The organism is Sphingobium rhizovicinum, from assembly GCF_042647625.1.
Lineage (GTDB): Bacteria > Pseudomonadota > Alphaproteobacteria > Sphingomonadales > Sphingomonadaceae > Sphingobium > Sphingobium rhizovicinum.
Genome location: NZ_JBHRVU010000004.1, coordinates 1,808,143 through 1,865,813, shown reverse-complemented (window position 1 = coordinate 1,865,813; position 57,671 = coordinate 1,808,143). Strand labels below are relative to the sequence as shown.

50 protein-coding genes, 1 tRNA gene and 2 pseudogenes (2 of these 53 only partly in view) are annotated in these 57,671 nt (G+C 61.4%); 25 read left to right on the top strand and 28 right to left on the bottom strand.

What is annotated here, in order from left to right:
• The 6 genes in view from metG to ACFOKF_RS10250 are tightly spaced (at most 49 nt apart) and all read right to left on the bottom strand, a layout consistent with a single transcriptional unit that may run on beyond the window.
• Window positions 1–933, bottom strand: the 5' portion of a protein-coding gene (gene metG, locus ACFOKF_RS10275; protein ID WP_380795461.1) for a methionine--tRNA ligase. The gene continues 636 nt to the left of window position 1, outside the view; only the first 933 of its 1,569 coding nucleotides appear in the window; it begins with the start codon at window positions 931–933; the stop codon falls past the left edge of the window.
• Between the two features lie 42 nt (window positions 934–975).
• Window positions 976–1,947, bottom strand: coding sequence for an AAA family ATPase (locus ACFOKF_RS10270; RefSeq protein ID WP_380795460.1), 972 nt, complete (start codon window positions 1,945–1,947; stop codon window positions 976–978).
• Window positions 1,944–2,585, bottom strand: coding sequence for a dTMP kinase (gene tmk, locus ACFOKF_RS10265; RefSeq protein ID WP_380795459.1), 642 nt, complete (start codon window positions 2,583–2,585; stop codon window positions 1,944–1,946). The genes ACFOKF_RS10270 and tmk overlap by 4 nt, the downstream gene beginning before the upstream one ends.
• Window positions 2,582–3,745: a D-alanyl-D-alanine carboxypeptidase family protein gene (locus tag ACFOKF_RS10260; RefSeq protein ID WP_380795457.1), complete on the bottom strand. Its 1,164-nt coding sequence runs from the start codon at window positions 3,743–3,745 to the stop codon at window positions 2,582–2,584. Before ACFOKF_RS10260 ends, tmk begins: the two co-directional genes overlap by 4 nt.
• A 49-nt stretch (window positions 3,746–3,794) precedes the next feature.
• Window positions 3,795–4,814 (bottom strand): RlpA-like double-psi beta-barrel domain-containing protein, encoded by a 1,020-nt coding sequence (locus tag ACFOKF_RS10255; RefSeq protein WP_380795455.1) that lies wholly within the window; start codon window positions 4,812–4,814, stop codon window positions 3,795–3,797.
• Complete coding sequence (locus ACFOKF_RS10250; RefSeq protein ID WP_380795453.1) at window positions 4,798–5,847, bottom strand: lytic murein transglycosylase; 1,050 nt, start codon at window positions 5,845–5,847, stop codon at window positions 4,798–4,800. Before ACFOKF_RS10250 ends, ACFOKF_RS10255 begins: the two co-directional genes overlap by 17 nt.
• A gap of 435 nt (window positions 5,848–6,282) precedes the next feature.
• Here ACFOKF_RS10250 and ACFOKF_RS10245 point away from each other — a divergent pair, with 435 nt between their 5' ends.
• The 4 genes from ACFOKF_RS10245 to ACFOKF_RS10230 all read left to right on the top strand — a co-directional run bounded on the left by ACFOKF_RS10245 (window position 6,283) and on the right by ACFOKF_RS10230 (window position 12,793).
• The gene (locus ACFOKF_RS10245) at window positions 6,283–7,107 is read left to right on the top strand and encodes an IS5 family transposase (RefSeq protein WP_314717269.1); all 825 of its coding nucleotides are present in this window, start codon (window positions 6,283–6,285) and stop codon (window positions 7,105–7,107) included.
• A gap of 423 nt (window positions 7,108–7,530) precedes the next feature.
• A complete protein-coding gene (locus ACFOKF_RS10240; RefSeq protein ID WP_380795451.1) occupies window positions 7,531–8,898 on the top strand; it encodes a tyrosine-type recombinase/integrase in 1,368 nt (455 codons plus the stop codon).
• On the top strand, window positions 8,895–12,197 hold the full coding sequence (locus tag ACFOKF_RS10235) for a hypothetical protein (RefSeq protein ID WP_380795450.1): 3,303 nt from the start codon (window positions 8,895–8,897) through the stop codon (window positions 12,195–12,197). The genes ACFOKF_RS10240 and ACFOKF_RS10235 overlap by 4 nt, the downstream gene beginning before the upstream one ends.
• 53 nt (window positions 12,198–12,250) lie before the next feature.
• Window positions 12,251–12,793, top strand: coding sequence for a hypothetical protein (locus ACFOKF_RS10230; protein WP_314717603.1), 543 nt, complete (start codon window positions 12,251–12,253; stop codon window positions 12,791–12,793).
• A 2-nt stretch (window positions 12,794–12,795) separates the two neighbouring features.
• Here ACFOKF_RS10230 and ACFOKF_RS10225 read toward each other — a convergent pair.
• The 4 genes from ACFOKF_RS10225 to ACFOKF_RS10210 all read right to left on the bottom strand — a co-directional run bounded on the left by ACFOKF_RS10225 (window position 12,796) and on the right by ACFOKF_RS10210 (window position 15,355).
• Window positions 12,796–12,882, bottom strand: a tRNA-Ser gene (locus tag ACFOKF_RS10225).
• Window positions 12,883–13,151: 269 nt separating this feature from the next.
• Window positions 13,152–13,916 carry an SDR family oxidoreductase gene (locus tag ACFOKF_RS10220; protein ID WP_313231466.1) on the bottom strand — a complete coding sequence of 255 codons (765 nt, stop codon included), beginning with the start codon at window positions 13,914–13,916 and terminating at the stop codon, window positions 13,152–13,154.
• A 45-nt stretch (window positions 13,917–13,961) separates the two neighbouring features.
• On the bottom strand, window positions 13,962–14,513 hold the full coding sequence (locus ACFOKF_RS10215) for a carboxymuconolactone decarboxylase family protein (protein WP_313231464.1): 552 nt from the start codon (window positions 14,511–14,513) through the stop codon (window positions 13,962–13,964).
• Between the two features lie 38 nt (window positions 14,514–14,551).
• Entirely contained in the window at window positions 14,552–15,355 is an 804-nt protein-coding gene (locus tag ACFOKF_RS10210; RefSeq protein WP_313231463.1) for an SDR family NAD(P)-dependent oxidoreductase, read from the bottom strand.
• 118 nt (window positions 15,356–15,473) lie between these two features.
• On the opposite strand from ACFOKF_RS10210, the gene ACFOKF_RS10205 reads away from it, so the two are divergent.
• On the top strand, window positions 15,474–16,415 hold the full coding sequence (locus ACFOKF_RS10205; RefSeq protein ID WP_313231462.1) for a GlxA family transcriptional regulator: 942 nt from the start codon (window positions 15,474–15,476) through the stop codon (window positions 16,413–16,415).
• 9 nt (window positions 16,416–16,424) lie between these two features.
• Here ACFOKF_RS10205 and ACFOKF_RS10200 read toward each other — a convergent pair whose 3' ends face one another.
• Both ACFOKF_RS10200 and ACFOKF_RS10195 read right to left on the bottom strand, forming a co-directional pair.
• Complete coding sequence (locus ACFOKF_RS10200; RefSeq protein WP_313231460.1) at window positions 16,425–16,736, bottom strand: putative quinol monooxygenase; 312 nt, start codon at window positions 16,734–16,736, stop codon at window positions 16,425–16,427.
• The gene (locus tag ACFOKF_RS10195; RefSeq protein WP_380795448.1) at window positions 16,729–17,754 is read right to left on the bottom strand and encodes a zinc-binding alcohol dehydrogenase family protein; all 1,026 of its coding nucleotides are present in this window, start codon (window positions 17,752–17,754) and stop codon (window positions 16,729–16,731) included. Before ACFOKF_RS10195 ends, ACFOKF_RS10200 begins: the two co-directional genes overlap by 8 nt.
• Window positions 17,755–17,855: 101 nt before the next feature.
• Here ACFOKF_RS10195 and ACFOKF_RS10190 point away from each other — a divergent pair, with 101 nt between their 5' ends.
• Window positions 17,856–18,203 carry a winged helix-turn-helix transcriptional regulator gene (locus tag ACFOKF_RS10190; protein ID WP_313231457.1) on the top strand — a complete coding sequence of 116 codons (348 nt, stop codon included), beginning with the start codon at window positions 17,856–17,858 and terminating at the stop codon, window positions 18,201–18,203.
• A 459-nt stretch (window positions 18,204–18,662) separates the two neighbouring features.
• Here the strand turns inward: ACFOKF_RS10190 and ACFOKF_RS10185 are convergent, their stop codons facing one another.
• Genes ACFOKF_RS10185 through ACFOKF_RS10175 form a run of 3 tightly spaced genes read right to left on the bottom strand, consistent with a single transcriptional unit; the run spans window position 18,663 to window position 20,305 of the window.
• A complete protein-coding gene (locus ACFOKF_RS10185; protein ID WP_313231479.1) occupies window positions 18,663–18,827 on the bottom strand; it encodes a DUF5818 domain-containing protein in 165 nt (54 codons plus the stop codon).
• 30 nt (window positions 18,828–18,857) lie between these two features.
• Complete coding sequence (locus ACFOKF_RS10180) at window positions 18,858–19,610, bottom strand: S1/P1 nuclease (RefSeq protein WP_313231456.1); 753 nt, start codon at window positions 19,608–19,610, stop codon at window positions 18,858–18,860.
• On the bottom strand, window positions 19,607–20,305 hold the full coding sequence (locus ACFOKF_RS10175) for a M23 family metallopeptidase (protein ID WP_380795446.1): 699 nt from the start codon (window positions 20,303–20,305) through the stop codon (window positions 19,607–19,609). The genes ACFOKF_RS10180 and ACFOKF_RS10175 overlap by 4 nt, the downstream gene beginning before the upstream one ends.
• A gap of 5 nt (window positions 20,306–20,310) precedes the next feature.
• On the opposite strand from ACFOKF_RS10175, the gene ACFOKF_RS10170 reads away from it, so the two are divergent.
• From ACFOKF_RS10170 to ACFOKF_RS10150, 5 genes are read left to right on the top strand one after another with little or no spacing between them, the layout of a single operon-like run.
• Complete coding sequence (locus ACFOKF_RS10170; protein WP_313231451.1) at window positions 20,311–20,655, top strand: inositol monophosphatase family protein; 345 nt, start codon at window positions 20,311–20,313, stop codon at window positions 20,653–20,655.
• Complete coding sequence (locus tag ACFOKF_RS10165; RefSeq protein ID WP_380795444.1) at window positions 20,652–23,057, top strand: hypothetical protein; 2,406 nt, start codon at window positions 20,652–20,654, stop codon at window positions 23,055–23,057. Before ACFOKF_RS10170 ends, ACFOKF_RS10165 begins: the two co-directional genes overlap by 4 nt.
• A complete protein-coding gene (locus tag ACFOKF_RS10160) occupies window positions 22,972–23,436 on the top strand; it encodes a hypothetical protein (RefSeq protein WP_380795443.1) in 465 nt (154 codons plus the stop codon). Before ACFOKF_RS10165 ends, ACFOKF_RS10160 begins: the two co-directional genes overlap by 86 nt.
• Window positions 23,334–24,014, top strand: coding sequence for an IS66 family transposase (gene tnpC, locus ACFOKF_RS10155; RefSeq protein ID WP_313231478.1), 681 nt, complete (start codon window positions 23,334–23,336; stop codon window positions 24,012–24,014). Before ACFOKF_RS10160 ends, tnpC begins: the two co-directional genes overlap by 103 nt.
• Window positions 24,011–24,604: a plasmid pRiA4b ORF-3 family protein gene (locus ACFOKF_RS10150; RefSeq protein WP_313231443.1), complete on the top strand. Its 594-nt coding sequence runs from the start codon at window positions 24,011–24,013 to the stop codon at window positions 24,602–24,604. The genes tnpC and ACFOKF_RS10150 overlap by 4 nt, the downstream gene beginning before the upstream one ends.
• 32 nt (window positions 24,605–24,636) lie before the next feature.
• On the opposite strand, the gene ACFOKF_RS10145 is transcribed toward ACFOKF_RS10150, so the two are convergent.
• The 5 genes from ACFOKF_RS10145 to ACFOKF_RS10125 all read right to left on the bottom strand — a co-directional run bounded on the left by ACFOKF_RS10145 (window position 24,637) and on the right by ACFOKF_RS10125 (window position 29,989).
• Entirely contained in the window at window positions 24,637–25,206 is a 570-nt protein-coding gene (locus ACFOKF_RS10145; protein ID WP_313231441.1) for an enoyl-CoA hydratase-related protein, read from the bottom strand.
• 68 nt (window positions 25,207–25,274) lie between these two features.
• Window positions 25,275–26,393 (bottom strand): ABC transporter permease, encoded by a 1,119-nt coding sequence (locus ACFOKF_RS10140; RefSeq protein WP_313231440.1) that lies wholly within the window; start codon window positions 26,391–26,393, stop codon window positions 25,275–25,277.
• Window positions 26,390–27,238, bottom strand: a complete 849-nt coding sequence (locus tag ACFOKF_RS10135) for an ABC transporter permease (RefSeq protein ID WP_380795442.1) — start codon at window positions 27,236–27,238, stop codon at window positions 26,390–26,392. The genes ACFOKF_RS10140 and ACFOKF_RS10135 overlap by 4 nt, the downstream gene beginning before the upstream one ends.
• 280 nt (window positions 27,239–27,518) lie before the next feature.
• The gene (locus ACFOKF_RS10130) at window positions 27,519–28,523 is read right to left on the bottom strand and encodes an HlyD family secretion protein (protein ID WP_313231437.1); all 1,005 of its coding nucleotides are present in this window, start codon (window positions 28,521–28,523) and stop codon (window positions 27,519–27,521) included.
• Entirely contained in the window at window positions 28,520–29,989 is a 1,470-nt protein-coding gene (locus ACFOKF_RS10125; RefSeq protein ID WP_314716350.1) for a TolC family protein, read from the bottom strand. The genes ACFOKF_RS10130 and ACFOKF_RS10125 overlap by 4 nt, the downstream gene beginning before the upstream one ends.
• 141 nt (window positions 29,990–30,130) lie before the next feature.
• On the opposite strand from ACFOKF_RS10125, the gene ACFOKF_RS10120 reads away from it, so the two are divergent.
• From ACFOKF_RS10120 to ACFOKF_RS10080, 8 genes and pseudogenes are all read left to right on the top strand, one after another.
• A complete protein-coding gene (locus tag ACFOKF_RS10120) occupies window positions 30,131–30,802 on the top strand; it encodes a TetR/AcrR family transcriptional regulator (protein ID WP_313231434.1) in 672 nt (223 codons plus the stop codon).
• Between the two features lie 41 nt (window positions 30,803–30,843).
• Window positions 30,844–33,161 (top strand): annotated as a pseudogene (locus ACFOKF_RS10115) (membrane-bound PQQ-dependent dehydrogenase, glucose/quinate/shikimate family).
• Between the two features lie 24 nt (window positions 33,162–33,185).
• Entirely contained in the window at window positions 33,186–33,656 is a 471-nt protein-coding gene (locus ACFOKF_RS10105; protein ID WP_380795437.1) for an AMP-binding protein, read from the top strand.
• Window positions 33,610–33,957: an AMP-binding enzyme gene (locus ACFOKF_RS10100; RefSeq protein WP_313231431.1), complete on the top strand. Its 348-nt coding sequence runs from the start codon at window positions 33,610–33,612 to the stop codon at window positions 33,955–33,957. Before ACFOKF_RS10105 ends, ACFOKF_RS10100 begins: the two co-directional genes overlap by 47 nt.
• Window positions 33,958–33,987: 30 nt before the next feature.
• Window positions 33,988–34,678: pseudogene (locus tag ACFOKF_RS10095) on the top strand (acyl-CoA dehydrogenase family protein); the annotation flags it as partial.
• 15 nt (window positions 34,679–34,693) lie between these two features.
• Entirely contained in the window at window positions 34,694–35,017 is a 324-nt protein-coding gene (locus ACFOKF_RS10090) for a tyrosine-type recombinase/integrase (RefSeq protein ID WP_313231477.1), read from the top strand.
• A gap of 90 nt (window positions 35,018–35,107) precedes the next feature.
• Entirely contained in the window at window positions 35,108–35,431 is a 324-nt protein-coding gene (gene tnpB / locus ACFOKF_RS10085; RefSeq protein ID WP_313231429.1) for an IS66 family insertion sequence element accessory protein TnpB, read from the top strand.
• Between the two features lie 67 nt (window positions 35,432–35,498).
• Window positions 35,499–36,173, top strand: a complete 675-nt coding sequence (locus ACFOKF_RS10080; protein WP_380795436.1) for an IS66 family transposase — start codon at window positions 35,499–35,501, stop codon at window positions 36,171–36,173.
• Here ACFOKF_RS10080 and ACFOKF_RS10075 read toward each other — a convergent pair.
• The 5 genes from ACFOKF_RS10075 to ACFOKF_RS10055 are packed head-to-tail and all read right to left on the bottom strand — an operon-like array spanning window position 36,156 to window position 44,593.
• Entirely contained in the window at window positions 36,156–38,117 is a 1,962-nt protein-coding gene (locus ACFOKF_RS10075; protein WP_313231426.1) for a glycoside hydrolase family 97 protein, read from the bottom strand. The genes ACFOKF_RS10080 and ACFOKF_RS10075 overlap by 18 nt on opposite strands.
• Entirely contained in the window at window positions 38,117–38,932 is an 816-nt protein-coding gene (locus ACFOKF_RS10070; RefSeq protein WP_313231425.1) for a class I mannose-6-phosphate isomerase, read from the bottom strand. The genes ACFOKF_RS10075 and ACFOKF_RS10070 overlap by 1 nt, the downstream gene beginning before the upstream one ends.
• A 15-nt stretch (window positions 38,933–38,947) precedes the next feature.
• Window positions 38,948–39,682: a GDSL-type esterase/lipase family protein gene (locus ACFOKF_RS10065; RefSeq protein WP_169861356.1), complete on the bottom strand. Its 735-nt coding sequence runs from the start codon at window positions 39,680–39,682 to the stop codon at window positions 38,948–38,950.
• Window positions 39,679–41,148, bottom strand: a complete 1,470-nt coding sequence (locus tag ACFOKF_RS10060; protein WP_314716342.1) for a carboxylesterase/lipase family protein — start codon at window positions 41,146–41,148, stop codon at window positions 39,679–39,681. Before ACFOKF_RS10060 ends, ACFOKF_RS10065 begins: the two co-directional genes overlap by 4 nt.
• A gap of 1 nt (window position 41,149) precedes the next feature.
• Window positions 41,150–44,593 (bottom strand): glycosyl hydrolase 2 galactose-binding domain-containing protein, encoded by a 3,444-nt coding sequence (locus ACFOKF_RS10055; protein WP_380795434.1) that lies wholly within the window; start codon window positions 44,591–44,593, stop codon window positions 41,150–41,152.
• Window positions 44,594–44,730: 137 nt separating this feature from the next.
• On the opposite strand from ACFOKF_RS10055, the gene ACFOKF_RS10050 reads away from it, so the two are divergent.
• The 3 genes from ACFOKF_RS10050 to ACFOKF_RS10040 all read left to right on the top strand — a co-directional run bounded on the left by ACFOKF_RS10050 (window position 44,731) and on the right by ACFOKF_RS10040 (window position 48,758).
• On the top strand, window positions 44,731–46,038 hold the full coding sequence (locus tag ACFOKF_RS10050) for a sugar porter family MFS transporter (RefSeq protein WP_169861359.1): 1,308 nt from the start codon (window positions 44,731–44,733) through the stop codon (window positions 46,036–46,038).
• Window positions 46,039–46,168: 130 nt separating this feature from the next.
• Entirely contained in the window at window positions 46,169–47,374 is a 1,206-nt protein-coding gene (locus ACFOKF_RS10045; protein WP_235681879.1) for an ROK family transcriptional regulator, read from the top strand.
• A 28-nt stretch (window positions 47,375–47,402) separates the two neighbouring features.
• Complete coding sequence (locus tag ACFOKF_RS10040) at window positions 47,403–48,758, top strand: MFS transporter (RefSeq protein WP_313231418.1); 1,356 nt, start codon at window positions 47,403–47,405, stop codon at window positions 48,756–48,758.
• Window positions 48,759–48,814: 56 nt separating this feature from the next.
• Here the strand turns inward: ACFOKF_RS10040 and ACFOKF_RS10035 are convergent, their stop codons facing one another.
• On the bottom strand, window positions 48,815–49,717 hold the full coding sequence (locus tag ACFOKF_RS10035) for an ROK family protein (protein ID WP_380795433.1): 903 nt from the start codon (window positions 49,715–49,717) through the stop codon (window positions 48,815–48,817).
• A 421-nt stretch (window positions 49,718–50,138) separates the two neighbouring features.
• Window positions 50,139–50,798: a DUF6445 family protein gene (locus ACFOKF_RS10030; RefSeq protein ID WP_380795431.1), complete on the bottom strand. Its 660-nt coding sequence runs from the start codon at window positions 50,796–50,798 to the stop codon at window positions 50,139–50,141.
• A gap of 211 nt (window positions 50,799–51,009) precedes the next feature.
• Here ACFOKF_RS10030 and ACFOKF_RS10025 point away from each other — a divergent pair, with 211 nt between their 5' ends.
• The 3 genes from ACFOKF_RS10025 (at window position 51,010) to ppc (ending at window position 57,624) form a co-directional block, all read left to right on the top strand.
• A complete protein-coding gene (locus ACFOKF_RS10025) occupies window positions 51,010–54,015 on the top strand; it encodes a TonB-dependent receptor (protein ID WP_380795430.1) in 3,006 nt (1,001 codons plus the stop codon).
• A 102-nt stretch (window positions 54,016–54,117) separates the two neighbouring features.
• Window positions 54,118–54,891 (top strand): dienelactone hydrolase family protein, encoded by a 774-nt coding sequence (locus tag ACFOKF_RS10020; RefSeq protein WP_235681880.1) that lies wholly within the window; start codon window positions 54,118–54,120, stop codon window positions 54,889–54,891.
• Between the two features lie 33 nt (window positions 54,892–54,924).
• Entirely contained in the window at window positions 54,925–57,624 is a 2,700-nt protein-coding gene (gene ppc / locus ACFOKF_RS10015) for a phosphoenolpyruvate carboxylase (RefSeq protein ID WP_380795428.1), read from the top strand.
• Window positions 57,625–57,636: 12 nt separating this feature from the next.
• On the opposite strand, the gene ACFOKF_RS10010 is transcribed toward ppc, so the two are convergent.
• Window positions 57,637–57,671, bottom strand: the 3' portion of a protein-coding gene (locus tag ACFOKF_RS10010) for a hypothetical protein (RefSeq protein ID WP_380795427.1). The gene runs 313 nt beyond the window's last position; only the last 35 of its 348 coding nucleotides appear in the window; its start codon lies off the right edge, out of view; the stop codon is at window positions 57,637–57,639.

Below are 57,671 nucleotides of genomic sequence, written 5' to 3'. Positions count from 1 at the left end.
GGCGACATTGCCGACCGACTTCGACATTTTCTCGCCGCGGTTCAGCAGGAAGCCATGGCCGAACACCTGTTTGGGCAAAGGCAGCTTCGCGCTTATCAGGAAGGCCGGCCAGTAAACGGTGTGAAACCGCACAATATCCTTGCCGATAATGTGGGTGATGTCGCCACCTTCGGCCCAATAGCGCGCCATCCGATCCGCATCGTCGGGATAGCCGCAGCCGGTCAGATAATTGGTGAGCGCGTCGACCCACACATACATGACATGGCCGTCCGATCCCGGCACCTTCACCCCCCAGTCGAAACTGGTGCGCGATACGCTTAGGTCGCTCAGGCCGCCTTCGACAAAGCGCAATATTTCATTGCGGCGGCTGTCAGGCTGGATGAAATCGGGCTGGCTTTCATACAGCGCCAGCAACCGATCCTGATAGGCCGACAGGCGGAAGAACCAGCTTTCCTCGATCGTCCATTCGACCGGGGTGCCCTGGGGCGAAAGTTTGACGCCCCCTTCCCCCTCGGTGATTTCCTTCTCGTCATAGAAAGCTTCGTCGCGAACCGAATACCAGCCTTCGTAACGGCCCAGATACAGATCGCCATTGGCCTCCATCGCCTGCCAGATCGCCTGGCTGGCGGCGTGATGATCCGGCTCGCTGGTGCGGATGAAACGATCATGGCTGATGTTAAGCCGCTCGTTCATCTGCTTGAAATATCCGGCCATTTCATCGGCCAGTTCGCGCGGCTCGATGCCGCGGCCCCGCGCAGTCTGCGCCATTTTCAGCCCATGCTCATCAGTGCCGGTCTGGAAAAAGACGTCGCGGCCCATCATACGCTGGAACCGGGCGACCGCGTCGGTGGCGATCACTTCATAGGCATGGCCGATATGCGGACGGCCATTGGGATAGGAAATGGCGGTGGTGATGGTGAAAGGCTTCGACATGCCGCCTCCCTACCCGCTGTTGCCGGCCGCGCAAAGCCGCTTTTATGCGTGGGTGGGCGCGAGCGCCGCGACATGCCCCGCCAGTTCGAACACGACCGCCGCCGGATCGAGCGACAGCACCACTGCCCCGCCGGCCAGATGCCGCGCTTTCTCCCAATGATCGAGCGCCAACCCCAAGGCCGGCCCCTGCCGCGTCCGCGCCGCTTGCGCAATGAAGGCGGGCGCGCGTTCCAGAAAGGCTTCGTAACGCGGCTTTGCCGATTTGAGCGCCAGCGCCTTGGCCAGCGCCAGCCGCTGGCGATTGCCCGGATCGCCCTGCGTCGCCAGCATCCCCAGCACCTGCTCGATATCGGCCAGGTTCAGGCCGGCAAAGCGCAACGCCTGCCCCGGCGATCCCTGCCCCGCCAGCACCAGCGCGTCGACCTCCTGTGGCGACAGGGTTTCGTCGGTCGCTTTCAGCACCGCCCGCATGGCCGCGGCATCCAGGGGATCGAAGCGCAAAGTGCGGCAGCGCGACCGGATCGTCGGTAGCAATCGTCCCGGCGCATGGCTGACCAGCAGGAACAGCATGTCCGCCGGCGGCTCCTCCAGAGTCTTGAGCAGCGCATTGGCCGCGCCCCGCTCCAGATCGTCCGCGCTGTCGATCACAACCACCCGCCGCGATGACAAAGAGGGTGCAGACTGGATCAGTCGCCCAAGCCCGCGCACCTGATCCACGCTGATGTTGCGCGCCGTGCCCGTTTCCTTCTCCAGCGGCGCCAGTTCGGCATAATCGGGATGAGCAGCCGCCTCGATCAGGCGACGGATCGGATGGCTTTCCGGCACGGACAAGCCTTCGCCATCAACAACTGGCCCGGCCGCATCGGCCAGCAAGCGCATCGCCATGGCCCGCGCAAAGCTGCCCTTGCCGATGCCCCTGGGTCCGGCCAATATCCAGCCATGATGCATCCGCCCGCTCCTGGCGGCGTCGATCAGCGTGCGGGCCTGTGCGTCATGCCCCAACAATGACGTCATGGCAGCAGGTCTTTGATCGCGTCCATCAGGCGCGCCGTCACGACGTCCGCCGTGCCGCCGGCATCGACGGCGCGAACGCGATCGGGTTCGTCCATAGCGAATTGGGCAAAGGCGTCCGCCACGGCCCGATGAAAATCGCTCGCCCGCCCGCCGATCCGATCTTCCGCATCGCCGTCCCGCGCCTTGGCCCGGCCGGTGGCTTCCGCCTCGGGCAAGGTCAGCAGCAATGTGCGGTCGGGCAGAAATCCCGCGCTGCCGATCCGATGCAATGTCAAAATATCGCTATCGCTCAGCGCGCCCTGCCCCTGATAGGCCCGGCTCGAATCCAGAAACCGATCGGACAACACCCATGCGCCGCGCGCCAAAGCCGGCCGGATCGTCTTTTCGATATGATCCGCCCGCGCCGCCGCGAACAGCAGCGCTTCGGCGCGCGGACTCCAACGGTCTGCGCCGCCGGTCAGCAACAGGGTGCGGATCGCCTCCGCCCCTTCGCTGCCCCCCGGCTCGCGGGTTTCGACCACTTCCAGTCCGCGCGCGCGCAGCCCAGCCGCCAGCGCGCGAAGTTGCGTCGATTTGCCCGCCCCTTCGCCGCCTTCCAGCGTGATGAACCGCCCGCTATCTGGTATTTTGGGCGTCAAGCGAAGAGCGACTTCAGGCCGTTCCACAACCGGCCGAAAATGCCGGCCTCGGCCACATCTTCACCCGCCACCAGCGGCAGCACCTGCGGCGGCGTGTCGGGGGTCTGGACGATCAGCTGGGCGATCTGCTGCCCCTTGGCGATCGGCGCCTTGATCGGGCCGGTATAGACGACCTTCACCTGCACATTGGCCGATGCCGTGCGGGGCAGAGTGACGGCCATATTCTGCGGCGCCACCAGCGGCACGCTCGTCGCGCTGCCCAGTTGGACTTCAGCCGTCTCGACCGTCTGCCCCTTCTTGAACAGCGGCTGCGCCTTCCACGCCTTAAAGCCCCAATCCATGAAGCGCACAGATTCGGTGATGCGGCCGTTGAAGGTCGGCAGGCCAGCGACCACCATCACCAGACGGCGGCCATCCTGTTCGGCCGAACCGGTAAAGCCGAAACCGGCTTCTTCGGTATGCCCGGTCTTCAGGCCATCAGCGCCAGGGATCTTGCCCAAAATGGGATTGCGGTTCGCCTGATTGATGGCGGAGCCGCCCATCGTCTTGCCCCAGGTGAACTCCCGCGTCGCATAGAAGCGCTTGTAGAGATCGGGCGTCTCCACGATCGTCGCTTCGGCCAGCTTGGCCAGATCCTCGGCCGTCACATAGGTCACGCCTTCGTCCGGCCAGCCATTGCTGGTGCCGAAATGGCTGTTCTTCAGGCCAAGCCGCTTGGCTTCCTCGTTCATCGCCGCGACGAAAGCCTGCTCCGTCCCGGAAATGCCTTCCGCCAGCACGACGCAGGCGTCATTGCCCGACAGGGTGACAATGCCGTGCAACAGATTTTCCACCGACACCTGCTCGCCGGCCGACAGGAACATGGTCGATCCGGCCTGCGGCCCATGCCATTGCTTCCAGGTTTCGGGGCGCACGGTAAATTTGGTGTCGAGCTTCAGCTCACCCTTCTGGATCAGGCGGAAGGCGACATGCGCCGTCATCATCTTGGCCAGTGACGCCGGCGGCATGCGCGTTTCGCCGCCCTTGTCATACAGGACAGCGCCCGACGACAGGTCCTTCATATAGGCGATCGGCGCTTCGCTGGTGTAGGGCGGCGCGGCGGCGATCAGCGGCTGGGCCAGCAGCCCGGCGGCAAGGAGGACTGCAACGCTTTTCTTCATCGGAAAACTGCCTTCGACTTGGGATGGAATCGCTCTCGAACCGCGATCATTATTGCGCGTCATTAGCCATGATGCGGGCATTCTCAAAGCCCTTGGCTGCGGCCGACCGCACACCGGCCTGCGCAGCTTGCTGGGTGGGATAGGGGCCAAGCCGCACGCGCCAGAGGTTGCCGGCGGCTTCGACACGCCCGCCGACATTTTTTGCCGCCGCTTCGGCGCGGGCCTGCGCGGAAAAGGCGCCAACCTGGACGACGTAGCCGCCCTTGCGTGACGGCGCGGGCGAAGGCGCCGTTGCCGTCGGTTTCGGCGCTGGCGATTTTGGCGGCAACGCCGGTTTGGCGGCGGGCGGCGCTGGCTTTGATGTCTTCGCGGACGCAGGCTGGTCAAAATCCGCCCCCGGACGCGTCGTCGCGATCGGCTTGGCTGGCGCAGCCGATTTGGCCGGCGTCGCTGGCGCCTTTGCCTTGATGGCCGCGGAAGCCGGCGCAGAGGGACGGACTGCCGGCAATTTGCCGCGCAATACCTTCAACACATTTGCTGGCGTCTCCAGCCTCTCGGCAGCGCGTCCCTGTCCGCGCAGCGCCGCGCGTTCCTGCTCGGGCGGATTGACCCGGCGCACCCGCACGGCCACAGGGCCTTGATCGCTAACACCCAGTTGGGCGATGGCGCCTGGCGACAGCGCGATCAGCTGATCGTTTCGCATCGGGCCACGATCATTGACCCGCACCAATATGGTCTTGCCGCTATCCAGCGCCGTCACCTCGACATAGCTGGGCAAGGGCAGCGTCTTGTGCGCGGCGGTGATCGCGGACGCGGCAAACACCTCACCTGTGGCGGTGGCGCCGCTCTGACTGCCATCCGCCATCACGCCGGCATAGCCGACCTCATCATAATAGACCGGGTCCGCCGGCGTGTAGCTTGTGCCATTGACAGTGAAAGGCGCGCCCAGCAGCGCCGGCCCATCCGCAACCATCGCAGCGGGCTGGCGCGGCTGCGCCATCAGCGCCCCGCCCCCGGGCAGCGCCATTATCACGGCAGCGATCGCCACCCGCTTATTGTTTGACAGCATCCGCCAGCAATCCCACCGACAAGGCATAGAAGTTGGAGCAATTATAATCCAGGATCACCCGATAGTTGCTGGTGAGCAGATAGGCGGTCTTGCCCGGCCCGTCCGGTTCCAGCAGCGTCGCCAGCATCGTGTCGGCCGGCCACACGCCGCTGCTAGGGAAAATACCCAGTTTGCGCCATTCTGCCATCGTCAGCCAGCGGCTGTGCCGGTTGAACACCCGCGGACAGCGCGCCGGCTCGGTCTTGGCCGTGACAGCCGCGCGATTGAACCCGGACGGCACATTGACGGCGATGCCCCATGGCTGGCCGCGCCGCCAGCCCGACTGGACGAAATAATTGGCGATGGAGGCCAGCGCGTCGGCTTCACTGGTCCAAATATCGGCCTTGCCATCCCCATCGCCATCCTTGGCAATGCGCAGATAGACGGACGGCAAGAACTGGGGGTAGCCCGTCGCCCCCGCCCAGCTGCCGACCAATCGGCTGCGCGGCACGCCATTGTCCAGCATCTTGAGCGTCGCCAGCAATTCCGGCTCGAACAGCGATCGCCGCCGACCTTCCCAGCTGAGCGTCGCCAGCGACCGGATCAGGTCGAAATCGCCGGTATAGGAACCATAGTTGGTTTCATGACCAAAAATGGCGACCATGATTTCCTCGGGCACGCCGGTTTCCGCTTCGATCCGGGCCAGCCGCGCGCGGTTCGCCTGATAGGCGGTGCGCCCCCGGCTGATACGCGCGGCGTCGACATGTTGCCGGCGATAGGGTTCGAAATTCGGAATGGGGGAATAGGCGCCGCCGCCCGGCTGGCTCTGATCCAACTGGATGACGCGCTGATTGGGCGTCAGCGAAGGAAAGACGCTGTCCAGCGTCGCATTGCTGATCCCCATGGCCCGCGCCTTGGGCCGCAGGCTCTCCAGATAGCTGCGGAAATCCGCGCTATCCTGCGCCTGCGCGGGACCAAGGGCCAGGCTCCCGACGGTAACGGTCGCCACTCCGAGCAACAAAGACAGGACGGATGTACGCAAAGAATCTCCCATATCCTTTTGTGGCACAGGCAATATGGCAGATGAAACCCCTTCTTGCCGTGCCCGGTCAAGGAAGGCGACGAACCGATCCATCGGCGATTTAACGCTTGGCAACCGCGCCAATGACGCTAGGAAGCGGGCAACGGAAGTGTGGCCGAGTGGTTTAAGGCAGCGGTCTTGAAAACCGCCGTGGGTTTACGCTCACCGTGGGTTCTTATCTGAACCGACAGCGCCTGCGGATTAACTACCGCCTTCTTTCACAGCGGCTTATGATTGCGCCAGCGCGAACTCCGGCAACCAGAAACAGGTACTCCTGTGTCAACAAAGGAATCTGCGGCCCGACCGCCGGCCTGACTGCGGTATAGGCGTGATCAAAACCCTTAGAGGCTGTTTGGAAAATCGCTGGCGGGGGTTGTCGCGAGGCTCTGCGCCTGATTCAGGCTCTGGATGTGGACCCATCAGAGCCGAGGGCGCATGGCTCAGATTGCCAAGAAGACGAAGCGCTATCCCAGTGACCTAACCGATGAGGAATGGGATCGCCTAGCGCCCCTGATGCCCAAGCCGGGGCGCCGGGGCCGTCCACGCGAGGTGGATTTTCGCGAGGTCATCAATGCCGTGCGCTACCTTGTTCGGTCGGGCTGTGGCTGGCGGATGCTTCCGATCCATTTCGGGGTATGGCAGACAGTTTATGGCTGGTTCCGGGAACTGGTTCGCAGGTTCCTGTTCCAGACAATCCACGACATCGAACTGATGCTCGATCGCGAGCACCAAGGGCGCGAGGCCAGTCCGAGCGCAGCAGTGATCGGCAGCCAGTCGGTCAAGGCGCCATCGGCAGAAAAGCGTGGGTTCGACGCAGGCAAAAAGGTTGTCGGGCGCAAGCGGCATATCGCCGTCGATACCGATGGACGGCTGCTGATGGTCAACCTGACCACTGCGGACATTTCGGACAGCGCAGGTGCCCAGACCATCCTCGATGGCATCCACAAACGCTGGCCCTGGATCAAACATCTCTTCGCCGATGGCGCCTATGACCGCCTCAAACTCATGGACAAGGCAAGCGATCTGGATTTCGTCGTCGAGGTCATTCGACGCAGCGATCAGCAGCAAGGCTTTAAAGTTCTGCCCCGACGATGGGTCGTTGAGCGGACCTTTGGCTGGATGATCCGATGGCGCCGATTGGTCCGCGATTACGAGAAGCGCATCGACGTCTCGCACGCCATGATCCTCGTCGCCATGGGCGGGAATCTCCTACGCCGAAACGTTCACCCCTGATTTTCCAAACGGACTCCTAGAACTACCGGCCGAACGCTAGCACACCATGCAGATCCCACTTGGTTTGAAATTGCCTGCCTTGCGAGCCTTCGACGTGCGAAACCCGGATTATGGATCCTGAGACCGCCCGCCAGCGCAACGGGTTGTCGTGCATTATGGGGGATTGGCCGCAAATATGAAAAACCCTCCACCAAGGCTTACGGAATTCTTGATTGGTAATTGCGGTTATTCCAGAGATATTTGCAATGGCTCATGAGGAAATTTTGCGCAAAATTCCCTATTAGTGAAATATTAAAATCCCAAATTCTGGAACAATTGCAAAATAACTATTTAGAAATTTCAACATTTATTCCTTAAATCGCAAACTTGACATTGAACGATAAAATATATTATCGATCCCACTAAATTTCTGATGGATTATTTATGCGAAACTTCAGCAAAATAATAATAAATCATCATGGACATTTCAAAATTATCGGCGACGATGGAAGTGTCGACGCGAGCTTCAACCGGTACCTTGAATATCTGATATCGCAGAAATATTCTGCGACAACTATTAAGAGGTACCTTGAGGTTGTATCGGTATTCTTGGATTACTTAAGCGAACTCGGTGTATATCCTGTCGCGCGAGACATTATAAAATTAAATAACGCAATCCAAATTTACTGTGCAATTCGACAGAATCCGGCGTACTTCAGATCCTTCAAAAAATCGTCTGAAATTGATGGCCACGATATCGCAGATTGGGCGCCAAACATCATTTCGACATTTGGCTACACGCCGATCGAGTCTCAACCTCTAACTGCACCACTCAACCTATTTCTCAGGCTCTCCAACTCCACGCAAAGGATGGATCGCGAGCCTTTCGACATCTCGCAAGCCAAAGGCGGCATCGTTCCAGAGAATGCTTTCGAGCTCAGTCCGCGGCAGATGTATGCGCGACGTTCGAAATCCATAATTGCTGGAAACATTAGAACCTCGGCGCTGAGCAGTGGGGGGCGGATCTCTGCAATAGGAGGGCGTGCGAAGCGCACCGGTGGCTACGACAAATACCTCGACTTCCCTGTTGAACGGCTTCCAGCCTTACTTAATGAAGCACGGAGTCAGCGCGATCGGCTGTTTTGGGTTCTGCTTGCGTCTACCGGGCTGCGCTCATCGGAGGCGCTGAACATAACTTGGGCAGAGATTAGCTTTGAGCGGCAAGCAATATCAGCTCCGGATTTGGATCGATTAGCAATGCTCGGCGTACCTTACCTAGAGCGCGATAAGGGTAGAACCACGAGAAATGTGGCTATCATCCCCGTTTTGAAGAGGCTGTTATTCGACACGTTAGTGGCCTATCGCCAGACCGAGTATCAGCACCATGCGGGGCACCCTTTTGTCCTTCAAGACATCCTGCCTGGGATGCAGGGGCGTCCATATCATTTGGTATCTGACACCGGGCGCCTGAAGTCGTTCAAGGCGGCCTGCAAGCGCGCAACTATAATCCACCCCAGCCCGGGAGGCACCTGGGTGCTGCACTCACTGAGGCACCTCTTCGGGGTCTACATGCTCAATTATATGCCAGTCCCGGGGGGGTACGGCCTGTCAAAGGCCGAGGTCCAATACCTGATGGGACACCAATCAATCACTTCTACCGACCACTATGCACGTGAGGACCGGCTCATTCTTGAAGGGAAACTGATCTTCGCTGAATTGCAAGCCGACCCAGCGCGCGATGGGTGGCGATCACTGCCCGAGCATATTGCAGCCCGCTATATCGCCGAGGCCGCAAGATTGACCGCGTCATGATCAACGTGGGCAATACCGTGATCGTCCACGATCCAAGTGCGCTCGATGCCCACATTTCATGGGTGGCTGCGACACACGCCCTGTTTCTCGAAGAGCGCGCTCAAATCTTATGCGATCGTGAACATGCCTCATTCCTCACCATCGCATGCGCGTTCAACGATAGCGATGCGCATGGATTCCAACCGTCCGACTTAGATGATATGATAAGCTTCATTCTCACACCGATGAACGAACCGGACCAGGCGGGATTTGTACATAAAATTTGCGTAAAGCTTGGTATACAAAATATTTTTAGCGCTCAATATCGCGATCACTTTAAGAAATTCTGCCGAATATGCCTATATGGATTGTGGGCAAACGGAAACATAATACTTCCAAATAGACTCAATAAATCATGGCAACTATCAAATTCTGATATAGAACCTTATCTAAACGAAATTGGTCGTTTCTGTATATATTTCAATGGTGATGAATCAGAGTACATTTCTACTGCAAAGTCAAAATATGGACGAGATCTTCTTTCGAATTCCAAGAAGCGCAGATCTCTGGTGCATCGAATTAGGTATAACGTTCACAGATGGCTACCATCAACCTCTTGGCAAAATTTTTCTGACATTTCTGAAAAGGATTGTTTCGATATAAGGTCAATTGAATCAGGATTTCTTGATGTTGGAAAGAATTGCTTCAAAGATGTTATGATATTTCTGCATACGTTAGTTGGCAGAGATGGCCATGATGAAATTTTATCTACAGACTACGTTTACAGATTGGCCCTATATTTTTCTGATCCGTTCTTCAAAGCGCGGTCATTTGAAGAGGTCGAAACCGCCTTCGATGAAAGGGCAAAACTGAGAAGGCAGAGAATAGCTACGGCCGACAAAAATCGATTGAAGCTTCCGCGCATAAAGCAAGCAAGGTCTGCCCCAGATACTTTGGGTATAGGAGAATACGCCAACATTCCACGGATTGGTTGGTTCAGGGATATGAACTACTACCAATGGCTGCGAGTCAGAATGTCTGAGGAATCTCAACGGTGCTGGGCGATGCTGTTCGATAAATACGCAGAATATCGAAAAATTATCTTAGGCTTGGAGTCCGGCGCGGAGACAGGCCCCTTGCGGGTTCTGTCGGATTATCTGACCGTATGTATTCCAATGTACCTCGATAATTCATTAGATATAAATTGCACATCCGCAGATATCAAAGAACTTTCAAGTAATATCCCCGCATCTCCAAAATATATGAATCGTTCAAAATTTATTGCAAATATGGATGATCGCGGATCACTGTTTCCAACCCTCCTGCAGTTTATTTCTGGAAGACAGAATTCCGTGTCGAGTGATAAGGCCGTCATTCTAGGCATAAATAAATTCTTTGAGTTCATAGAGATTAATTACGCGGACGATTCATATTCTGATATTGCAGGTGGATCATTTCGCAATCCTATCAATATTTCTTTCGATAGCCCCCGTGACGTTGGAAGGCGTTCACAGAAAACGACCAAAAAAATTATCTCCCAAAAAACTGGATCTGCGATAAAAAATTGGTTGTACTGCGCAGAAGCGCTTGTGAGTTTTATGGATGAGAAACGACTTTATCGAAAGTTCATGGGGTTAAAGGGTAAGGTAAATAAAATTATTGATTCTGAGGAGTTTGGATTTGTTCCATTTTATTACGATGGGAAAAAGTGCATTGCAGTAAAATCATTTCCGTTCGATATTTTAACTCCTCTGCATAAAGAGAATAGGATTTCGGCATCAATTTTGCGGATGATTATCCTTTCTTTTGAGACAGGATTGCGTTTACAAAGCTCGCAATGGTTATGTCGTAGAAATTTTTCGCGTTATTTCGGTAGTAATTCTGGATTGATTTTTCCTTTGTACGTTAATACCGACAAGGTAAATGATGGTTTTGTAGTACCCGTAATACATCGTGTAGCAGATATGCTAAAACGAGAGTCCGAATTTCAGGCTTCGCTTGAGGTCGACGATGTAGATGTTACTTATGAGGGGCGCGCTTTCACTCGTTTCGAGCACTTGCTCCCGCTGTTTCGAAACCCAGAAACGAGATTGCCGTTCAACGACAGTTCTTACGCCCTGAAATGGATCGGCTTGTGTGCTCATATGGAGCGCTTTCATCCAGTAATTGGCGGCGATGTTGAACTGACAACATCTTCCTCGGTGAATAGCCCAGGGAAGCTTAGGGCGATACATACTCCTCATGCGCTTCGGGGGTCCTTCGTCAGCAATATGTCAAAAGTGCTTGATATAGCTGATATTGCGAAGCTTGTAGGCCATGAGAGTGTAGCCTCAACTTGGTACTACAACAAACCAGACACCAACGATCTAGATGACAAGCTGTTATTTGCTAATAACGCGGTAGAAACTGGTAACATCCCGCCACGACCAACAATCGACAGCGGACCAGCTTACCTGCATGCAGCAAGCAAAAACTCGGCCTTGAGCCAAGCGTTTAGTAAGGACCTCGGGGAAGCTCTCCATAAATTTGGGGTGATATCCTTGATGCAGCTCAAGCGCGCGGTCGAAGGCGAATATGAAGGCCTGGCGCTGCTAAGAAAAAGCCCCGCGGCGAGATTGGTGTTTCGGGAAACCCACATTTGCCCTGTTGGCGAGCAATGTCCCGAAGAAGTGATTGTGGCCGCGAGGGGGAGATTGAGGTGCGGCTCCTGCCCGCTAGCCTGCAAATCCGTGGACCATCTTCCAGCGATTGCTGCAAAGATCCGCCAGATGTTCCGCTCCGCCGAGTTTCTCTACGACAAGTATGACAAACTGAGATTGCGGACGGACAGTGTCACTGATGCCCAGAATGCATATGATGAACTAGCTGTTGTGGCGGATGAGCTTGTTGGCTGGATTTTGACGGAAGATATGCTCTGTGCTCATCTCCATGCAGTGAGGGCTAATGGCAAGTTCATCGAAGCAGGCGACCCGGATCTCGTTCGCTTACATCTCGAGCGGGTAGTTGGGCCATCGTCGGCACGAGACAAGCTGTTGCTATCCATCATCGAGGCACATGAATATCCGGCTTTGGAAGACGAGTCGCTGCGACTTCGCGCAGAGTTATTTCGGCAAAAAATTATGTCATCCGACCTATTGAAAAATATCGTCGAAGAAATTTCGGAATTGTATCTCGATGATCCAATTCGGTCGGTTTCGGGATTCCTCGCCAGTTACTCTCGAATGTCAGGAATAACGATGCAAGAGGTCGTAGCACGATGCAGCGAGATATTGATTGAAAACAACGCTGTTAGCCCCCTAAAACTTCTCGAGCGTTATTAAATATGGGTGCCCCTAAGGGATCTTCGAACGGCGCGAGCTACCGTGAGGCGATCATGTCTGAGGCACATGCAAAAATCCAGTTTGAGCTCGACTCTTGTCGAGGCCGCAGATGGTTTTCGCCAACGGAAGTCGCCGCTTTCCTTGCGCCCCAGGTTGGCGTTAGTGTGGGCCGTCTGATGCGAAACAAAAGATACAGGGCCCTGATTGACGAACACGTGCTTCAACAGCCCGGACTAGGAGTGCGAGCAATTGATCAGTCTGACCAAGGAAAAGATACCCGCATCGCAGCGTTGGAAACGGAAAATGCCAACTTGCGCCGCGAGATTTGCCGTCTGACGCAAGCTATCTCAAATGGCAGCATTTCCGACAATCGTGAGCGCTTGCCTAGCAAAACTTCCCAGAATCACGATAACGAAGACGAGTTCAAACCAATACTTATGGCGTTTTCTAACGTTTTGGATGAAGTCGGCAAGATCGGGATAGAAGTAAGGGCGGAAGGTATATTTAATCGAGCTCGTAGACCGGGTGGTGACAAAATTGTTGATAGCAAAAATATAGAAGATTTCATCAGGTATTACCTTGAATCCTCCAGATGAACCGGGCGGGGTGGGATTCGAACCCACGGTAGACTTGCACCTACGGCGGTTTTCAAGACCGCTGCCTTAAACCACTCGGCCACCCGCCCAGGGGCGCGCATCTAGCTTAGACTAGGGTTGCTTTCCAGCTCTTTTTTAAGATTGGCTCGCTCAGTTGCAGTCACTGTTTGAGAGTGACGTGCCCCCTGAGTTGCCACCAATGGGACATCGCCAGTCGAAAGCGTTTATGGACGACTGGTTTCCAGGAGCCAGGAATACGACATCTGGCGGCCTGCCATCAGGGCGTGAAATCAAGGCCTCACCATCTCATCGGGGTCGAAGCGAGAAGCGGAGTCTTTGACGGCCCCGCCTCTAATTTTCATGCCGCGACCGGGATCGGATTATCCGCAACGCTCTGATTGAAGGCGTGGACGAGCGCATGTTCCTGCGCGCCCGGATTGTCACGCAGCGGCTTGACCGCATCGACGAGAATTTCGAAATCATCGCTGCCAAGCGCCACCATTGTCTGTTCGATGAAGTCGTCCAGCGGCACCGCGCGCGGATCTCCGCTCCTGTAGATAAGATCAGTATCGACCCATGGCGGGGCGATCTCCTGGACCCGCACGCCGGTGTCACGAAGCTGGAACCGCTGGGACAGGGCGTAGGAATGCAGCGCAGCCTTGGTAGCCGAATAGATGGCGTTGGTCGCGAGCGGGACAAAGGCAAGCACGCTGCTGGTATAGAGGATGGTCGCCTCAGGCTGAGCCTTGAGATGCTCGATCAGCGCCGACGTCATACGGATCGGCCCCAGCAGATTGGTGGTGAGCAGGCCCTGCGCCATATCATCGTCGATTTGCGCAGCCGCATCATCGAACGGCATGATCCCGGCATTGTTGAGCAGCACATTGGTTGCCGAAAAATCGCGCATGATCGCTTGGGCTGCACGGTCGATGCTGATGGGATCGGTGATGTCCAGTTCGATCGCAGCCATGCCGGGATTGGCAGCCGTGACGGCATCCAGCAGCGCACGGCGCCGCCCGGAAATGATGACCTGGTTGCCGCGCTTGTGCAGCGCCTCGGCGAGGGCCCGACCGATGCCGCTGGTGCCGCCCGTGATGAAGATGGTGTTGCCGGTGAGTTTCATGGATCTTGTCCTTGTCTCTAATGTTCAGGATCGGGCGTTTCAGGATCAGGCGCCGACCGTTCCGACGCGTGCGACGCGCGGGAAATCGAGGCTGGTGCCGACGATATTGTTGATGCTGTTGGTGAGGATGCTGATCGCGACATGGGCGATCGTCTCCAGTATCTCGGCGTCGTTCAGGCCCGCAGCACGGGCCTGATCCAGAATATCCGGGCCAGCGCGACCATGAGCAGCGTTCACGTCCAGCGCGAGCGCCAGGATCGCCGCTGCATGGCCATCACTGGCCTCGCCACGCTGTGCATCGGCAAGGTCGACCGCAGACAGGCCCGCCGCGCGTCCGGCCCCGGTGTGTGCCGCCAGACAATAGTCGCACCCGTTGGCCGCCGCGACGGCAATGGCGATCTGTTGCTGAACCTTTGCGGGAAGCACGCCCTGACCAAGCGCGCCGCGCCCATCCCAGTAGACATCCAGCACGGCAGGGGCCTGCGCCATGACGCGCAGGAGGTTTGGCACCTTGCCCATGCGGGCCTTCGCCTCGCGGAAGATGGCGGCGGTGTCGGGCGTGACATCGGGGTCGGCAAGAAGAGCGATGGTCGACATGATCTTGTTCCTTTGGGAAAGAGTTCAGGTGGGAAAATTCAGGCCGCTGCGCGCCCGGCGAGGCCGAAACGGGCGGCCGGCGCGCTGGCGGACAGTTGGGGGGCAAGGGCGGCACGGGCGGCTTCGAACGCATCCCACAGAGCGATGTCCGCGAGCGCAGGGATCGTGCTGGTCTCGCCGCGGTCGAACCCGACCAGCGCAGCATCGACCATGTCCTCGGCCCGCATGACGATTTCCGTGGGCAGATTTTCGACCGGAAGGCCGCCAATTGCCCAGAAGTCGGTGGCAGTCGCGCCAGGCAGGACCGACTGGATACGGATGCCCTTGTCGGCCAGTTCCTTGTGGAGCGACTGACTGAAGGCCTGAACGAACGCCTTCGAACCGCCATAGACGCCGTTCAGTGTTTCAGGCGTAATGGCCACGATCGATGCGATGTTGATGATCGCGCCCCGTTCGCGCGCCACAAAGGCGGGCGCGATGGCATAGGCCAGCCGCATGGGGGCAGTGACATTGAGGCGGACCATCGCCTCCATGCGATCCACATCGCTTTCGAGCAGGCTGCTGTGCGTGCCTACCCCAGCATTGTTGATCAGCATCGTGATGCTCGCGTCGCTGCGCAGCACCGCCTCGACCCGGGCAAGGTCGGCGCTGTCGCCAAGGTCGGCCGCGATAATCTCGACCGCGCGGCCGGTTTCGTCCGAGAGCCTGGCGGCAAGCGATTGCAGCTTGCTCTGATTGCGGGCGACCAGGATCAGGTCATGACCGCGGCGAGCCAGGCGATCGGCATAGATGGCGCCGATCCCGCTGGATGCGCCGGTGATGAGGGCAGTGCCATGGGACATGGGATGGTTCCTTTTGCAAGAAGCAGTCGGTGGCTTTCGACACCCCCTTTATGGATAGGATGGACCTTGTCTTAAATGACGTATAACGACATGATTCAGGACATAGGGAGATGAAGAGATGCCGCATGTCGCGATGGTGCTGACGCCGGGCTTCCAGTTTCTGGCCCTGGGCGCGCAGGCCGCGTTCGAACTGGCCAATGTGGTGGTGGAAGACGCTTTCTATACGCTGGGCATCTATTCGGTCGGTGGCGGACCGGTCGCATCGTCCAGCGGGTTTGAAATCCCCACTGTCCCGCTTGGTGAGGCCGGGCCGGTCGACACGCTGCTGCTGATGGCGGGGCTGATGCCGCCGCCCCCCCAGGACGCGGAGACCCTGGCAGTGCTCCAGGCCACCGCCCTGCCCGCCCGCCGTATTGCGGGGCTTTGCACCGGTGCCTTTCTGCTCGCGCAGATGGGCCTGCTCGATGGGCGGCGGGCCACGACGCACTGGGCCTATGCGCGGATGATGCGTGACGGCTTTCCCGATGTCCGGGTCGAGGAGGATCGCATCTTCATCAATGAAGGATCCGTCTGGACGTCGGCCGGGCTGACGGCGGGCCTGGATGTCGTGGTCGCCATGGTGGAGAAGGATCTGGGGGCTGATGTGGCGCGATCGGTAGCGCGTCGCCTGGTGATGCATCACCGCCGCGCAGGCGGACAGTCGCAGCATAGCGAGATGCTGGACCTCGCTCCCAGCAGCGATCGCATCCAGAAGGCGCTCGTTCATGCCCGCAGCCATCTGCAAAATCCGCTGACGGTCGAGGAACTGGCGGATGTCGCGGCCCTTTCCCCTCGCCAGTTCAGCCGCGCCTTCCGCGCAGAGACCGGTCAGTCGCCGGCCAAGGCGGTTGAACAGCTGCGGCTCGAGGCCGCCCGGCTTCTGCTGGAGGACACGCGCCACAGCCTGGAAGCGGTGGCGCGTGAGGTCGGGTTCATCGATCTGCGCCGCATGCGCGAGGTGTTCATGCGCAATTATGGACAGCCGCCCCAGGCGCTGCGTCGGCTGATGCGCACGGCCTGAGGCTTCCGTTCAACCGATGTGCTGCAACCGTTCCAGCGATGGCGGCGCGCCGAGCAGGTCTGCAAACCGAGCGGCAAGTCCGGTAAAGGCCGGAGCGGTGGCATGGCTGTCCAGCGCGGCCTGATCCGCCCATGTCTCGATCATGACAATCACGCCCGGCTCATCCCGGCTCGCATGGGCAAGATAGGCGATGCAGCCGGGTTCTGAACGGACCTGTGGCAATATCGCCAGCACGGCTTGCAGGAGGTCATCCGCCTTGCCGGCCCGCGGCACCAGGCGCGCGACGAGGTGGACGGTGGCATCGCCAGCCGCATCAGTCATGATCCCATCCCTCCAGCACGATCTTGCCCCGCGTGGTTGCGCTTTCGATCTGACGATGCGCCGCGATCAGATTGGCCGCATTGATCGGTGACATTGTCTGCGTCAGCGTCGTGCGGATCGCCCCTTGATCCACCAGCGCAGAAACCGCCTCGAGCAGCTGTCCCTGTTCTGCGACATCGGCTGTGTCGAAGAGCGACCGGGTGAACATCAGCTCCCAATGCACCGACACGGCCTTCCGCTTGAAAGCGATAATGTCGAGGCTTGCAGGATCGTCGATAAGCGCGAAGCGCCCCTGCGGTGCGATCAGATCGGCAATATCGGCCAGATGCCGGTCGGTATGGGTGGTCGAGAAGACGAAGGCTGGTGCATCAAGCCCGAGAGCCGCGATCTGCGCGGCCATGGGCTGGCTATGGTCGATGACATGATGCGCGCCAAGGCTGCGGACCCAGTCCTGCGTTTCGGGACGTGATGCCGTGGCGATGATCGTGAGATCCGTGCGCGCCCGCGCGATCTGGATCGCCACCGACCCGACGCCGCCCGCGCCGCCGATGATCAGGATGGCGGCAGGCTCTGTCCCGGCCTTGTCCTGCACCCGCAGCCGATCGAACAATGTTTCCCAGGCAGTGATGGCCGTCAACGGCAATGCGGCCGCCTGTGCTGCCGAGAGCGTGGAAGGCGCGTGGCCAACGATGCGCTCATCGACAAGCTGATATTGGGCATTGCTGCCGTCGCGGGCGATATTGCCGGCATAGAAGACGCGATCGCCGGCCTTGAACCACGTGACACCGGGCCCGACGGCTTCGACGATGCCTGCCGCGTCCCACCCCAATATGCGCTCCGCCCGGCCATCAAATGGCGGAGCGCCGGCGCGGACCTTGGTATCAACGGGATTGACCGATACCGCCTGCACCGCAACCAGCAGATCGCGACCAGTGGCAGCGGGACGAGTAAGGTCGACATCCAGGAGGGCGTCGGACCGATCGATGGAACCGGGATTATGATAGGCGATGGCACGCATGAGAATGCTTCCTTTTGCAGTTGCCGTCCCTATGTGGTGGCAGTGCCGTTTCATGCGATACGCACAAAATCTGCCTATAGTATCAAAAAGGATACCGTAAATTGGTCAAGTCCCGCCATTCTCGCCTCGATTGCGCGCCTGGCTGCGCGGTGGAGGCCGCCATCAGCCTGATCGATGGCAAGTGGAAAGCCGTGATCCTCTATCATCTCCAGGACGGGCCGGTTCGTTTCAACGAACTGCGTCGACGCAGTGGGAGCGTGACGCAGCGCATGCTGACCAACCAGCTGCGCGAACTGGAAGCGGACGGACTGATCGAGCGGGAGATATTCGTGCAGGTGCCGCCTCGGGTGGAATATCGTCTTTCCGAGCGTGGAGGCACCCTTCTGCCGATAATCGAGGCACTCAAGGCATGGGGCGATGCGAACATGGATCTGTTCGCCCGGCGATAGACGAACGGCGCATCTCGAAATGTACAGGCGGACAATCGTCAGCCGGGAAGGGAAACTCGTGCCTGAGCCTCGCGGAAGCCTAAGAGCAGCAACAGCATCGACGCCCGCAACTGGCGATGCAGCGCTGGACCATATAGTTCCAGGACCGGTCAAATCGCATGAACGAAATGCCCCCTCAGATAGCGCTCCATGCCCGCTTATGCGCTTCCTATTTTACCTGGAACATCAGTTTGGGGGCCTCTGGCCACCCAGTTTCTGTGGTCCACGACTTCGGTGGTCCACGACAGGCAAGCTCCACCAGATCGGCATTGAGCTGATCACAATGGATAATGGGCAAGCCGTGCGCCGCGCCCTCGTGAACCTTGAGCCTGGCAGATCACCCCCATCAAGATCGGCGGCAAGAGGCGATTGTCGCGGCTTGCACCGGAACGCACAAGGCCAGCAGCCTGTCTCTGATGCTCAGACGGATTCGATCCGTTCCACGTCTAGCATGTCGAAATCGGATCTCATGCCCACGACCCGGACCCGCCGGCCAAGAAGATGGCGGCAGGATCTGCTGCAATCGAGCCGCCATTCCCCGCCATCAGCGACACGCAGCACGGGATAAGGATCATCGCCAAGCAGGATGCCGATGAGTTCGTGCCGCGTGGCATGTCATTTGCGCCTTGCGGGCTTGTGCGCGGATCGGGCCTCGCCCCGGTTCTGGTCCTGAGGATTTTCGAAGATCCAGTTGAGATAGGCGGCGATGCGGATACCGGCATGTTTCAGCCGATCATCAAGCGCGAGCCGGTGCTGATAGGCATAGTCCCAGGACAGGTTGGTATCGGTGGGATAGATGGTCTTGCGCAGCGCGATGCTCTCGCGGATCCAGGTCTTGGGATCGCGATCATCCCAGGCAATGATCTCACGCGGCGTGATCGCCCGCGACAGCCAGTCGGCAAGTTCGGAATAGGATAGCGATCGCTGCTCGATCATGGCGCTGTCCCAGACCGAATGGAGATTGGTCGGGCGGCCAAACCAGCTCAGCTTCACGTCATTGCCGCCCCGGTCATTGCCAACGCCTGCATGAAGCGGCTGGTGGAGGTCACCGATGATATGGACAATGAAGCGCAGGGCGAGGCGCTTGTCGTCCATTGAGGCCGCAAGATCACGCAGCGTCGCCGTGAAGCGAGCAAGGCCCGTCATCGCATCGCCTTCGGGCGGCGCGTCGGCGCTCATATAGGCGTCGCCCTCGCGGACGGTCACATAATGCCAGGGGCTGGCCTGTTTCTGCCAGAAATCGGCCGGGTCGGATTTCATGTCGTCCGGCCAGGTCGCCGCCTGTGCCAGATCCTCCTCGCCCAGCAGAAGCTCAACATTGGCGCGGGCCAGGCCGCTCAGGTTCCGATCGGCGATCGCGCCGGTCACCCGGTGGCCGATCGGTCCCCAGGCATGGGCCGGAACCGCAGGGTCACGGCCGTGAGCGCGGCGTCGCGGCGCGGCGCGCGAAAGGCAAGCTGTCCGCCGGCTCTCCAATGGGCCCCGAAATCACCGCTGCGCACATGCTGGCGCTCCACCGCGCCATCGGCATAGGTGAATGCTACGCCGAGATGATCGAAACGCGAACTATGGACGATGAGCGACAGGTCGTCGGGCTGCCCTGCGCGAGCGGGCAGCGTCGCCCGAAGCCAGAGTGTTCCCTTCTGATAAGCTGACAGATGCTGTTTCGGCGAGATCATGCCAGCAGCTGTCGGCTGCGCCGGGGGCGAAGCACGCGCAAAATAGGGCACTGGGTCAACCGCCCGTCCTCCGATCCAATATTCAAAATGCAGATGTGGTCCGGTTGACCTTCCACTCGACCCGACAAAGCCGATGACGGTCGCTGCGCTGACGCCCTGCCCTGGAACCGCAGCAAGGCGCGCGAGATGGGCATATCTCGAAAGGCGATGTCCAGGATGCGTGATCTCCACCGTGAAGCCGTAACCCTGCCGCACGCCGGCAAAGGCAACCACCCCGTCAGCGGCAGCAACGACCGGCGTACCGCTCGCAGCCGGTATATCGATCCCCTTATGAAATCGCGCCTCATGCCTGATCGGATCGCCCGATCGCATCGCTTGGGACACAGTTCATGGCCCCAGCCCAGCGTGGCGCAATCCATGCGGAGGCGGCCCGGCTGTTCGACCTCGAGCCCATTCCGCGATGTGCGGCCGAAAGCTATGCGCGGCTGGTGCTCGGGCGCAATGATGCTGCCCTCTTCCAGCGCATCCTGCCCTGGGATCATGCCGCAGGCATACTCTTCCTGAGCGAGGCAGGCGGTGTCGCGACCCATTGGGACGGGAAGCCCTTTCGCGTCGGCTCCCCCTCCCCGGGCGTTCTGCTCGCCCATTCAGCGCAGACCCATGCCCTCATGAGCAACGCCCTGTCTCCGCTGCTTCTCGATGATCTCGTCCGGCCGGAACTCCAGACCGCATGACCCTTTCTCGTTCTCTTCTGCTTGCGAGCGCACCCCTGTCCCTTGCGATCGCGGCCCTGCCGGTTCAGGCCCAGCTCACTTCTCCAATCGGCGGAGGCGCGCAAGGCGACGGCACGGCAGGCGCCGCACGCGCACGGACCGACGTGTCGGTGCCTGCCGCATCGTCACCCGCGCCGTTCCAGCCCGCCATCATCGAGCGGACACGCCCCGAACCTGCGGCGCCCGCAACGGGGCCGATCCCCAATCGTACGGCTTCTGACCAGCCCCAACCTTCGCCGCCAAACGAGTTCGAGACCTATGTGTCCGATATTGTCGGCAAGCCGCTGCACCGGTTTGGCGCCGATCTGCTGGTGCCCGAGGCCCGTGATTTCACGGCGCCCACGACCAGCGCCATTCCCGACGATTATGCCCTGGGTGCCGCAGCCTGCGCGCTGCTCAGCGTCCTTCCGCAACCCTATGTCGCCCGCGCCAAGATCGTACCTCAGGACAGCAGCAGCATCGGCCTCAACTCGATGATGAACGCACTGGGCGGACAGCTTGGCAGTTTCGCCTCGCTACTGGGCGGCGCAAAGCAGCCGATCGACATGTATCTGGCCGTATCGCGGACCCCCGAAGTGACCGACATGGTCATCGGCTTCCTGAAACTCGACGCCCCCCAGGCCTATGGCTCGGTTCGCGCGGCGCGCAAGGCGCTGGCGCACAAGGTCGACATTCATTCGCTGACCGGCGGCATGATCGAGATCGAGGTGCGAACCCATGATGCCGCTGAGTCCGAACGGCTGACCCGCGCCTATGTCGCGGCGATCACCACACGCCTCAACGCGCTCGGCAATGATCGCGTGCAGCGCAAGCGCGGCATTGTGGAAAAGCGCTTCAAGGAGGCTGCACAACGCGTGACCAAGGCCGAAGCTGCGCTTAACGCCTTCCGCCAGAGCAACAATCTTGCCGCACCCGAAGCGCAGCTTGGATCGGAACTGTCACTGCGCGCAGGCCTCCAGGCGCAATTGCAGGCCAAGCTGGTCGAGCTCCGGACCGCGCGCCAGTTCCAGGGCGATGAAAATCCCGCACTCAGGGCGCTCCAGTCGGAGGTGGCCGAACTGCGCGCCCAGATCGCCCGCAGTGCTGCGCCGAGCACCGGGGCTGCCGGCCCCAATGTCGCGGGCCTGTCGCAAGTGTCGGGTCGCTATCTCGACCTGTATCGCGACTATCGCTTCGCGCAGGCCCTCTATGAGGTCTACGGCCTGCTCGGCCGTTTCGCCGACTATCCCGTCATTCCCAATGCGACCGGCTTTGGCCTGTTCGATCGGGCAGTCGTGGAGTCGCTCAGGCGCTGGAACGAGCCCGAGCCCTTTTTCCGCGGCATGGTTGTGGAAAGCGGCTTTTCGCTCGCGCTCATCCCGTTCGACCGGCCTGAACGGGCCGCAGGGGAAACGAAGAACGGCTTTCGCACCCTCCTCTCCTTCGCGCTCTCGGGCCTTGCCGGCTCGGCCAAGGGCCTTTTGCGCCTGCCGATCCTGCTGTCGGCCTGGGCAGGCAACTGGGTTGTCTTCCAGAGCGGCCAGGTCTGGAACGAGGTCAATTATTCGACCAGCTACGCGCGGCTGCTGACGATCCGCAAGGCCTCGCCGATCCCGTTGCTCGATCTGGTGCCTTCGCGCCTGGTCGAGGGGATCGAATATGCCGTCCCGCTGCTGATCCGTGCCAGTCAGCTGATCGCCCTCCTCGCCCTTGCCGGTGCCTGGCTTCAACCCACGGCACTCAGCCGCGCACGGATCGGCATCCTCCTCCTGGGCGCCTATCTCGTCACCCAGTCGCCCGGCGGCTATACCCAGCTGTTCCTGCTCTTCCTCGTCCTCCTGGAAAAATGGGAGGGCGCGGGTCCCAGGATCGCGATCACCTGCACCTATCTGCTATGCCTGGTGGGCGACATTCCGATCGCCACGATCATCGAGATCAGCACCAATGGCTGGCTCAGCGGCCGCCCGGTGACGCCGAGCTTTGGCCTTACGGTCGGCCATTTCCTGCGCCCCGGCCTCATCTTCCTCATCCTGTGGGCATTATGGCGCCTATGTCGATTCCATTCCGATGCTGGTGATTTCAGGTCAGGTAAAGCGCGAAACGACCGTGCGCTCGACCGGCCTGCCCCTGCGCCAGCTTGGCGACCAGGAGCTCGATATCGAGGAGCTGGTGCGTCCCGTCACGAAATATGCCGTGATGGTGAACGACCCGCAGTCGATCCGCTATCATATGGAAAAGGCATTGCATCTGGCGACCAGGGGCAGACCCGGCCCGGTCTGGATCGATATCCCGCTCGATGTGCAGGCCTCGAAGATCGATCCCGACAGCCTGGCGGGCTTCGACCCTGCCGAACTGGACGAACCCTGGCGCGCCGCCAATCTTGACCAGATTTCCCGCGACATTCTGGACCGCCTGCAAAAGGCGGAACGGCCAGTGGTCTTTGCTGGCGGCGGCGTTCGCCTGTCAGGCGCCCATCGCGACTTTCTCGCTCTGATCGAACGACTGGGCGTGCCGGTGGTGACCGGCTGGAATGCCCATGACGCGCTCTGGAACGACCATCCCCTCTATGCCGGCCGTCCCGGCACGGTCGGAGATCGCGGCGGCAATATGGTGACGCAGAGCGCGGACCTGCTGCTGGTGCTGGGCATCCGGCGGAACATCTGGCTGATTACCAGGGCTATCTACAGGCAGACGGCTTTGCCGGATACAATGCGCTTTACCGTGACCCCAAGACCAAAGCGCCCAGGGACATCGTCGAAGTAGGATGCTGGAGTCACAGTCGCAGGAAATTTACCGACATACTGGAAAAGAGCCCGTCACCGATTGCGGCGGAGGCGGTCGTGAGGATCGCCGAACTCTTCGCCATCGAGCGCGATATCAAGGGTGCGCCACCCGATGAGCGAAGACGTATCCGCCAGATCAAGGCGGTGCCGAAGCTGGAGGCTTTGCGCGCCTGGCTCGAAACCCAGAACCGAGGTCTGTCTTCCGACAGCAATCTGGCGCGTGCGTGTCGCTATCCGCTCAACCGCTGGCAGGCCATGATCCGTTACTGCGATGACGGTCGGCTCGAGATCAGCAACAATCTGGTGGAAAACGCCCTGCGCGGGGTCGCTCTAGGTCGCCGAAACTGGTTGTTCGTCGGCTCTATGAAGGGTGGAGAGGCCGCCGCGCTCTTTTACTCCCTGGCCGGCACATGCCGGCTCAACGGCGTCGAGCCTGAGGCGTGGTTCACAGACGTCATCGAGCGCATCGGTAACTACCCGATCAATCGGATCGATGACTTTTTACCCTGGAGATGGCAGGCATCAAAGCTGAGCAACGATCTGGAGAAGGCTGCGTGAGCAACGGCACTGTGGTGCGGATAAAGATTACGCTGGACGATGTCACGCCGGCCGTCAGCCGAACGCTGGAGGTGCCGCTCAATATCCGCCTCGACCGTCTGCACACCGTCATCCAGACCGCCTTCTCGTGGACGGACTTTCACCTGTGGGAAATGAGCTTCGGGCAGACCGGCTTCGGCATCCCTGATCCTGAATATGGCTTCGACGGGCCGCTCGACGCCCGTAAGGCCACTCTCGCCCAGGTCCTGGCGGATACGAGGCGCAAGACCTTCCGATATCTCTACGACTTTGGCGACGCCTGGGAGCATAGCGTCAAGATCGAGCGCGTCAGCGCGGCCAGCCCGCACCTGACATATCCACTCATCCTCGATGCAGTAGGCATGCGCCCGCCTGAGGACTGTGGCGGACCATGGGGCTATGCCGAAAAGCTCGAAGCGCTCGGCGACCCCCAGCATGAATATCATGAAGAAGCGCTCGATACCCTCGGCGACGACCATGATCCCAACGCCCAGCCCGATATCCCCCTGATCGAGGCAAGGCTGGAAGCACTCGCGAAAAAATGGGCGCCGCGGACACGCCGGAAAGCTTGACAGGCCGCGTCAACGCCACCTTCCGTCGGCGCTTACGCTGCTTCAACCGACGCGACAAGATCACCCGCCGGGACAGTTGCTGTGGCAAGGCCCCAGGCGATAGCATCCTGTGCTCCAACCATTTCACCCAGCGCGAGCATAGCAAAAGCGCGAAGATGACCGATACGGGCCGGAAGCAACAGGCTAGCCCCCGCTTCGGGAACAAGGCCCAGGTTCACGAAGGGAGTAGACAACACAGCGTCATCGGCGAGGATGACGTAATCGCAGTGCAAGAGCATGGTCGTGCCGATGCCCACAGCCCGTCCCTGAACAGCCGCGATTAGCGGCTTGTCCGTCTCGGCAATCGCCTGAATGAAGCGGAGGACATTGGTCAGATTACCTGGCTTGCTCGATGCAAATTCCATCACATCGTTGCCGGCGGTGAATATGTCGCCCTCTCCACGTAGGACGATAACCCGGATGGCCGGGTCGTTGCGCGCCGCATCGATCCGGTCGGCGAGCACGCCGTACATGACGTCCGTCAGCGCATTCTTCTTGTCGGGGCGGTTCATGACGAGCGTCAGAATACCGCCCGCCGTGTTCTCCGTGATATGGTCCGTCACGCATTGCTCCTGATTTGGGTCCTGGCGCCGCAGCGCCGGTTCAGTCGGAATATTGGCCTTGCGTTCGCTCAGGCATGCCCTGTTACCGAGCGCGGCGCGAAGATGACGATCCGGAGATACGCGAGCGCGGAATAGCCGATGGCCAGCGCCACCAGCATCAGCAGCGGCAGTGCGACGTCTCCAAGCGTGGCGCGCATCTGGTTGAGAGGGACAAAGGTGTGCACCCCCGACGTCGAGGGTATCAGGTGGGAAAAGACTGACACGAAACCCGGCATCTGATCGAGCGGATAGGTAGCGCCGGTGAGGAAGAAGAACGGAACCGAGGTTGGACCAAGCATGTATGTCGCCCGCTCGCCCCGGTCGAATACACTGCCCACCAACAGTCCCAGCGCAGCGACAGCTACGGCGAAGATCGGCACGACAATAATCATACCTAGGACGTTGCCGTCCACCGGAACTCCTTGCAGCCAGAAGATCAGACCGAACAGGAAGTAGCAGCCCAGAATGCCGACTGATGAGAAGGCCGCCAGGGTACCGCCGAACTCCGACGCCTCCATCCGCCATGCCCCCGCCCGTCGGCGACCGCCCATGAAGGTCGCGACACCGAAGAGCAGGGTCTGCTGGATGATAATGACCGCCACGGACGGGAAGACGTAGCCCTTGTAGCCGCCCGTTCGATTGAAAAGCGGTTCTTTGACGACCGTGACGGGCGGACCGCCGCGACTGGCCTGCCCGCCCGGTATAAGGCGAGTTTTCGCGATATTCTGGATAACTGCGGTCACCACCTCACCGATCGTGCTCGCGCGCAGCAGATAGGTTGCATTGACCCAAACGGCGATCCCGGAGCCAGGCGTTCCGGCACGCAGCTGGCGCTCCAAACCGTCGGAGATCAGGATGACCCCATCGGCCTTACCCTCCCGCATATCTGCCTTGGCGGTAGCAAGATTGCCGACCACATTCACGACACCGATCGCGCGGGTGGCATCCAGGTCCAGGATCATGGTTCGGCTGAGGGCGCTGTCATCCTGATCGACTACGACCACGGGCAGCTTGCGCGGTGCCTCATGGGAATAAGGCGCGGGATAGTAGAAGGCATACAGGACGACCGCGAGCAGCATCGTACTAAGCAGCGTTTTCGACGTAAGAATGGTGTGCCACGTCGAGAGGAAGGCCCTATCGAAGGTCATACCCGCCGCGCCCTTACCATGATGAAAGCCAGCGCCCCGCCGCCCGCGATGACGACGTAGGCCATCAGCGAGACCATCGGCGCGACGGCTGCCGCGACCGCCTGACCACTGACCTGCCCCATCTGAAGCGCGATATAATGGGTGAGCGGCAGCACGTTACTCCAGGTGCGGGCGAATGCATTTCCGCCGTTCAACGGCAGCGTCGCGCCCGAATAGGCAAGGGCCGATCCGGCATAGACGGCGCTGGCAGACAGCGCCGTAGCTGTCTCGCTCGTCACCGCCACGAGGAGTGCGGCGACGGCAGCCGTCGCGGCGTAGAACAGCGTCTGGCCGCACGCGATCAGAAGGATGCTCCCCTCAATACGCCAACCGCGCGCAAGGGTCAGGTAGAGGAGCCAGGCGAGGCCCCAGCCGCTAATTGCGAGGACATAGGGCAGCATTTTGCCGGCCATCGCCGGGGCAACCCCGCCGCTTGCCCTCGCCCATTCGGACAGCGACTTTCCCTTCAGTTCGCGGCCAATCGCCATGGCGCAAACGCAAGCCGCGATCAGATGCAGAACCGCCGGGAAGATCAACAATCCTAAGAACCATTCAAAGCTCGACGGCGCGTTGCCCAGCGGCGTCGCCTCGACGGCGAGACGCCGGACGCGGCTCGCTGGTACCGCATGATTGGGCAGCTGATTGGCGGCGATCTCAGGGAGCGCTTCGGTCACCGCCTCTTCAGCCGCACGAGCGACCTGCCCCCCTGCGGTCAGGAAACTTCCGTTGTAGAGGATGCGGACGACTGGCTCGCGGTGCCGGGCCACGCTTTCGCCGAGCCCCGCCGGGATGTGTGCAAACCCCATGATCTTGCCGGAGCGGACCGCACGAACGGCGTCGACCTCCCCGGATAATACCCGCCGAACCGAATGAGGGGCGAGGCGTCGAGCGCCCGGATGACTGCTCGGCTGGCCGTGCTACCGTCGCCGTCCACGATCCCCAGCGGCACCTGGCGAAGTGGGCCCTGCCAGAACAGGGCCGCGACGATGAAAATGAGGAATCCGGGCAGCAGCGTAATCCCTGCAAGATCCCAGCGGTCGCGGCGCAGATGATGCACCTCGCGCGTCAGAGCCCGGCGAAAAGCGCTCATTGTGGCCAGTCGAACAGGACGCTCATTCCCGGACGAAGCTTTTCGATCGGACTGACCGGATGCAGCCGGATCTCGAAGGTTCGCACGTCATAGCCGGACGCTTCGCGCGTGGCGCGCCAAGTCGCGAAGTCGCCGCGCGGCGCAACCAGATAGACCTTGAAGTCGGCATCGCGTTGCAGCGCAGGTATGTGACCGTGCAGCACGGAGCCAATCCCGAGACCATGGTAACGGTCCTCCCGCAGGTTCAGCGCGACCCAAGGGTGATCGATGTCGATGACCTGATAGGCGGGGATGACGGGGCTGACGACTTCGCCTGGCTGCACCAGCTTGCGGGCAACTTCACCGGCAATCGGCGAGAATAATTGCGTTTCACGGTCCAAGGCGTTGGCGGTGCGCAGTGCGGCTTCGGCAATGCGCACCTGAGCGTTCGCCGCCTGTTTATTCTGCGGACGTGCTCCTGCCAGCGCCTTCAAATATTGCTGACGCGCAGCTTCGGCGTTGCGGGCGCTGCTGTCGCGCGCTGCCGCTGCCTCATCCCGGCGCTGGGCTGCCACCACCCCTTGCGCATATAGATTGGCGGTACGCCGGCTCGTCACCGCTGCCAAATCCGCGGCCGCCTGAGCGGCCTGCCATGTCGAGCGCAGCGTTGCGATGTCTTCCGACCTCGCGCCCTCGTTCGTCTCCGACGCAACCGCGCGTGCGGCATCGAGCGCACCTTGCGCCTGCGCCTGTCCGCCCGCGATCTCAGGGCTCGACAGAGTTGCGAGCAGCGTGCCGGGCTGAACGCGCTGCCCCTCCTCTGCAATCAAACGCTCGACGCGAGCGAGCGCTTTTGTGCCGACATTCACCTCGTCCGCGTCGACCATGCCCTGCAGTTGCTCCGGCGCCGGACGGCTCGCCAGCCACAGTCCCAGGACGATGACCACCACCACGATCACACCCGCGACGATCGCGATAGGCCGCGTGTTGCGCCTTGCCGGGGCGGCTGTTTCTTCGTTCACTTCTCGTCCCCCAAACGTCGATCGGCACGCGCCAGATAGGTGGTGAAATCGTCAACCCGGTGGCTGGTCGCGAGCAACCCCGCCAGCGCGAGGTCATATTCATAGGCCGCCGCAATCCGTTGGGTTTGCGTCGAGGCCAGCGTCGCCTCGGCATCGACAAGCGACGAGGATGGGGCTTCACCCTCGAAGAATGAAACCCGTTGGACCCGCAGGTTTTCCCGGGCTGCGGCAAGGTTACTGTCGAGCAGCAGGAAAGACCGCCGGGCGGTTTCGACCAGATTCCAGGCACGAACGATTTCGCTGGCCACGTCCTTACGCGCCTGCGCAGCGGCATCGGCCGCCGCACGCTCCTGCTCGCGGGCCGCATCGAGCGACTTCTTGCGATCGAAGTTCGACAACAGGGTATATCGCAGGCTGACGCCAGCCACCCAATCGGGTTCAGTCGGCAGTGCGTTGTCGCGGTTGGCATTGTAGCTACCGAACGCAAAAGCCTGGGGGCGGTAACGAGATTTCGCCAGGCCCACGCCCGCACGGGCGATGTCGCGGGCGGCATCCGCGCCGCGTGCTCGCGGTGTTGCATCGATGCCGTCGATAAACACACTGACCGGCGGTAGTGGCGCCGAATTGACGAACAGCGGTGTCAGGGCATTCACACCCCCGGGCTGATCCAGCAATCGCGCGAGCGCATCGGCGGCCGTCGCTTCTTCAAGCTGCGCCCGCACATAAGCGCGCTCCGCGGCATCGCGCGCGACCTGGACCTGAAGAACGCGGGCATGCGGGATGACTCCGTTCTGCTCGAGCTTCTTCGCATCGGACAGATGCCGGTCGAACCCCTCAAGGGTTTCACGCGTGGAGTGCGTCAGTTGTGCAGCGACCTGCTGTCCGAAATAGCCCCGAACAAGGCCGACACGAGACACGTCGTGCCCGCCGGCCTTTTTGGCGCGCGCCACATCGACCGCAGCGTCTGCTCCTGCCTGTATCGCCGGGATCGCTCCGCCTGTATAAAGCGGCATCGCGACGGTGATCGCCGGCCGGAACACCGTGTCGCGCGTCTGATATTGCAGCGTGTCCGGGATCGCGCCGAATATTGTAGGCAGCGCGGCACCGACCCGCTGCGTGACCTGGCCGACGATCTGCTGCAGCCCCGCCGGAAACTGGCCGGGTAACTGCGACAGAAAATCGGTTGTGGCATTTTGGGCATTATCCTTCGGCCCGGTAAGGTCGACGGATAACGTTTTCTGATACTCGATGACGCTGGCCGAAGCGCTGACGACCGGGCGACGAAGGCTACGGGTAGCACCAGCAATCAGCTCACTTGCACGGACGGCATGATCCTCACCGGATAGTCCCGGCGAGGCATCATCTATGCGCGCAAGTGCGGCATCGAAACTTAAAGCTTTGACCGTCTGGCCGGACTGACTTTGCGCTTGCGCGGTTGTGGCACATACGAGCGCAGCATATCGCACGCTGTGGCGCGTTAAGCGACCTATCATCTCGCCGCGTCCTCCTGCTTCCCTGATCGCTCTCACCGGTACGCCATTACGATGGCCCATCCGCGGGGCCGGCTTTTGCCGTTGTCGAACATGTGACCCATCCCGTGGAAATCATTGACAGCCATCAAAGTATCTCACATATTGTCATTGATGACAATAGTGACCGCTCCAGCGCGGCGCCGGCGCCGCCAGCCTGACGAACTTCGTCACGAGGCGATCATCGCGGCACGTGAGCTCCTCGTAACGGACGGGCCGAGCTCAATCACGCTTCAGGCTGTTGCTGCAGCTTTAGGCATGACCCATGGAAGCATCACTCATCATTTCGGCGCCGCAGCCAATCTGCAGGCGGCGGTGGCAGATGGCCTGATTGAACAGCTTCTGACAGAGGTGCGAACGGGAACATCCGCCTTGAAAGCCGGCGTGATCGCCGAAGCCGACCTGGTCGATCTAGTCTTCGACACCTTCGAACAAACCGGCATCGGCAAGTTGATCGGATGGCTATCAGCCACGCATAGCCCGCTTTTGCAGCCACTATTTGAACGATTTTCTCGCCTGTCTGGCGAGATTGCAGGCGACCGTGAGGAAGGATCTGCCTTCACACAAACCGAGCTTCCTATGATAATCGAAAGTGTCGTCATTCCGGCATTAGGTTCAGCCTTAATCGGTTCAGGACTGTTACAAGCCCTTAATATCTCACCAAATTGCACTCGGCATCGTGTAGCTCGGGACCTCGCCGTGGCGCGTGAACTCCGCATCGCGGTGTCTCGAGCGAACTTGCCAGATTAAAGATTGGCCCATTAATCGGGGCCGGCTGGCCCTGCTCATATATGATCGGAGCCACCCCGATGTCTAAAATTGCGAAGCTCTACGCGTTTATTCTAACTATAATTGGCTTAGCCTTGGCTGCATCTGGTCTCTGGTTGATTGCGCTCGGGGGATCCCTTTATTATACGATCTTTGGCGTTGCATTAGCCGCGTCAGCTATTCTGGCGATCAAGGGTCGGCGCGAGGCTAATTGGATTCTTGCGGCCGCATTGGCGGGCACGGTGATCTGGTCGATCGTCGAGGCCGGTTTCCGGTTCTGGGACCTCTTTCCTCGCCTACTCGCCCCCATTGCACTCGTTGGTCTGGGCTTCGCACTGTTTCCCTCAATTATAACGGGGGCAGCTCGCAAGGGGTTTCGATTGAGCGCTGCGGCATGCGGTGTCGCATTCATCGTCTTATTCGGATTGGCGTTTGTGCCGCATCCCACCGTGTCCGCCATCGCAGCAGCAGACTACTCGCCGGGCGCGGGCAATAATGCGCCGCAGGATTGGACATCCTACGGTGCGACGACCGCAGGGCTCCGGTATGCGACCTACAACAAGATCAATCGGGACAATGTCACGACGCTGAAGCCTGCCTGGACGATCCGAACCGGCGACAAGGGCCCGGGCATCGACCAGAACACGCCGCTACAGATCGGGGACACCCTCTACAGCTGCACTCGCAACAACATCATTGTTGCTCTCGACCCAGACACCGGTGCGACCAAGTGGCGTTTCGACCCGCATGCCAAGGCGCCGTTTTGGCAGCGGTGTCGCTCGCTTGGCTTCTACCAATCGGCGAGCATGACGGGCGAATGCCAGCAGCGTCTCATTGCGACCACCATCGACGCACGTCTGATGGCGCTGGACGCCAGGACGGGCAAGCTTTGCCCCGGCTTCGGCAATGGTGGCACCGTGTCGCTCGCCGAGGGCATGGGACCGGTCAAGCCGGGCTTCTACTTTCAGACCTCCGCCCCGCTCGTTGCGCGCAACATCATCGTGATCGGTGGCTGGGTGGTCGACAATGAACAGACTGGTGAACCCTCCGGCGTCATCCGCGGCTTCGACGTAATGACCGGCAAGCTCGTCTGGGCATGGGACTTGGGCAACCCGGCGATCACGCGTGAGCCTCCTCCCGGCCAGACCTACACACGCGGTACGCCGAACATGTGGACCACTGCGGCCTATGACGACAAGCTCGGCCTGATCTATGTCCCGCTCGGCAACGCCACGCCTGACTATTACGGCGTGCAGCGCAAGCCATGGGCAGACCAGTACAATTCGACGCTTGTCGCGCTCGACGTGACCTCCGGCCGCGAGCGCTGGAAATTCCAGACGGTGCATCACGACCTGTGGGACTATGACCTTCCCGCACAACCCGCCCTCGTCAATCTGCGGGGCAATATTCCGGCGCTCCTGCTGTCCACCAAGCGGGGTCAGCTATTCCTGCTGAACCGAGCCACTGGTCAGCCGCTGAGCCGCGTGGTGGAAAAACCCGTGTCGTCGGCGGGCAGCGTGCCGGGTGAGCGGATGTCGCCGACCCAGCCTTATTCGGTTGATATGCCGGTGATCGCGGAGACGCTGAACGAACGTCGCATGTGGGGCATGACCATGTTCGACCAGCTCGCCTGCCGCATATCCTTCCGTCAGTCGCGTTACAGCGGCGATTTCACGCCCCGGGCATGACCCTGTCGATCGAGCATCCGAGCAACCTCGGTGGTCTGAACTGGGGAAGCATGTCGGTCGACGTACCCAACAACCGGGTGTTCATGAACGACGTCCGCGTGCCAATGACCGTCCGCCTGATGACCCGTCCGGAATTCACGGAGTTCGCCAAGAAAAACCATCCGGATGGCACCGGCCACGGACCATCGCCGCAGCTCGGCACGCCGTATGGCGTCAACATCCAGATGTGGATGACGAAATTGGGCGTCCCCTGCTCCCGCCCCCCGTTCGGCACGATCACCGCGATCGACCTCAACACGCGCAAGATTGCGTGGCAGGTGCCGGCCGGAACCGCCGAGGAATTGGGGCCGCTTGGGATCAAGTCGCACCTGCCTATGCCGATCGGTATGCCGACCTATGCCGGCACCAGCGTGACCGCTGGGGGACTGCTCTTCTTCGCGGGATCGCAGGACTACTATCTCCGCGCTTACGACACATCGAATGGCAAGGAGGTCTGGCGCTACCGGCTGCCGGTAGGCTCGAGCGCGACACCGATGACCTACATTTCACCTAAAACCGGACGCCAGTACGTGCTGGTATCGGTCGGCGGAGCTGCCCATTCGAAGGACATCGGCGATTACGTCATCGCGTTCAGTACACCCAAAGCCAACTAAAACATCAAAGCCTTAGGAGAGGTTATGACGCAGCTAAGATTGCTCGAGACGGTCGCTGCAGAGGCATATGACTATCCCCTCCTCATCCGTCGATTGCTCCCCCAAGCGGAGACGACGAATGAGGAGATCGTCAGCGACGGGCGGCGATTTCGTTACGCCGAGTTCGTCGAGCGGGTTCACCGCCTGGCATCAGGTCTCTCCCAGCTGGGTGTTCAGGCAGGGGATACGGTCGCGGTGATGGATTGGGACAGTCACCGCTATCTCGAATGCTATTTCGCCATCCCCATGCTTGGCGCGATCCTGCAGACCGTCAATGTTCGCCTAGCACCCGCCGCGATCGGGCTACTCGCAGCAGCACGCTTCCGATGCGCTGTGGGACGGCGGACGCCTTCATACCGGCGACATTGCCGAGATCGATGCCGACGGCGCGGTTCGGATCGTCGATCGGTTGAAGGACGTCATCAAGACGGGCGGCGAATGGGTCTCGTCGCTTGAATTGGAATCGCTCCTGATGGACGTCCCCGGCGTGGCAGAGGCGACCGTTGTCGGTATTCCAGATCCCCGTTGGGGCGAGCGGCCGATCGCGTTCATCGTGCGCAGCACAGGTCCGGCGGTGACGGAAGCATTGCTGCGGCAAGCGGTTTCCGAACGCGCACAGACGGGCGCGATCTCGCGCTACGCCATCCCGGATGCGATCCACTTTTGTGAGGTTCTACCGAGAACGAGTATCGGCAAGGTCGACAAAAAAGCGTTGCGGGACACGGCCATCGCGTCCGCTTCGCTCCCGACTGCCTGATCCCGCGATTACCTTTGAAAGAACCGAAGTATGGCCCCCTCCTCATCCGCGACCGCCGAGATCCGGTTCGTCCTCGACACGATCGCTCGCATACACGACCTTGCTCAACACGACCGATTTGCCGACGCCCGCGATGACGTCGTTGATGCCGTCCTCGAGGGAGCCGGGGAATTCTCCGCTGGCGTCTGGGGTCCCATCAATGGGATCGGTGACACCGTTGGCGCGCGGTGGACTGACGATGGCGTCGTCATGCCCGATGGGTGCTTCCGCATATCAGGCCTATGTCGAGGGCGGATGGGGGACCATCGGCGTTCCTATAGAACATGGCGGCCAGGGAATGCCTTTCGTGCTGCAGACCGCCGTGCTTGAACTGCTCGGAACAGCCAATACAGGCTTCGCGCTTTGCCCGACGCTAACGGTCGGTGCAATTGAGGCGCTGGTCCATCATGGGTCGGCCGACCAACAGGCACTGTATCTGCCGCACCTCGCAACCGGGGCCTGGACCGGCACGATGAACCTTACCGAGCCGCAGGCTGGATCGGATGTCGGCGCGCTCCGCACGCAGGCTCTTCCTCGCGGCGACGGGACGTGGTCAATCAAAGGCACCAAAATCTACATATCGTACGGTGACCACGACATGGCCGAGAACATCGTCCATCTCGTTCTCGCGCGGACGCCAAACGCACCGGCGGGGACGCGCGGCATCTCCCTGTTCCTCCTGAACAACGCCGGCCGGATGATGACGCGCTCCGGCTTCGAATACATCCTCGAAAAACACGCCGCAGCCGCGGCCAGAGTCGCGCCCACGCTGGCGACAAAGTCGATATCACCCCGTGTACTACGACACAGCTGTGCCATGCACATGCTTCAGGCGACGCGCGACATTCACAAGGTAGCGCTGTGGCTCGGTCATGCCACGCTCCAGAGCACAGAGATCTGCCTGCGCGCTGACCCGACCGAAAAACTCGAGATGCTCGACGCTTTGGCGCCGCTCGGCATAAAGCCAGGCAAATTCCGCCCGCCGGACAAATTGATCGCGATGCTGGCGTCGTCGGAATAGTTCATAGTTATGCGGAGTTGATCGGCGCCCTCAGGCCAGAAACTGGTTCGCTAGCGCCCTGAGCTCCGCATAATCATGGTCGCCGCATAGTTGCGCTTATGTGGTGCACCACATAAGCGCAAGGGATTTGACGGGCTGTTGGCGCAAGTGCGCAATATCCTTCAGCTCGATCCATTCTCGGGGGCGGTCTTCCTGTTCCGCGGCAAGCGGGGCGACAGGTTGAAGGCCTTGGTGTGGGACGGCTCCGGGCTATGCATGTATGCAAAGCGTCTCGAGCGCGGAAAGTTCGTGTGGCCCCGTGCTCATGAGGGCGCGCTCCGGCTGTCGGCCGCCCAGCTTGCGATGCTCGTCGAAGGGCTGAACTGGAAGCAGGCGATCGTCCACGACGAGGTGATCACGCCGAGTCTCGCATAGCCAAAAAGATCAGGAAAACCGCCATTTTATGTAGGTCTTACCGTGGTCTTTCGCTATGATTGAGGCCATGCGGTTCGCCCTTGATCGCCTTCCCACAGATCCGGTTCTCCTGCAGAAAATGCTGCTGGAGATGGCCGATGCCATGGAACAGGAACGGGCCGAACGGAGGGCCGCGGAAGCCACGGTCAAAGCCCAGACCTTGCGGATCGAAAAGCTCGAGCATCGTGTCGCGCGGCTGCTGCGTGTCCAGTTCGGCCGCAGCTCCGAGAAAATGGATATCGCTCAGCTGCGGCTGATGTTCGAGGAGGTCGAGGCACCGGAACCCGCCAACGATGAGGTGCCGGCGGCGCCGGTAGCAAAATCGGCCCGCAAACCTGGCAGCCGCGCTCCGCTTCCGGCGCACTTCCCGCGTCAGACCGTCGATCATCAGCCCAGCCCATGCAGTGGCGGTTGTAACGGACCGTCAGTCCAGATCGACGAGACCGTCACTGAGGTCCTCGATTATGTCCCGGCGCGCTTCCGCGTCATCCGCCATGTCCGGCCCCGGCTGGTGTGCCGGTACTGCGAGCAGATCCGCCAGGCGCCCGCGGTCGATCTGCCGCTGCCCAAGGTGGTGGGAGGCGAGAGGTGCGGCGGAGAGCATCGCGACGCCTCCTCGAGCTCAGGCCGCGACTGCCTAGACCGGCATCGGGAGAAGCTTGGCCGCAGCGGAACCAATTTAAGTCTATGGTTCGAATATTAGTACCGCTCCACCAGAAGCCGCGAGATCGATGGATATGCTATCGGCAACAGTGCGGCTCGCTTGCACGATATCCCTCGGCTGCTCACCGTCCTGCCACATCGTCATTTTGAAAGACGATCCAAGCTTTCCGATTGGCAACTCGACCTGGCGGGCCTGACTGTTGTTGAGCACGCCGACATACCAGCGCTTGCCCTTGCGCCGGGCAATGGCGACATAGTCCCCCACATCCCCCGCAAGGAAACGGGTCTCGTCCCAGCTTGTGGGTACCATGCGGATGAAATCAAGCCCTGCAGGGTTGGCAGCATAGCTGTCGGGGCTGTCGGACACACAGGCGAAAGGACTTTCATAGACCACATAAAGTGCAAGCCCATGCGCACGGGTCGTCTGGACGAAGGGCAGATCGTTACGGATTGCAAAGTCGGCGGGCGCGACATTGTTGAAGCCCCCCGGCGTATAGTCCATCGGCCCCAGCAAGCCGCGCGTATAGGCGAGCATCACATTGTGATCGGCGGTGATCCGCCGGCTCCATTTATTATATTCCGCGCCCATCACCCCTTCCTGGGTCAGGAAATTGGGATAGGTGCGCGTCAGCCCGCGCGGCACATAGGCACCGTGCAGATTGACCATCAGCTTGTGGCGGGCCGCAACTTCCAGCAGGCGATGATACCAGGCGACCATCGCCTGATCATCGCGGTCCATGAAGTCGACCTTGATGCCGGCAATGCCCATACGCGCATATTGGGCGAGCGCCGCTTCCATATCCGCGTCCAGCGCCCGCCAGTTGAACCAGAGCCAGAGGCGCACCCCCTTCCGGCCAGCATAATCGATGAGGCCGGGCAAATCGATGTCCGGTGTCCAGTGCATAACATCAGCACCGGGGCGCACGTCGCCGCCACCACCCGCGCCCTGATACCAGCCCTCGTCGATCAGGCTGTATGGGAGGCCATTGGCAGCGGCGAAATCAATATAGGCCTTGGCCGTGGCGGTGTTGGTGCCGGCTTTGTCGACCCCCTTCAGGCTGGGGCCGTTCCACCAGTCCCAGGCCGACAGGCCCGGCCTGATCCAGTCGGTCTGCGCCACTCGCGACGGTTCGGCGAGGCTGGTGACCAGCGTAGAGGCGGCCAGGTCCCCCGCCCGGTCCGCCAGCATGACGAGCCGCCAGGGACTGGCGAGCGGCGCCCCCACCTTGCCACGGACCGCGACCCTCGGATCGTCGAGCGCCGGTGACAGGCGCGCCGCAAAGCCCGGGCCGCCATCGCCGCGCCCGGTCAGATAAAGGCCGGCATAGTCGCTCAGCCCAGCTTCAGTGATGGCCAGTGCCTTGCCGCCACTTTCGCACAGCATCGGGAGGTCGAACAGATTGTGCGGTCTTACTTTGGCGGGTTCGACCGGCTCATATTCGCCCTCATGGCTCTTGCCGAACGATCCGATGTTGAAACCCCAGCAACGGCTGTCGGCCGCGACGCGAAATTCGGTCCGCTCCTCACGGATGACCGACACGGCAATCTGCGGCTGAACCGGCAGGATGGTGCGAAAGGCCACACCATCATCATAGGCACGCAGTTCCACCGTCAGCGCGCGGTTCGCGCCATCCTTTTGTGTCAGCTCCACGCGCAGCGCGCGATAGCGATCGGCGGCGGAAGCCGCCTTGCCCGCGACGATGGGATAGCGATCCTCCCCGGACGACGCCTGACTGGCCGTCAGCGCCAGATTGGTCGCCAAGGGGCCGTCGTCCAATGTCAGCCCCAGCGGCGAGGGGTCGACCAGGCGGTGCCCATCCCGATCCACCGACCAGAGCGGCTGCCCCTGCGCATCCAGAGTGAGGCTGATCCGGTTATGCCCGTCGGGCGACGCAACGACCCGCGACTGGGCGGCGGCCGGCAGTGCATAGCCCAGTGTGAACAAGGGTAGTGCCAGCAAAGGCAACGCCCGACGTCCCCGCATCACAACGCCCCTTCTACGGCAGCCAGGACCATAGCATCGGCGGACAGGCACAGGGATGCCGGGCTGTCGAGATAGAGGCATTCGCCCACGCCCGCGCTGTCGCCGTCGGCCGTGGCGAAGCCGGCCAGCGGGATGATCCAGACCGGCTGCTGCCCCAGTCGTGCGCGCAGCCCGTCGGCATCGGTCGCCCGCAGCACGGTGAAGATCGGGCAGCGAGCCAGTATGCGCTCGACCGCCCCCCCCTGTGACGCCCGCACCGCCTGGGCCATGTCATAGGGCAAGGCGCGCGACACCGCTGTGCCATCCGCCAGATGCAGTTCGCGCGGGCGACCATAATCATAGAGGCGATAGGTCACGTCGACATTCTGCTGAATTTCGACCAGCATGATCCCCGCTCCCACCGCATGGACGGTGCCGGCGGGAATGAAGAAGAAGTCGCCCGGTGCGACCGGATGCCAGATCATTTCCCGTTCGATCGATCCATCCAGCGCGGCGTCACGCAATTGCTGCGGATCGAGTGGCCGCCGCACGCCGATGCCAAGCGTCGCGCCGGGCTGTGCATCGATGATGTACCAGCATTCACTCTTGCCGCTGGCCAGTCCCCGCGCCCGCGCCTGCACATCATCGGGATGAACCTGGACCGACAGGCGCTCGCTGGTGAAGAGATATTTGACCAGCAACGGCAGATGCGCGCCATCGGGCGGCGTGAACCAGAGTTCACCGATCGGGTCTTTCAGGTTCGCTGGCACCGCCGCCCAGTCCGGCAGGTCATGGCGCCCCCAAGGCTTTTCGACAAAATTCGCGACGAGCTTCATGCAATCATCCTTGTTTCAAAGCTGCTGGGCGGCAAGGACCGGAGCGATCAGACGCTCCATCAACTCATAGCCCGCCTCGGTGGGGTGGACGCCGTCTTTCGCCAGCCCCGGCTTCATGCCGCCGGAGCCGTCATCCAGGACGGCATGATAGTCGATCCAGGTCGCACCGCCCTGCTCCGCATGACTTTTGAGCCAGCGATTGAGCGAGGCGATTGGCGTGCGCGTGTCCAGGCCTGGCCGCCAGGGAAAGCTGGCCGCTGGCGGAATCGCGCTCAGCAGCACCTGCACATCGTGCGCGCGGGCAAGCGTTGTCATGGCGGCCAGATTGTCCCGGCTCATCGCTTGGGTCATGGGCCCGCTATTGCCAGCAATGTCGTTGGTCCCGGCCATGATATGCACCGCGCGCGGCTTCAGCGCGATGACATCCGCCATCATCCGCAACAGCATCTGCGGCGTGGTCTGCCCGCTAATGCCGCGATTGACCCGGCCGGGCGTGAAGAAGGCCGGTCGCTTGTCCTTCCACCCTTGAGTGATGCTGTCGCCGATGAAGACGATACCGGTTTGCGTACCGCTGTCGATCAGCACGCGATTGTCGGCGGCGTAGCGATCCAGCCAGGCGAAATCGCTGTGCAGCCGCCTTTCTGCGTCATTTTCCACCCGACAATCCTGCGCCATGGCCGGCATCGCCGTCCCCAGCGGCAGCGCCGCCGCCATGCCCATGATTGCGCGCCGCGTGATTTCACCCGTCATATCCGGTCCATCCAATCGCACGGAATTGCCGCCAGCGATGTCTCGGGCGTAACGCCGCGCGCATCGAAGGTCACATGGCGGCGGCCTGGCGCATAGCGGGGCCACGCGGGCTTGTCGGCCGGCGCGGGCACGCCGCTGTAGGCAAAGGCCAGCCAATAATCCTGCATCGAGAGTGCCAAGCCTATCGGCTGGTCTGCCATTACATAGTCTATATCAGCGCCATGGAAGCTGCGCCCACCATCGGGTGCCAGATCGAATTCATAGCGCCATACCGGCCAGCCGGATTCCGCCAGAAGATCAGCCAAGCGACCCGAAGGACAGCGAAAGAGAATGTCGGTCGCGATCCGCAGGTCTCGATCGCCCAGCCGCGGGTCGGGGGTGGGATCAGGATCGTCGAGCCGATAGAAGGCGCGCGCCTTGCCGGCATGGGCGCCAAAAGCGGCATCGACATTGGCGTCGCGATGGGCGCGACCGCCGGGCAAGCCGAACTCGGCACGATTGGACCCGATGATGACCGGTCGCGCCGGCCCCTGCCGTAACAGACTGCGCGGATCATCCGGCAGCACGGCGCCGTCGATAGTCGGCCGCAGCCACAGGAAATCATCACTTTCCAGTCGCTCGTCATGCAGGCGCAGGTCCGCTGCCAGCACGGCGGCCGACGATGCCCCACGCAGCAGCCCGGCATTGCCGCCACTGCCAAGCAGCGCGTCAAGCTGATCGCCGATGCGCAAGGCGCGATCGAGCGGACGGGTGGGCAATCCGAAATTGGGGGTTCCGCTTTGCAGGATGGCACGGGCGAATAGCCGGCGGGCCGTAGGCGCTGCCAGCAGCAGGCCGACATCCTGGGCGCCGGCGGATTCGCCGAAAATGGTGACATTGGCGGGATCGCCACCGAAACGCGCAATATTGTCCTGTACCCAGCGCAGCGCTACAATCTGGTCCATCAGCCCATAATTGCCGCTGGCGCCATCCGCTTCCGCCGACAGAGCACGATGGCTCAGAAAGCCGAAAATACCTAGCCGATACTGGATTGCGACCAGCACGATGCCGCGTAGCGCCAGCGCCGCCTTGACCGTGTCGCCTGCCGATCCGGCCCGGTTGCTGCCACCATGGATCCAGACCATGACCGGACGATGTCCAGCCAGCCCGGGGGTCGCCACGTCCAGCGTCAGGCAATCCTCGCTCCCCGCGACATGATCGCTTCGGTTCCAGCCATAATCATTCTGCAGGCATGCCGGCACCCGCGTGGTGGCCATGCGCACGCCGCGCCAGGGCGTGACCGGCTGCGGCGCCCGCCAGCGCAATGCCCCCACCGGCGCAGCGGCAAAGGGGATGCCGCGAAACAGCAGCGGATCATCCGATGCGCCTGCGATCCCCTCGATCACGCCGCCGGTCACCGCCACCTGCGGCGGCGCGGCCGCCGCCAGCAACAGCGGCGCAAGGAAGAGGGCTAAATGCCGCTTCATCTCACTGCCCGGCGGCGACGCTCTGCGGCACGACATTCCATCCGCGCAGGGTGACGGACGGGACACCGCTCTGGCTGGCGGGATAACGGATGGTGACGCTGCGCTTTTCTCCCGGCAACAGCGCGAGATAATTGTCGCTATAATAGGCCGGCAGGATGCGGGTGCCCCGCGCATCGAGCAGGGTCAGCTTGGCATTGAGCACCGGCACCGCCGCGTCATTGGCCAGGGTGACGGTCAGCATCTGCTCGCCATCCACCTGTGCAGGCACGCCGACCTGCATGCCGAGCCGCACCTGTTGCAGCCCGTCGAGCGCGCGATAGGCCGCCTCATCCTTGCCGCGCCAATAGAAATTCTCCGACAGCAATTTGCCTGCCTTGTCGGTCAGACGCAGCGACACCAGCAGCATCGGATCGCTGGCGAACAGCCGTTCAAGCGGGACGGCCGCCAGTTCCACACGCTGGTTGGCGGGCAGGTCCAGCCGGTCGCTGCGGCTGAACAGCGTGCGGTTGTCAAGGCTGACCACCTTCACGCTGGCGGTGAGGCCGGGCAGTGCATTGCGCGTGGTGTTGAGCGCGATCAGTTCATTGCCCGGCAGGTTGAGCTGGACGTGAACCGGCTCGACCGCCTTCTTCGCCCCATAATAGGCGCCATGGGTGTCATAATCCCAGCTATGGATCTGCCAGGCGTTCGACGGCCAGGCCGGATGGGTCATCCACAGAAGCCGACCGCTATTCTTGGTCCAGAGATGGCCCAGAAAGCCCTCATACATGGCCTTGTGGGTTTCGAGGTTCATCATCTGCGCCTTGCGCTCGAAATCCTCGAAACTGGTTGCCGGGCCGAACATGTTCGCCAGCGTCGACATGAAGGTCTTCGTGTCGCCATTCCCGCTGAAATGCCAGTCATGATAGGCAAGCGTGTCACTGAGCGGCCAGAGGTCGGCCTGGGGCACGGACGCCGCAACCGATTCCAGCGTGGACAGGGATGGCGTGCCGGTCTCGACCGAAAAGCCGGAGGCGAGATCGGTAAAATAGCCCTCGGGCGCGCGATAATTATAGGGACCAGAACCCTGCAGATTTACCGTGTTGGAACTGCCGGTGAACCAGCGCGTGCCGTCCAGTTCGAACACCAGATCGTCAAGCTTCTCGTTCAGCAGCGGATAAGGCACGCCTTCGTTGCGACCGAACCACAGGATGATGGAGGGATGGTTGCGATAGCGACTGACCGTGTCGCGGGCATTGGCCAGGAACAGTTGCGGATCTTGCGGCTCGACCTGGAAATTCTGGGTCGACTGCCAGAAGTCATTGAGCACCATCATGCCATATTCGTCGGCCAGATCGTAAAATTCCGGCTCCGTATTGGTACCCATCCAGTTGCGGATGATGTTCATATGCGCTTCTTTTTCGAGGCGGAAATAGGGCTCCAATCGGTCGCGCGAGATGCGCTTCATGGCATCGTCCATGCCCCAATTGCCGCCTCGCGCCGCGATCTTCACGCCATTGACCCGGATGGTGAGATGCGGTTCGGGCAATGTATCGGCAGCGCCCAGCGCGGTGACAGCGGGGGAAGCCTCGCCCGCCGCAGTCAGCGATTCCGCCCAGCCCTTCGGGCTCTGCTTGATCGCTTCATGCCGGACATCGATCAGCTTCTGGCCCGCCAGCCCGCCATTGGTGGTCTGCACATTGACGCGGCGCAGCGCGCCCTTCGCATCGAACAGCGAGAGGTCGTAGCTGACTTCGCGGATGCCGAAACGGGTCGATCGATAGTCCGACGCGGCGCCATCGACGCTGGCCGTCAGATCCAGTCTGTGAAGCGCCGGATCGCCATAGCCATTGGGCCACCAGAGACGGGGATTGCGGACCCGCAGCGCCGCAAACTCGGTGGGGGCAAAGCGCACTTCGCCTGCGCCCGGGGCCAGATCGATCGCCTTTTCCACGACCACATCGTCGAACGCCGCGCGTACCGTGACGCGGCGACTGGCTGTGCCGTCATTACGCAACGGCACGGTGATGAAGATGTCGGCACTGTCGGTGCGTGGTAGCGGCAGATCGGTCACGACATGCGGATCGAGTATGCGGACTTCGCCATGCGCCTGCAATTCAACGCCCTGCCACAGACCGGTATTGCGATCGCGAATACCCGGAATCCAGTCCCAGCCCTCGGTCGCGACAAAGGTCGGCCCGTCGATCGCGAGCTGGCCGCCATTTTCGCCGACGCCCGCCTTGATCGACTGCTCGTGTGGAATGCCGGGATGAGGCGGTGGCGACACACGGACCGCCACGACATTTTCGCCCGGAACAGCTGTGAAAGCGAACTGCCCGCGCGTGAAGGCGCCGATCGTCGCGCCCAGACGCTGGCCATTGGCCCAGGCCTCGCCCGCATAATTAATGCCGTTGAAGAGGATGGTGAGCTTCTTGCCTGCCACGTCGGCCGGCAGGATGAAGCGAGTGCGATACCAATAATCCTGTCGTGCCAGGCTTTCCGGAATCGCCATATTGTTGAGGCCATAATAGGGGTCGGGATAGACGCCCCGGTCCACCAATGTCGTCAGGACCGTGCCCGGCACGGTCGCGACGCGCCATTCCCCCGACGGATTGCCCGGACGCGACAGGGCCGCACCATCCTGCTTTACGCCGGGAGCCGCCGCCAGTTGCCAGCCATTGACGCGCCAGCGATCAGCCGCGACCGCTTCCAGGGCCGGCGCATCGGACGCGGGCCTGGCGACGGGGCTGGAATAGCCGCCCCTGCCCTGCGGCAGAGTCCAGGCATCCTGCTGTTTCCACAGGCCGGTATTGGCGCGGCTCTGCCATTCCCATCCCGCGCCGACATGCCAGAACTGGATGAGATCGAAATCCGGCCGCGCAGCCGCAGCGGCGGCGACCTGCGCATCGGTCAGCGGTTCGCTCGCAACCCCCGCCCCGGCCAGTGCGCCGCCGAAATGCGCGGCGCCTGCCTGGGCCGGCACGACATGGATCTGGGGCGAGAAAGGGACGATTTGGGCCGCACCGCGCGCTACCGCGCGGCCATCGACATAGAGTATCGCCTGGCCATGATCGATCGTCGCACTGACATGCGTCCACCGGTCGGCAACCAGAGCCTGCGGCGCTGCCACCATGGCGCCAGCCATCTTCACCGCCGGTCGGCCATCGCGGAGCAGCAATTGCGGCCCCTGCCCGGCCAGCGCGCCGAGCTGGAGCAGGGCAATGTCGCCCTTCGCGATGTGATCCGGCCGGACCCAGGCGGTCAGGCTGAGCGGCGCGCCCGCCGTCGCCAGGGCCGATCCCGGCGCGATCGCGCGGTCGATGCCGATGCCGCCTTCCAGAAAGATCGCATTGAAGGTCGCGCCCGATCCATAAGGCGCCGCGGCGCTATCCCCCTGCTGAGCGATCGCCATGCCGCCCAGCGCAATGAGGGACGATCCCAGCAGAGCCTGAATGATTGCGCGCATGAAATCCTCTCCCCGTTCTTCGTCAAAATCCGGTCCGGTCTTGGCCAGCTTCCCTTTGCGTTCTGCAATGAACTGATTTAATAAGTCAAATTGAAATATTCATTTGGAGGGTGATGATGGACAGGCAAGCGGGTGCCATGCCCGTGCGTTTTGCGGCTTCGGCCGGCCTTGCCGGGCTATTGTTCGGTTTTGACACGGCCGTCATTTCCGGCGCCACCGATTCGCTGCGGACAGCCTTTGCCCTGTCACCGACAGGCCTGGGCCTTGCCGTTTCCGCCGCCCTGTGGGGGACGCTGGTGGGGGCTACCTGTTCCGGGCGCCCCGGCGATCGCTGGGGCAGCCGCACCCTGCTGATCTGGATCGCGGCGGCCTACCTCCTCTCCGCCCTTGCCTCCGCCATGGCCCCCAGCTTCTGGTCCTTTTCCCTCGCCCGTTTCATCGGAGGCCTCGCAATAGGCGGCTCCTCCGTACTGGCGCCGGTCTACATATCGGAAATCAGCCCGGCCCGGCGACGCGGCCTGCTGGTTGGCCTTTTCCAGTTCAATATCGTGGCCGGGATCCTGCTCGCCTATCTCAGCAATTTCCTGATCGCCATGCAGTTTCCTGAAGCGATCGCCTGGCGCTGGAAACTGGCAGCTGCCGCCCTGCCATCACTGTTGTTCCTGATCCTGATGTTCGACCTGCCAGCCAGCCCGCGCTGGCTGGCCAGCAAGGGCCTTATGGTCCAGGCTCGGCTGGCGGCAAAGCGACTGGGCATGGACAGCGGCGACTGGCCCGATGTCACGCCGCCCTCGCCTGGCGCGCGCCTCAACTGGCATCAGCATGCCCGGCCGATCCTGCTGGCGCTGGCAATCGCAGCTTTCAACCAGTTGTCGGGGATCAATGCGATCCTTTATTATATCAATGATATATTTGCAGCGGCCGGGTTCAGCCGCCTGTCCGCCGACATGCAGGCAGTGGCCATCGGGCTCGCCAATCTTGGCGCCACCCTGTTTGCCATGGCGATCATCGATTCGGTCGGACGACGACCGCTGCTGCTCATTGGCGCAGCCGGCACCTGCCTGGCGCTGAGCGGCGTTGCCGCCATTTATGCCACCGGCAGCGGGGCCGTGTTGCTGCTGCCACTGCTGATCCTTTTCATTGTCAGTTTCGCCGTCTCGCAGGGGGCAGTGATCTGGGTCTATCTCTCCGAAATATTTCCCACCCCGGTCCGCGCCCGTGGGCAGGCCCTGGGCAGCGCCACCCATTGGGTACTCAACGCACTCATTTCCTTCGCCTTCCCCGTCATCGCCGCGTGGAGCCATGCCTGGCCATTTGCGATCTTCGCTGCTGCGACGGCTGCGCAGCTGCTTGTGGTCTGGTTCTTCTTTCCCGAAACCCGTGGCGTCGCGCTGGAGGATATTGACCTTGCAACAGGCCTGTCACGCACTCCGCACCCTCATTAAGGAAAGTGATTTAATGTTCCCGCCTTGCCACATGGCGGCATCCGCCCGTAGCGAAACAGGAAAGGCCCGTCGTCGACGCGCCAGGGATTAGGATGTCGGCCGTTTGCGCGCCGCAGGATGGATGGACAAGATGCCACAAAATAAGATCCGGCTTTCAGGAACCAATCTGGAACGGGCCGCCGACCATAATCAGCGGGTTACCTTGCATGCCATCCGCGTGAAAGGGCCGCTGACCCGCGTCGATCTGGCCCATATCACTGGCCTGACCCCGCCCGCGATCGCCAACATCACGAAAAAGCTGCTCAGCGAGGGGCTGATCGAGGAAGCCGGCCAGAAGCGTGGCGGCCGGGGGCAGCCGGCCACCAAGCTGGTGATCAACAAGACCGCCTGCTATGCCATCGGCGTCAATATCGACCGCGACCATGTCACCATCGTGCTGGTGGACTTTGCCGGCCAGACCCTGGCGCGGGTCTCGCGGGAAATCCCCTTTCCATCGCCCGAGGATGTCCAGTCCCTCTATCTCCGCTCGATCGACAATCTGATCCAGGAAGCCGGCATCGATGCCAGCGCACTGGTTGGCATCGGCGTGGCCAAGCCCGACGACATGGGACTGGTTGACCTGCCCGGCCGTCCAAGAGATTATGACCGGTGGGAAGACACCGACATCGCCGCCCTGTTCGAACGGCCGATCGCGCTGCCGATCTTCATCGAAAATGATGCCGCCGCCGCCGCGACCGGCGAGTTGCAACTGGGCCATGGGCAGAAGCATCCCAGCTTCTTCTACATCCTCATCACCTCGGGCCTGGGCGGCAGCCTGGTGCTCGACAGCACCTATTTCCCCGGCGCTGATGGCCGCAGCGGCGAAATCGGCTTTCTGATGGTCGATGACGGAGCGGGTGGACGCGACCAGTTGCAGAATATCGTGTCGCTGTCCGGTCTGACGGTCGAACTGGCCAGCGCCGGCATGACGCTGGGCGACCTGTTTTCGCACCGCGCATCCGATCCGGCATTGACAGCCATTGTCGAACGGTGGATCGATCGATCGGTCGAGCGGCTGGTCGATCCGTTGATCGCAGTCAACTGCCTCCTCAATCCCGGCACGATCCTGATCGGCGGCCGCCTCCCCGGCCCCTGGGTCGATCAGATCGCCCTGCGCCTCAATCGGCAATTGCGCCAGCGGGCGCCCCATGTCCCGGTCCTGGCACCGGTCAGCCGTGCCTTCCTGGCCGAAGACGCGCCGGCCGTGGGCGCCGCGATCCTGCCTTTCAGCCATTTTCATCTGCCCAAGCCGACCGCACTATGGACCACCGATGTGGTGGAGGGCGCGGCCACATAGCAAGGGCACAACAAGCCCGGAGAGACGAATGCAACCGCCTGAACGCGGCACGACCAGTGCCTTTCTATCTGTCACCACCCTGTTTTTCGCCTGGGGTGCGATCACATCGCTGATCGACCCGCTGGTCGCCGCGGTGAAGGGGATATTCAATCTTTCCGACCTGATGGCGCAGCTGAGCACCTCCGCATTCTTCATCGCCTATGGCCTAGTGTCGCTGCCCGCCGCCGGACTAGTGCGCCGGCTGGGGCCGGCCAATGCGATCCTCTCTGCCCTTGCGATGATGATCATCGGCTGCCTCACCATGCTGAGCGCAGCGAATATGGCCATTTACGCGCTGGTCCTTGCCGGCCTGTTCATCTTGGCCAGCGGCATCACCATCCTTCAGGTCTCGGCCAATCCGCTGGCCGCAGCCTTGGGCGCGCCGGAGCGCAGCCATCTGCGCCTGACGCTGAGCCAGGCATTCAACTCCTTTGGCACCTTTCTCGGCCCGATCCTGGGCGCCCATCTCTTCCTTAATGGGCTGGAAGTAAAGCAGGGCGCCACCGTCACCCCAGAAGCCCGTGCCGATGCCCTCGCTGGAATCGACACCGCTTATTTCTGGATCTGCGGCCTGATCGGCCTGTTACTTGCCTATTTCCTTTTTCGGCGTCGCCTGATCCAGCAGGTGCTGGTGAGCCGCGCAACGGCGGCAAACGAATGCGTCGGGGGCGGCGGCTTGCTGCGCGACGCACTGTCATCGCCCTGGACACTGGTCGGCGGGCTCGCGATATTCCTCTATGTCGGGGCCGAAGTCGCCATCGGATCGCAAATGGCGCTGTTCCTCAATTCCGACGCTGTCTGGGGGCGATCCGACTTGCCCTTCACCATGCCGCTGATCGGCGCGATCATGGGCGATGACGGACAGGCCGGCGTGTCGCTGCAGGAAGCTGGCAAGGCCGTCGCCCTTTACTGGGGCGGCGCAATGATCGGCCGGCTTGCCGGGACCGCCCTGCTGATGCGGATCAGCGCAGCCCGACTACTCGCCTTCGCGGCGGGCATCGCGATGGCCTTGTGCCTGTATGTCGCGCAGATCGGTGGCGTCAGCGCAGGCTTCGCCGCCCTTTCGATCGGCCTGTTCAATTCGGTGATGTTTCCGTTGATCTTCACCCTCACACTGGAACGCTCCAGTGCCAGCGCCGAGGCTACGTCCGGTTTCCTGTGCATGGCGATAGTCGGCGGCGCTGCAATCCCGCCGCTGGTCGGCCTGGTGTCGGGCATCCATGGCTATGGCCCGGCGATGATCGTGCCGGCCGTCTGCTACGCCCTGTTACTGCTGTTCGCGCTGGTCGCTGGCGCCCGTCCAGGTCAGGCTGCGCACCGAGTCAGCCTGGCCGCGGGGCACTGACGTGAGAAAAGCCCGGCACCAGTGGTCCCGGGCTGTTTCTCCAAGCAGCAAGGAAGTCAGGCTGGTTCGGGAATGCCCAGCAGCGACAGTCCCATGGCGATCGGCCCCAGCGGGCCAGCCCGATCGCCCAGACCCGCCAATTGCAGGAAAGGCTTGTCCCCTGCCAGCGTGACATAACCCGCCAGGCTGTCGCGCAGCATGGCCTCGGTGCGGGACAGAAGGTGCGGCTGCCCCTTGATCACGCCCCCGCCGAACAGGATACGACGCGGCCCGCTGGCCAGCACCATGACATGGCACATCTGCGCCAAAGCATAGGAGACGCTTTCCCACATTGGGTCTTCCGCCGGAACGGCCGAGACATGTTCGGTCTGCTTGCGCGCCTTGAGCGCCGGGCCGGCTGCCAGCCCCTCCACGCAATCGCCATGATAGGGACAACTGCCCGGCCAGTCGTCCCCGCGCAGGCGTGGCACGCGCACATGGCCCAGTTCGCAATGGCCCAGCCCCCGCGTGGGAAGCCCGTTCACGATCAGCCCGACACCGACGCCAGTGCCCACCGTCACATAGGCATAGTCGCTCAGGCCGCGCGCACCGCCCCAGCAACCTTCCGCGATTGCCGCACCATTGACATCGGTATCGAATGTCATCGGAACGGGAAAGGGCGCGGCCAGCCGCCGTGCGACATCGACATCGCACCAGCCGGGCTTGGGCGTTGAGGTGATAAAGCCGAAGCTGGGAGATTGCGGGGTCAGATCGACCGGACCGAAGGACGCGATGCCCAATGCAGCAAAGCGATGCCCATTCCACCAACGATGCAGGCAGATTTCCAGCGCCCTTAGTGTTTCGTCGGGCGTCGTGGTGGGAAATTGCGCCTGATCGACGATCTCGCCCCGGCCATTCGCCAGTGTCGCGATGCATTTGGTACCACCAAGCTCGACCCCGGCGATCAGCAGATCTTTCATGAACATTCTCTCTTCCGGCCCAAGGCCCTGCCTAAGATATTATGCGTTCGACGCCAGCCTCCCGGCGTGGCTTGATGCAAGATGGGTTCGCCGACCCGCGTGCAGTCGGGCCGACGAACCCAGGGGAGAGCGCTTCAGACCTCAAAGGCCTACACCGTCCCTACCCCAAGGCGTTGAAGGGCCACCTCTGTTTGCCATTTCTGAGCAGCCAAAGGCCGCCTTTGATGACAACAGGAGTCCAACATTCGCGATGCGGATCACCCTTTGAAACCCGATGATCGATGGAGTTTACCGGACACATATCCGCACCCCCTCCGTCGTCACGATATTAAATATATTTGTTTTATTATTTGCCAGCATCCCGTCTCCCGGTCAATGGCGGAGCGAGGATTTTTCGCGGGCGCGCCCCTCGCCTCGCCAATCAGTCGGCGTCGATGAAGCAGGTGATGGTCAGTCGGCCTGTCGCAGGACATGCACTCAGTCCCTCCGGCAAACGCAACATGGCTGAATGCAGCATGTTTCCGCGATAGAGGATCATCCGGTTGAAACGGGCGGAGCTGACAGCAATCCGCTCATAGATAGCCGTCGACTCATCGATATATGAAGGCTTTGGTCGCCCAAAACGCTCCAGGTCAGAGCGAAGTGCCGCGAAATATGACAGCTCCCGCTCCGGACCGATTGATTCGTAGCCAGTCGACCGGTGGCGGAAAAAACCCGTCCCACCAAGATCGTCAAACCCCAGGTGAATGAGGGCAGCGAACTGGCTGTCGCTGGTACCGTCATAATGCGGAATTCTCTGCGGCGGCCTCAGTTGGGCTGGTGCTGTCACGGTCAGCGCAAAGCTCGCATTTTTGATATTCAGTCCGCGTCGACAGCCAAAATGCTCCGCCAGCACCGGCCATGACAACCGCTCTACTTCTGCCGCTACCCCCTGCGGCAAAGGGGCACGCACACCTGGATAAAAAGGCGAATCGACCGCGAAACATGCCACGGAGGCCATTGCGCGCACGCGCTGCGGATCAGACAGCGCGTCATCAAGGCTGACGAGCAATGCCCGCTCCTGCCCGATATGACTGGTCACAGGCGCGCCGCGCTCTTTCCTCACCCGTCCCTCTCCTTGTGCGCGATGTCAGGCACCCACCTGGCTAGAGCGATATCAACTTGACACCGGCACGAAGGCAGGCCTAAAACGATTAAGCAAATCAAATATATTTAAGTAGACCGGCACACAAGCCAATTTGCGCAAATGCGATGGCCGCCAGGAGGCGCCCACATCAAGGGGAGGATTGCTCATGAAATCCATGATATTTCTGACGCGTGCGCTGCTGCTGGGCAGCGCGCCCATATCGGCGTTCGTGCTGGCCGGTGCCGCCCAGGCACAGGAAGTGGCCCCGGAGGCCACGACCGGCGACATCGTCGTCACCGGCGTTCGCGCTGCCCAGGAAAAAGGCATTGATCTCAAGCGTCGCTCGGCAGAAATCGTCGACGCCATCGTCGCGGAAGATATCGGCAAACTGCCTGACGTGACTATCGCCGACTCATTGCAGCGAGTTCCCGGGGTCCAGATTTCGCGCACCGCGGGCGAAGGTGGCCGCGTCGTCATTCGCGGCGCGCCGCAGGTGCTGGGGACGCTTAATGGCGAACGCTTCATCAATGCCGAAACGATCGTCAACAGCGAAGCGAATTTCACTGACATCCCCGCCAGCCTCGTCAATGGCGTGGTCGTCTACAAGTCGCAAAATGCCAGCCTGACCGATGGCGGCGTCGGCGGCGTGGTCGATCTCCAGACCATTCGCGGCCTGACCCTCAAGGGCGGTCTGACCGCCAACATCCGTGGCGAACTGGGCTTTGGCAGCATGGTCGGCGGCGTCGACAAGAAGATCGACGGGCTGATCGGCTACAAGCCGACCGATGATATCGGCATGTCGCTGGGCTTTTCCTATGGCAAGAGCCGCCTCGCCAGTTCCTTCCAGTCGGTCGAACTCGACCTAGTCGACGAATATTCCACCTGGTTCACGCCCAACAGCGTGGACCTGAACGGCGATGGCGATCTGGCCGACGATTTCCTGATCCCCAATGGCTGGAACACCTATGTCAATTCGCGCGAGACCAATCGCGAACGTTTTGGCCTCGCCTATAATTTCAACGCCCGCCTGAACGACCAGTTGGAACTGGTCGCCGACGTGCTCTACAACAGCATGGACGAGAAGGCCTTTGGCCAGCAATTGTTCGTCAACGGCAATTTCGGTGGCCGCTCATCCCTGCCTGCTTATTCGCAGGCGACCGGCCTGCCTTCGGTCCTGTCATCGGTCGATATTAGCGACCTGACCGAATATCGGCATAATCTGGTCACCTCCTTCAACGGGCTCACCAATGGTCTGCGCGCCGGCGTCCAGTCCAACCTGCGCAAGACCGAAGCGATCAACACCAACCTGGAGCTGCGCTTCAAGAATGATGATGGCTTCAGCGGCAGCGTCCGCTGGGTCTATGGCCATGGTACGCGCGATTCTCGCGACATGACGGTCGCCCAGCAGACCAGTTCTGCCCAGATCGCGCAGACAGAAGGCGGCGAGGCGATCAATATCAATCCGGGCTCGATCCCCGAAACGCTTAGCTATCCCTTCTCGATCGGCATGGGCAAGAATGCGCTCTACTACAATATCGGGGACGAGCTTGCTTCGCTCGCCTCCGATCCGGCGGCCTGGTATGTCCATTCATCCTGGCTGGAGCGGACCAAGACCAAGTCTACCCAGAATATCCTGCGGGGGGACGGCAAATGGGAAAATGAGGATGACACCCTCTCGCTCTCGTTCGGTGCGCGCTATTCGAACCGCGACATGGATGTTGTGCGCGAGGATTATTTCTCGCCCTCCGGTTTCGGAAACGGCGTACTGACCAAATATGGCGAAGCGGGCTATGCCATCGGCAAGTTCATCGGCGGCACTGGTTCGGCTCTTACCTATGACCCGCTGCCTGTCTATGGTCTCGACAGCAGCACGCTGGCCTCCTACGTCAAGAATGTCTCCGACTTCGGCCCCGTCGGCGGCCTGAATGTGACGCTGCCCCTGATCAACGCCAAGGCGCTGACCGATCCGGAAGCATTCCGCGACATGCTCTATGGTGAGGGGCAGTATATCGTGGCGCCCGATCGCACCTATGGCGTCAAGGAGAAGCAGCTCTCCGCCTATATGCAGGTCAATTTCAAGGGAGACCTATCCGACACGATCGCGATGAGCGGCAATGTCGGCGTGCGCGTAGTCAATACCAAGCTCAATGTCCAGCAGAATATCGTGCAGAGCGGCCTGCTGAACCCCGACATCATCGTCGGCGTCGACCCCAACCACTCCGCCTATGTCGATCTTGGCGACCGGAACACCAAGACCAGCCGAACCAAGGCGCTGCCCAGCATCAATTTCAACGTCGATGTCGGATCGAAGCTTCGCCTGAAGGCCGCCTATTATGAGACACAGGCGCTTCAGCCACTGGAGAACCTCGGCCGAAGCGAGATCACCTTCTACAATACCGAACAGATTGGCGAGGATTTCCAGCGCGTCAGCAGCGTACAGCGGCTTGGCAATCCCGAGCTCGACCCCTGGTTCGCCCGGTCCGGCAGCATCGCAGCCGAATGGTATCCCAATGGCAATACCATCCTGTCACTGGGTGCCTTCAAGACCCAGATCGAAAGCTATACCTATCAGAATCAGTCGAGCATCATGGTGCCGGACAGCGACGGCGTCATTCGTAACGGCGCAACCCTGCTGACCATCGCGCAGGGCAAGGGGGCCAGCTATTATGGCGTCGAGTTCGGCTATCAGCAGAGCTTCACCTTCCTGCCAAGCTTCCTCAAATATCTGGGCACGTCGATCACCTACACCTTCTCGCCCAGCCAGGCTGGTCGCGACGCGGCCACAGGTGAAAAACTGATCCTGGCAGATGGTTCGGACGCGCCGTTCAACGACACTGCAAAGCATCAGGTGAATGCCGTGCTCTGGTATCAGGACAGCAAGTTCCAGGCCCGTATCGCTGCCAACTATCTGAGCAAACTATATCAGGGCACCTATGGCCATTGGTCGTTCACACCGACCACGGGCACGGCCGGTGTCGCCAATTGGCAGCGGCCGACCCTCTATCTGGACTTCGGCGCATCCTATGATGTGAACGAGAATCTCCAGATCTTCGTCAATGGTTCGAACCTGACTGAAGAGGCGCCGGTGAACTATGCATTCAACAAGGCCTTCAAGCATACCTATAACCAGTTCGAACGGGTCATCACGGCCGGTTTCCGTGCCAAATTCTAAGGCTCTCCATCCCTTACCCTCCTACTGAGAGCCTTCTTCTCTCGCCTTTCGAGACCAAGATTCTCGAAAGGCGAGAGATTTTTTTAGCGCCGCACGCAGCCGGTGGCGGCCAAGCTGTTCCAAAAGGAGTGCCTCATGCGCATCATCACTGATGAGTTCAGCGATATCGACCTTGCCGCTGGCGGCACAATGCGAATGCACATCACCCGCCCCTCCGCGCCTGGCCGCTATCCGGCTCTCCTCCTCTTCTCAGAAATTTATCAGGTCACCGGACCGATCCGGCGACTGGCAGCGAGCATCGCCGGGCATGGCTTCCTGGTGGGAGCGCCTGACGTCTATCACGAATATCTGGCTCCGGGTCTGGCTCTGCCCTATTCGTCCGAGGGGACAGCACGCGGCAATGATCTCAAGATCGAAAAATCGGTCGACGCCTATGACCGAGACGCTCTTTGCGCGATCGATTTCCTCACCAGTCATCAGCTCTCTACCGGCAGCATCGGCACGATCGGCCTGTGCCTGGGCGGGCATCTTGCGTTGCGCGCGGCGTTCGATCATCGCGTGGGTGCCACTGCCTGTTTCTATCCCACAGATGTGCATAGTGGCACGCTGGGCGCGGGCCGCGCCGACGACACATTGGCGCGCCTGGATGATCTCAAGGCCCAGGCACTCTTCATCTGGGGACGGCAGGATCCTCATATTCCTTTCGCCGGCCGCGAACGGATCCGTTCGCGGCTGGAAGAGGTTGGCGCCAACTATGAATGGCAGGAATATAACGCTGAGCATGCCTTCATGCGGGATGAGGGGCCGCGATATGATCCCTTTCTTGCACGCCAAACGCTGTCTGCAGCCCTGAACCTCTTTCGACAAGCGTTGTAGGCGCAAAAGCAGACTATGAGGTCGCGAAAGGCTATGAACACCAAAAAGCATCAATCCGCGCCTGCGATCACGCAGAATCCCGACATCCGTTATCTGGGACGCCTGCTGGGCGATGTCATTCGGGCCTATGGCGGGGAGAAACTCTACAAGCAGACCGAATATATCCGCTCCGCCTCGGTCGACCGCGCGCGCGGGCTGCAGGGCGCCGACCTGACCGACACGGGCCTCGATGCCCTCAATCTCGACGACACGCTTAACTTCACCCGCGGCTTCATGCTGTTCTCGATGCTCGCCAATCTGGCCGAGGATCGGCAGGGGGTGGCGGCGGAACCCGGCGCCGATGTCGCGTCGGCGGTGGCGAAGCTCGAATCGCATGGCATCGGCAAGGATGCGGTGCTGGAATTGCTGTCGCACAGCCTGATCGTGCCGGTGCTGACTGCCCACCCGACCGAGGTGCGGCGCAAGAGCATGATCGATCACAAGAATCGCATCGCCGACCTGATGCAGCTCAAGGATGCCGGACGGACCGAGACGGATGATGGCGAGAATCTGGACGAGGCGATCTTCCGCCAGATCGCGCTGTTGTGGCAGACGCGCCCGCTGCGCCGCAAAAAGCTGTTCGTGCAGGACGAGATCGACAATGTCCTGACCTATTTCCGCGACATCTTCCTGCCGACGCTGCCGGCACTTTATGGCCGGTGGGAACGGGTGCTGGGCGCACGGCCGCACAGCTTCCTGCGGGTCGGCAACTGGATCGGCGGCGACCGTGACGGCAACCCGTTCGTCCAGGCGCCGCAGCTGCGATCGGCGCTGGGCCGCGGCTGCGAGGCGGCGCTGGCCTATTATATGGAATCGATCCATGCGCTGGGCGCGGAATTGTCGGTCTCGACCGAACTCGCCCATGTGCCCGAAGCGGTGCTGGCGCTGGCGGAGGCGAGCGGCGATGCATCGCCCAGCCGCCAGGACGAGCCCTATCGCCGGGCCATTTCGGGCATCTATGCGCGGCTGGCGACCACCTATGTCCATCTGGTCGGCAAGGCCCCGCCGCGCCCGTCGGCGCTCAAGGGCGAGCCTTACGCCGCGCCGGGCGATTTCCGCCGCGACCTCGTCACCGTGGCGCAGGGGCTGGCGAGCGAGGGCGATGGCGCGCTGTCGACCGGTGGCGCGCTCGGCCGGCTGATCCGCGCGGTCGAAACCTTCGGCTTCCATCTCGCCACCCTCGACATGCGGCAGAATAGCGACGTGCATCAGCGCGTGGTCGCCGAACTGCTGAAGGTCGCCGGGGTCGAGGCGGATTATGCCGGGCTGGACGAATTTGCCCGCATCGCCCTGTTGCGCAAGGAGCTGGCGACCAACCGGCCGCTCGGCACGCGCTTTTCGGAATATTCCGAGGAAACGGCGTCGGAGCTGGCGATCGTCCATGCCGCCGCCGAGGCGCACCGCACCTATGGGCCGCAGTGCATCACCCATTATATCATTTCCAAGGCCGAAAGCGTGTCCGACATGCTGGAGGTCAATATCCTGCTGAAGGAAGCGGGTCTGTGGCGCGCGCCGGAAAATGGCGACCCGGCCAAGGCGGCGATCATGTCGATCCCGCTGTTCGAGACGATCGGCGACCTTGAGGCCGCACCCAAGATCATGACCGCCTATTTCGGCCTGCCCGAAATTGCCGGGGTGGTGCAGGCGCGCGGCCATCAGGAAGTGATGATCGGCTATTCCGACAGCAACAAGGATGGCGGTTACATCACCTCGACCTGGAGCCTCTACAAGGCGAGCCAGGCGCTGGAGCCGGTCTTTGCCGAGGCCGGGGCGGCGATGCAGCTGTTCCATGGGCGGGGCGGCGCGGTCGGGCGTGGCGGCGGCTCCGCCTTCAAGGCGATCCAGGCGCAGCCGCGCGGCAGCGTGCAGGGACGCATCCGTATCACCGAACAAGGCGAAGTGATCGCCGCCAAGTTCGGCACGCGCGACGTGGCGATGACCAATCTGGAGGCGATGACCAGCGCGACCCTGCTCGCCAGCCTGGAACCCGAGGGTGTGTCGGCGAAGGATGCCGCCCGCTTTGCCGCGGCGATGGACGAGCTGTCGAAGAACGCCTTCACCGCCTATCGCGACCTGGTTTACGGCACGGAGGGGTTCAAGGAGTTCTTCCGCCAGCTCACCCCGATCCAGGAAATCTCCGGCCTCAAGATCGGGTCGCGTCCGGCGAGCCGGACCAAGAGCACCGCGATCGAGGATCTGCGCGCCATTCCCTGGGTGTTCAGCTGGGCGCAGGCGCGGGTGATGCTGCCGGGCTGGTATGGTTTCGGCCATGCGATCGCCGCGTTCGAGGACAAGGCGCTGCTGGCGGACATGGCGCAGCACTGGTCCTTCCTGCAGTCGGCGCTGGCCAATCTGGAGATGGTGCTGGCGAAGTCGGACCTGGGCATTGCGGCGCGATACCTGCCGCTGGTCGAGGACCAGGCCAAGGCGGAAACGCTGTTCGGGCGTATCCGCGAAGGCTGGTCGCTGACCCATGATGGGTTGCTGGCGGCCACCGGCCAGTCGCGCCTGCTGGAACGGAGCCCGACGACCGAGACGTCGATCCGGCTGCGGCTTCCCTATATCGAGCCGCTCAATCTGCTGCAGGTCGAACTGCTCAAGCGCTATCGCGCTGGCGAGGATGATGCCCGGATCAAGGAAGGCATCGAACTGTCGATCAACGCGATCGCAACCGCGCTGCGCAACAGCGGCTGAAGATCCGTCCAATCAGGACAATGGTGGAGGTTTAACAAGTACGGATA

Bases quoted from the DNA above. Each gene is read 5' to 3' on its own strand.
- ACFOKF_RS10045 (WP_235681879.1), top strand. From the start codon at position 46,169: ATGCCACAAAATAAGATCCGGCTTTCAGGAACCAATCTGGAACGGGCC.
- ACFOKF_RS10080 (WP_380795436.1), top strand. From the start codon at position 35,499: ATGCGGTTCGCCCTTGATCGCCTTCCCACAGATCCGGTTCTCCTGCAG.
- ACFOKF_RS10050 (WP_169861359.1), top strand. From the start codon at position 44,731: ATGCCCGTGCGTTTTGCGGCTTCGGCCGGCCTTGCCGGGCTATTGTTC.
- ACFOKF_RS10230 (WP_314717603.1), top strand. From the start codon at position 12,251: ATGTCTGAGGCACATGCAAAAATCCAGTTTGAGCTCGACTCTTGTCGA.
- ACFOKF_RS10195 (WP_380795448.1), bottom strand. From the start codon at position 17,754: ATGCGTGCCATCGCCTATCATAATCCCGGTTCCATCGATCGGTCCGAC.
- ACFOKF_RS10025 (WP_380795430.1), top strand. From the start codon at position 51,010: ATGAAATCCATGATATTTCTGACGCGTGCGCTGCTGCTGGGCAGCGCG.
- ACFOKF_RS10070 (WP_313231425.1), bottom strand. From the start codon at position 38,932: ATGAAGCTCGTCGCGAATTTTGTCGAAAAGCCTTGGGGGCGCCATGAC.
- ACFOKF_RS10035 (WP_380795433.1), bottom strand. From the start codon at position 49,717: ATGAAAGATCTGCTGATCGCCGGGGTCGAGCTTGGTGGTACCAAATGC.
- ACFOKF_RS10170 (WP_313231451.1), top strand. From the start codon at position 20,311: ATGGCCCCAGCCCAGCGTGGCGCAATCCATGCGGAGGCGGCCCGGCTG.
- ACFOKF_RS10040 (WP_313231418.1), top strand. From the start codon at position 47,403: ATGCAACCGCCTGAACGCGGCACGACCAGTGCCTTTCTATCTGTCACC.
- ACFOKF_RS10165 (WP_380795444.1), top strand. From the start codon at position 20,652: ATGACCCTTTCTCGTTCTCTTCTGCTTGCGAGCGCACCCCTGTCCCTT.
- ACFOKF_RS10140 (WP_313231440.1), bottom strand. From the start codon at position 26,393: ATGACCTTCGATAGGGCCTTCCTCTCGACGTGGCACACCATTCTTACG.
- ACFOKF_RS10215 (WP_313231464.1), bottom strand. From the start codon at position 14,513: ATGTCGACCATCGCTCTTCTTGCCGACCCCGATGTCACGCCCGACACC.
- ppc (WP_380795428.1), top strand. From the start codon at position 54,925: ATGAACACCAAAAAGCATCAATCCGCGCCTGCGATCACGCAGAATCCC.
- ACFOKF_RS10090 (WP_313231477.1), top strand. From the start codon at position 34,694: ATGATGACGCGCTCCGGCTTCGAATACATCCTCGAAAAACACGCCGCA.
- ACFOKF_RS10250 (WP_380795453.1), bottom strand. From the start codon at position 5,847: ATGGGAGATTCTTTGCGTACATCCGTCCTGTCTTTGTTGCTCGGAGTG.
- ACFOKF_RS10255 (WP_380795455.1), bottom strand. From the start codon at position 4,814: ATGCTGTCAAACAATAAGCGGGTGGCGATCGCTGCCGTGATAATGGCG.
- ACFOKF_RS10235 (WP_380795450.1), top strand. From the start codon at position 8,895: ATGATCAACGTGGGCAATACCGTGATCGTCCACGATCCAAGTGCGCTC.
- ACFOKF_RS10240 (WP_380795451.1), top strand. From the start codon at position 7,531: ATGCGAAACTTCAGCAAAATAATAATAAATCATCATGGACATTTCAAA.
- ACFOKF_RS10075 (WP_313231426.1), bottom strand. From the start codon at position 38,117: ATGCGGGGACGTCGGGCGTTGCCTTTGCTGGCACTACCCTTGTTCACA.
- ACFOKF_RS10220 (WP_313231466.1), bottom strand. From the start codon at position 13,916: ATGAAACTCACCGGCAACACCATCTTCATCACGGGCGGCACCAGCGGC.
- ACFOKF_RS10105 (WP_380795437.1), top strand. From the start codon at position 33,186: ATGACGCAGCTAAGATTGCTCGAGACGGTCGCTGCAGAGGCATATGAC.
- ACFOKF_RS10135 (WP_380795442.1), bottom strand. From the start codon at position 27,238: ATGGGGTTTGCACACATCCCGGCGGGGCTCGGCGAAAGCGTGGCCCGG.
- ACFOKF_RS10270 (WP_380795460.1), bottom strand. From the start codon at position 1,947: ATGACGTCATTGTTGGGGCATGACGCACAGGCCCGCACGCTGATCGAC.
- ACFOKF_RS10060 (WP_314716342.1), bottom strand. From the start codon at position 41,148: ATGAAGCGGCATTTAGCCCTCTTCCTTGCGCCGCTGTTGCTGGCGGCG.
- ACFOKF_RS10055 (WP_380795434.1), bottom strand. From the start codon at position 44,593: ATGCGCGCAATCATTCAGGCTCTGCTGGGATCGTCCCTCATTGCGCTG.
- ACFOKF_RS10260 (WP_380795457.1), bottom strand. From the start codon at position 3,745: ATGAAGAAAAGCGTTGCAGTCCTCCTTGCCGCCGGGCTGCTGGCCCAG.
- ACFOKF_RS10065 (WP_169861356.1), bottom strand. From the start codon at position 39,682: ATGACGGGTGAAATCACGCGGCGCGCAATCATGGGCATGGCGGCGGCG.
- ACFOKF_RS10205 (WP_313231462.1), top strand. From the start codon at position 15,474: ATGCCGCATGTCGCGATGGTGCTGACGCCGGGCTTCCAGTTTCTGGCC.
- ACFOKF_RS10200 (WP_313231460.1), bottom strand. From the start codon at position 16,736: ATGACTGATGCGGCTGGCGATGCCACCGTCCACCTCGTCGCGCGCCTG.
- ACFOKF_RS10210 (WP_313231463.1), bottom strand. From the start codon at position 15,355: ATGTCCCATGGCACTGCCCTCATCACCGGCGCATCCAGCGGGATCGGC.
- ACFOKF_RS10245 (WP_314717269.1), top strand. From the start codon at position 6,283: ATGTGGACCCATCAGAGCCGAGGGCGCATGGCTCAGATTGCCAAGAAG.